The organism is Neiella holothuriorum (assembly GCF_019457915.1).
GTDB classification, from domain to species: Bacteria; Pseudomonadota; Gammaproteobacteria; order Enterobacterales; family Neiellaceae; genus Neiella; species Neiella holothuriorum.
The window spans coordinates 57,672-108,876 of the sequence record NZ_JAHZSS010000014.1 but is presented as its reverse complement, the minus strand read 5'-3'; the positions used below and the strand labels follow the sequence as shown (position 1 = coordinate 108,876).

The 51,205-nt window shown below is 48.4% G+C and carries 54 protein-coding genes and 1 pseudogene (1 of these 55 running past the window's edge); 37 read left to right on the top strand and 18 right to left on the bottom strand.

Features of this window, described 5'->3' with window-relative positions; genetic code table 11:
• From ribH to K0504_RS12245, 4 genes and pseudogenes are all read left to right on the top strand, one after another.
• A pseudogene (ribH, locus tag K0504_RS12260) lies at window positions 1-82 on the top strand (6,7-dimethyl-8-ribityllumazine synthase); the annotation flags it as partial.
• 13 nt (window positions 83-95) lie between these two features.
• Window positions 96-497, top strand: a complete 402-nt coding sequence (nusB, locus tag K0504_RS12255) for a transcription antitermination factor NusB (RefSeq protein ID WP_220104485.1) — start codon at window positions 96-98, stop codon at window positions 495-497.
• A gap of 30 nt (window positions 498-527) precedes the next feature.
• Window positions 528-1,529 carry a thiamine-phosphate kinase gene (thiL, locus tag K0504_RS12250; protein WP_220104484.1) on the top strand — a complete coding sequence of 334 codons (1,002 nt, stop codon included), beginning with the start codon at window positions 528-530 and terminating at the stop codon, window positions 1,527-1,529.
• 15 nt (window positions 1,530-1,544) lie between these two features.
• Entirely contained in the window at window positions 1,545-2,045 is a 501-nt protein-coding gene (locus K0504_RS12245; protein ID WP_220104483.1) for a phosphatidylglycerophosphatase A family protein, read from the top strand.
• A 109-nt stretch (window positions 2,046-2,154) separates the two neighbouring features.
• Here the strand turns inward: K0504_RS12245 and dxs are convergent, their stop codons facing one another.
• The 3 genes from dxs to xseB form a co-directional block, all read right to left on the bottom strand.
• Window positions 2,155-4,026: a 1-deoxy-D-xylulose-5-phosphate synthase gene (gene dxs / locus K0504_RS12240; protein ID WP_220104482.1), complete on the bottom strand. Its 1,872-nt coding sequence runs from the start codon at window positions 4,024-4,026 to the stop codon at window positions 2,155-2,157.
• Window positions 4,027-4,090: 64 nt separating this feature from the next.
• Window positions 4,091-4,978 (bottom strand): (2E,6E)-farnesyl diphosphate synthase, encoded by an 888-nt coding sequence (ispA, locus tag K0504_RS12235; RefSeq protein WP_220104481.1) that lies wholly within the window; start codon window positions 4,976-4,978, stop codon window positions 4,091-4,093.
• Window positions 4,979-4,986: 8 nt separating this feature from the next.
• Window positions 4,987-5,229, bottom strand: coding sequence for an exodeoxyribonuclease VII small subunit (gene xseB / locus K0504_RS12230; RefSeq protein ID WP_220104480.1), 243 nt, complete (start codon window positions 5,227-5,229; stop codon window positions 4,987-4,989).
• A 195-nt stretch (window positions 5,230-5,424) separates the two neighbouring features.
• On the opposite strand from xseB, the gene pomA reads away from it, so the two are divergent.
• The 3 genes from pomA to thiI all read left to right on the top strand — a co-directional run bounded on the left by pomA (window position 5,425) and on the right by thiI (window position 8,748).
• On the top strand, window positions 5,425-6,189 hold the full coding sequence (pomA, locus tag K0504_RS12225) for a flagellar motor protein PomA (RefSeq protein ID WP_220104479.1): 765 nt from the start codon (window positions 5,425-5,427) through the stop codon (window positions 6,187-6,189).
• An 18-nt stretch (window positions 6,190-6,207) separates the two neighbouring features.
• On the top strand, window positions 6,208-7,134 hold the full coding sequence (locus K0504_RS12220) for a flagellar motor protein MotB (RefSeq protein WP_220104478.1): 927 nt from the start codon (window positions 6,208-6,210) through the stop codon (window positions 7,132-7,134).
• A gap of 159 nt (window positions 7,135-7,293) precedes the next feature.
• The gene (gene thiI / locus K0504_RS12215) at window positions 7,294-8,748 is read left to right on the top strand and encodes a tRNA uracil 4-sulfurtransferase ThiI (protein ID WP_220104477.1); all 1,455 of its coding nucleotides are present in this window, start codon (window positions 7,294-7,296) and stop codon (window positions 8,746-8,748) included.
• 16 nt (window positions 8,749-8,764) lie between these two features.
• On the opposite strand, the gene K0504_RS12210 is transcribed toward thiI, so the two are convergent.
• The 5 genes from K0504_RS12210 to K0504_RS12190 form a co-directional block, all read right to left on the bottom strand.
• Window positions 8,765-10,174 (bottom strand): PQQ-dependent sugar dehydrogenase, encoded by a 1,410-nt coding sequence (locus K0504_RS12210; protein ID WP_220104476.1) that lies wholly within the window; start codon window positions 10,172-10,174, stop codon window positions 8,765-8,767.
• A 46-nt stretch (window positions 10,175-10,220) separates the two neighbouring features.
• A complete protein-coding gene (locus K0504_RS12205) occupies window positions 10,221-10,895 on the bottom strand; it encodes a DJ-1 family glyoxalase III (protein WP_220104475.1) in 675 nt (224 codons plus the stop codon).
• A gap of 19 nt (window positions 10,896-10,914) precedes the next feature.
• The gene (locus K0504_RS12200) at window positions 10,915-11,811 is read right to left on the bottom strand and encodes a ketopantoate reductase family protein (RefSeq protein ID WP_220104474.1); all 897 of its coding nucleotides are present in this window, start codon (window positions 11,809-11,811) and stop codon (window positions 10,915-10,917) included.
• Window positions 11,808-12,179: a VanZ family protein gene (locus K0504_RS12195; RefSeq protein ID WP_220104473.1), complete on the bottom strand. Its 372-nt coding sequence runs from the start codon at window positions 12,177-12,179 to the stop codon at window positions 11,808-11,810. The genes K0504_RS12200 and K0504_RS12195 overlap by 4 nt, the downstream gene beginning before the upstream one ends.
• A gap of 74 nt (window positions 12,180-12,253) precedes the next feature.
• Window positions 12,254-12,790: a 3'-5' exonuclease family protein gene (locus K0504_RS12190; protein ID WP_220104472.1), complete on the bottom strand. Its 537-nt coding sequence runs from the start codon at window positions 12,788-12,790 to the stop codon at window positions 12,254-12,256.
• Window positions 12,791-13,142: 352 nt separating this feature from the next.
• On the opposite strand from K0504_RS12190, the gene K0504_RS12185 reads away from it, so the two are divergent.
• Entirely contained in the window at window positions 13,143-14,423 is a 1,281-nt protein-coding gene (locus K0504_RS12185; RefSeq protein WP_220104471.1) for an AmpG family muropeptide MFS transporter, read from the top strand.
• On the opposite strand, the gene K0504_RS12180 is transcribed toward K0504_RS12185, so the two are convergent.
• The 5 genes from K0504_RS12180 to K0504_RS12160 all read right to left on the bottom strand — a co-directional run bounded on the left by K0504_RS12180 (window position 14,420) and on the right by K0504_RS12160 (window position 18,807).
• Entirely contained in the window at window positions 14,420-14,767 is a 348-nt protein-coding gene (locus tag K0504_RS12180; RefSeq protein ID WP_220104470.1) for a hypothetical protein, read from the bottom strand. The genes K0504_RS12185 and K0504_RS12180 overlap by 4 nt on opposite strands.
• Before the next feature lie 27 nt (window positions 14,768-14,794).
• Window positions 14,795-15,412 carry a peptidylprolyl isomerase gene (locus K0504_RS12175; RefSeq protein WP_220104469.1) on the bottom strand — a complete coding sequence of 206 codons (618 nt, stop codon included), beginning with the start codon at window positions 15,410-15,412 and terminating at the stop codon, window positions 14,795-14,797.
• A gap of 4 nt (window positions 15,413-15,416) precedes the next feature.
• Window positions 15,417-16,553, bottom strand: coding sequence for a methyltransferase (locus K0504_RS12170; RefSeq protein ID WP_220104468.1), 1,137 nt, complete (start codon window positions 16,551-16,553; stop codon window positions 15,417-15,419).
• A 66-nt stretch (window positions 16,554-16,619) separates the two neighbouring features.
• Complete coding sequence (locus tag K0504_RS18585; protein WP_220104467.1) at window positions 16,620-18,107, bottom strand: ATP-binding protein; 1,488 nt, start codon at window positions 18,105-18,107, stop codon at window positions 16,620-16,622.
• The gene (locus tag K0504_RS12160) at window positions 18,082-18,807 is read right to left on the bottom strand and encodes a response regulator (protein WP_220104466.1); all 726 of its coding nucleotides are present in this window, start codon (window positions 18,805-18,807) and stop codon (window positions 18,082-18,084) included. Before K0504_RS12160 ends, K0504_RS18585 begins: the two co-directional genes overlap by 26 nt.
• A gap of 152 nt (window positions 18,808-18,959) precedes the next feature.
• Here K0504_RS12160 and K0504_RS12155 point away from each other — a divergent pair, with 152 nt between their 5' ends.
• The 21 genes from K0504_RS12155 (at window position 18,960) to K0504_RS12055 (ending at window position 36,929) form a co-directional block, all read left to right on the top strand.
• The gene (locus K0504_RS12155) at window positions 18,960-19,550 is read left to right on the top strand and encodes an alpha-ketoglutarate-dependent dioxygenase AlkB family protein (protein ID WP_220104465.1); all 591 of its coding nucleotides are present in this window, start codon (window positions 18,960-18,962) and stop codon (window positions 19,548-19,550) included.
• A gap of 8 nt (window positions 19,551-19,558) precedes the next feature.
• Complete coding sequence (locus K0504_RS12150) at window positions 19,559-19,873, top strand: BolA family protein (RefSeq protein WP_220104464.1); 315 nt, start codon at window positions 19,559-19,561, stop codon at window positions 19,871-19,873.
• Between the two features lie 77 nt (window positions 19,874-19,950).
• Window positions 19,951-21,480: a DUF3369 domain-containing protein gene (locus K0504_RS12145; protein WP_220104463.1), complete on the top strand. Its 1,530-nt coding sequence runs from the start codon at window positions 19,951-19,953 to the stop codon at window positions 21,478-21,480.
• On the top strand, window positions 21,477-22,850 hold the full coding sequence (locus tag K0504_RS12140; protein ID WP_220104462.1) for a sensor histidine kinase: 1,374 nt from the start codon (window positions 21,477-21,479) through the stop codon (window positions 22,848-22,850). Before K0504_RS12145 ends, K0504_RS12140 begins: the two co-directional genes overlap by 4 nt.
• 230 nt (window positions 22,851-23,080) lie before the next feature.
• Window positions 23,081-23,602, top strand: a complete 522-nt coding sequence (locus K0504_RS12135; RefSeq protein ID WP_220104461.1) for a TRAP transporter small permease subunit — start codon at window positions 23,081-23,083, stop codon at window positions 23,600-23,602.
• Complete coding sequence (locus tag K0504_RS12130; RefSeq protein ID WP_220104460.1) at window positions 23,595-24,968, top strand: TRAP transporter large permease; 1,374 nt, start codon at window positions 23,595-23,597, stop codon at window positions 24,966-24,968. Before K0504_RS12135 ends, K0504_RS12130 begins: the two co-directional genes overlap by 8 nt.
• A gap of 9 nt (window positions 24,969-24,977) precedes the next feature.
• Window positions 24,978-26,066 (top strand): TRAP transporter substrate-binding protein, encoded by a 1,089-nt coding sequence (locus tag K0504_RS12125; protein ID WP_220104459.1) that lies wholly within the window; start codon window positions 24,978-24,980, stop codon window positions 26,064-26,066.
• A gap of 419 nt (window positions 26,067-26,485) precedes the next feature.
• Window positions 26,486-27,823 carry a Na(+)-translocating NADH-quinone reductase subunit A gene (locus K0504_RS12120; protein WP_220104458.1) on the top strand — a complete coding sequence of 446 codons (1,338 nt, stop codon included), beginning with the start codon at window positions 26,486-26,488 and terminating at the stop codon, window positions 27,821-27,823.
• A complete protein-coding gene (locus tag K0504_RS12115; protein WP_220104457.1) occupies window positions 27,823-29,031 on the top strand; it encodes an NADH:ubiquinone reductase (Na(+)-transporting) subunit B in 1,209 nt (402 codons plus the stop codon). Before K0504_RS12120 ends, K0504_RS12115 begins: the two co-directional genes overlap by 1 nt.
• A complete protein-coding gene (locus K0504_RS12110; protein WP_220104456.1) occupies window positions 29,024-29,815 on the top strand; it encodes a Na(+)-translocating NADH-quinone reductase subunit C in 792 nt (263 codons plus the stop codon). Before K0504_RS12115 ends, K0504_RS12110 begins: the two co-directional genes overlap by 8 nt.
• Window positions 29,808-30,440, top strand: a complete 633-nt coding sequence (locus K0504_RS12105; RefSeq protein ID WP_220104455.1) for an NADH:ubiquinone reductase (Na(+)-transporting) subunit D — start codon at window positions 29,808-29,810, stop codon at window positions 30,438-30,440. Before K0504_RS12110 ends, K0504_RS12105 begins: the two co-directional genes overlap by 8 nt.
• Window positions 30,440-31,051 (top strand): NADH:ubiquinone reductase (Na(+)-transporting) subunit E, encoded by a 612-nt coding sequence (nqrE, locus tag K0504_RS12100; protein WP_220104454.1) that lies wholly within the window; start codon window positions 30,440-30,442, stop codon window positions 31,049-31,051. Before K0504_RS12105 ends, nqrE begins: the two co-directional genes overlap by 1 nt.
• Before the next feature lie 14 nt (window positions 31,052-31,065).
• A complete protein-coding gene (nqrF, locus tag K0504_RS12095) occupies window positions 31,066-32,298 on the top strand; it encodes an NADH:ubiquinone reductase (Na(+)-transporting) subunit F (RefSeq protein WP_220104453.1) in 1,233 nt (410 codons plus the stop codon).
• 22 nt (window positions 32,299-32,320) lie between these two features.
• Entirely contained in the window at window positions 32,321-33,349 is a 1,029-nt protein-coding gene (locus K0504_RS12090) for an FAD:protein FMN transferase (protein ID WP_220104452.1), read from the top strand.
• Window positions 33,350-33,432: 83 nt separating this feature from the next.
• On the top strand, window positions 33,433-33,657 hold the full coding sequence (nqrM, locus tag K0504_RS12085; RefSeq protein ID WP_220104451.1) for a (Na+)-NQR maturation NqrM: 225 nt from the start codon (window positions 33,433-33,435) through the stop codon (window positions 33,655-33,657).
• A gap of 95 nt (window positions 33,658-33,752) precedes the next feature.
• The gene (locus K0504_RS12080; protein ID WP_220104450.1) at window positions 33,753-34,790 is read left to right on the top strand and encodes an acyltransferase family protein; all 1,038 of its coding nucleotides are present in this window, start codon (window positions 33,753-33,755) and stop codon (window positions 34,788-34,790) included.
• A 56-nt stretch (window positions 34,791-34,846) separates the two neighbouring features.
• Entirely contained in the window at window positions 34,847-35,329 is a 483-nt protein-coding gene (locus K0504_RS12075) for a DUF3429 domain-containing protein (RefSeq protein ID WP_220104449.1), read from the top strand.
• Window positions 35,329-36,042 carry an SDR family NAD(P)-dependent oxidoreductase gene (locus tag K0504_RS12070; protein WP_220104448.1) on the top strand — a complete coding sequence of 238 codons (714 nt, stop codon included), beginning with the start codon at window positions 35,329-35,331 and terminating at the stop codon, window positions 36,040-36,042. The genes K0504_RS12075 and K0504_RS12070 overlap by 1 nt, the downstream gene beginning before the upstream one ends.
• A gap of 104 nt (window positions 36,043-36,146) precedes the next feature.
• Window positions 36,147-36,374 (top strand): hypothetical protein, encoded by a 228-nt coding sequence (locus tag K0504_RS12065; RefSeq protein WP_220104447.1) that lies wholly within the window; start codon window positions 36,147-36,149, stop codon window positions 36,372-36,374.
• A gap of 5 nt (window positions 36,375-36,379) precedes the next feature.
• Window positions 36,380-36,601 carry a hypothetical protein gene (locus K0504_RS12060; protein ID WP_220104446.1) on the top strand — a complete coding sequence of 74 codons (222 nt, stop codon included), beginning with the start codon at window positions 36,380-36,382 and terminating at the stop codon, window positions 36,599-36,601.
• Between the two features lie 40 nt (window positions 36,602-36,641).
• On the top strand, window positions 36,642-36,929 hold the full coding sequence (locus tag K0504_RS12055) for a peptidylprolyl isomerase (protein ID WP_220104445.1): 288 nt from the start codon (window positions 36,642-36,644) through the stop codon (window positions 36,927-36,929).
• Here the strand turns inward: K0504_RS12055 and K0504_RS12050 are convergent.
• Window positions 36,904-37,404: an LEA type 2 family protein gene (locus K0504_RS12050; protein ID WP_220104444.1), complete on the bottom strand. Its 501-nt coding sequence runs from the start codon at window positions 37,402-37,404 to the stop codon at window positions 36,904-36,906. The two genes, K0504_RS12055 and K0504_RS12050, sit on opposite strands and share 26 nt — an antisense overlap.
• 180 nt (window positions 37,405-37,584) lie before the next feature.
• On the opposite strand from K0504_RS12050, the gene yfbR reads away from it, so the two are divergent.
• Window positions 37,585-38,220 carry a 5'-deoxynucleotidase gene (yfbR, locus tag K0504_RS12045; RefSeq protein WP_220104443.1) on the top strand — a complete coding sequence of 212 codons (636 nt, stop codon included), beginning with the start codon at window positions 37,585-37,587 and terminating at the stop codon, window positions 38,218-38,220.
• A 28-nt stretch (window positions 38,221-38,248) separates the two neighbouring features.
• Here yfbR and K0504_RS12040 read toward each other — a convergent pair whose 3' ends face one another.
• The 3 genes from K0504_RS12040 to mutH form a co-directional block, all read right to left on the bottom strand.
• A complete protein-coding gene (locus K0504_RS12040; protein WP_220104442.1) occupies window positions 38,249-39,124 on the bottom strand; it encodes an ElyC/SanA/YdcF family protein in 876 nt (291 codons plus the stop codon).
• A gap of 157 nt (window positions 39,125-39,281) precedes the next feature.
• Window positions 39,282-39,608, bottom strand: coding sequence for an isoamylase early set domain-containing protein (locus tag K0504_RS12035; protein WP_220104441.1), 327 nt, complete (start codon window positions 39,606-39,608; stop codon window positions 39,282-39,284).
• A 144-nt stretch (window positions 39,609-39,752) separates the two neighbouring features.
• A complete protein-coding gene (gene mutH, locus K0504_RS12030; protein WP_220104440.1) occupies window positions 39,753-40,421 on the bottom strand; it encodes a DNA mismatch repair endonuclease MutH in 669 nt (222 codons plus the stop codon).
• Window positions 40,422-41,128: 707 nt separating this feature from the next.
• On the opposite strand from mutH, the gene rppH reads away from it, so the two are divergent.
• The 7 genes from rppH to K0504_RS11995 all read left to right on the top strand — a co-directional run bounded on the left by rppH (window position 41,129) and on the right by K0504_RS11995 (window position 49,496).
• Complete coding sequence (gene rppH, locus K0504_RS12025) at window positions 41,129-41,671, top strand: RNA pyrophosphohydrolase (protein WP_220104439.1); 543 nt, start codon at window positions 41,129-41,131, stop codon at window positions 41,669-41,671.
• Window positions 41,661-43,934 carry a phosphoenolpyruvate--protein phosphotransferase gene (gene ptsP, locus K0504_RS12020; protein ID WP_225918105.1) on the top strand — a complete coding sequence of 758 codons (2,274 nt, stop codon included), beginning with the start codon at window positions 41,661-41,663 and terminating at the stop codon, window positions 43,932-43,934. Before rppH ends, ptsP begins: the two co-directional genes overlap by 11 nt.
• A gap of 92 nt (window positions 43,935-44,026) precedes the next feature.
• Window positions 44,027-44,848 (top strand): prolipoprotein diacylglyceryl transferase, encoded by an 822-nt coding sequence (lgt, locus tag K0504_RS12015; RefSeq protein WP_220104438.1) that lies wholly within the window; start codon window positions 44,027-44,029, stop codon window positions 44,846-44,848.
• On the top strand, window positions 44,845-45,696 hold the full coding sequence (locus tag K0504_RS12010; RefSeq protein WP_220104437.1) for a thymidylate synthase: 852 nt from the start codon (window positions 44,845-44,847) through the stop codon (window positions 45,694-45,696). Before lgt ends, K0504_RS12010 begins: the two co-directional genes overlap by 4 nt.
• Window positions 45,697-45,952: 256 nt before the next feature.
• A complete protein-coding gene (locus K0504_RS12005; RefSeq protein ID WP_220104436.1) occupies window positions 45,953-46,645 on the top strand; it encodes a hypothetical protein in 693 nt (230 codons plus the stop codon).
• A gap of 374 nt (window positions 46,646-47,019) precedes the next feature.
• Complete coding sequence (locus tag K0504_RS12000) at window positions 47,020-48,042, top strand: helix-turn-helix domain-containing protein (RefSeq protein ID WP_220104435.1); 1,023 nt, start codon at window positions 47,020-47,022, stop codon at window positions 48,040-48,042.
• A gap of 92 nt (window positions 48,043-48,134) precedes the next feature.
• Window positions 48,135-49,496 (top strand): amidohydrolase family protein, encoded by a 1,362-nt coding sequence (locus K0504_RS11995; RefSeq protein WP_220104434.1) that lies wholly within the window; start codon window positions 48,135-48,137, stop codon window positions 49,494-49,496.
• A 230-nt stretch (window positions 49,497-49,726) separates the two neighbouring features.
• Here the strand turns inward: K0504_RS11995 and K0504_RS11990 are convergent, their stop codons facing one another.
• Window positions 49,727-51,205: the 3' portion of a hypothetical protein gene (locus tag K0504_RS11990; protein WP_220104433.1), read on the bottom strand. The gene runs 276 nt beyond the window's last position; only the last 1,479 of its 1,755 coding nucleotides appear in the window; its start codon lies off the right edge, out of view — the gene reads right to left on this strand; its stop codon occupies window positions 49,727-49,729.

The following is a 51,205-nucleotide window of genomic DNA, read 5'->3' as shown; positions in this document are numbered from 1 at the left end:
TGGTACGAAAGCCGGCAACAAAGGCGGCGAAGCTGCTATGGGCGCATTAGAAATGGTCAATGTTTTGGCCGAAATTGGTTAATTAGGAGCACGACTTGAATCCGAAAGCTCGCCGTAAGGCCCGAGAACTTGCCGTTCAAGCCATCTACAGTTGGCAGCTGAGTGGTGATCCAATGGCAGAAGTGGAAGTTCACTTCATGACAGATCAGGACATGGACGGCGCTGATATTGACTATTTTCGTGAGGTGCTCAGTGGCGTCGCTAGCCAAATTAAAAGCTTGGATGCGCGCCTGTCAGCTTTGACCTCACGTCCTTTGGATGACGTTGACCAAATTGACAAAGCCATTTTGCGCTTGGCCGCCTATGAATTCTCTGCGCGCCAAACGCCATACAAAGTTGTGATTAACGAAGCGATTGAGTTGGCCAAAGTATTTGCCAGCGATGATAGCCATAAATTCGTTAATGGTGTGCTTGACCAAATGGCGCCTCGCGCCTAATCCAGCCTACCTCTCAATGAGCATATCGCCGTGAACGAGTTCGATCTCATCCGGCAATACTTTCAGCAAACTGATACCGAGCGTGCCGACGTGGCGCTCGGTATTGGTGATGACTGCGCCTTATTGCAACCACTCGCCCATCATCACTTGGCGGTCACGACCGATACCATGGTCGACGGTGTTCACTTTGATGAACGGTTAACGCCGGCCGATCTGGCCTATAAGTTAGTGGCGGTTAATCTGTCCGATCTTGCGGCTATGGGCGCCGTGCCTTGTTGGGTGAGTTTGGCATTAACGCTTCCTAGCTCCGATCAAACTTGGCTTAGTGAGTTTGGGCAAGCATTGGCACATCAGTTACGTCACTATCAAGTTGCACTTGTTGGTGGTGATACCACCCGCGGCCCACTAACCCTGAGTTTAACGGCGCAAGGACAAGTTCCGGCGGGGCAAGGCCTAACGCGAAGCGGGGCTGCTGTTGGTGATGTTATTTTAGTATCTGGCCATTTAGGCGATGCGGCATTAGCGCTAAATCAACACAAGTTAACGCCGCTGACAGCATCTCAATGTGCGCGAGTCGAAGCGCGTTTGTTTCGGCCAACACCACGGGTAGAGCTGGGCTTAACGTTGCGCCAGCTTGCTTCTGCCTGTATTGACATCTCTGATGGTTTGAGCGCCGATCTTAATCATATTCTCGAACGTTCGAGCAAAGCGCTTGGCGGCGCTAACGCCAGCATGTCGACTGTTAGCCTTGGCGCCTGCATTGATGCAGACAAATTGCCCGTATCTGCAGAGGCGGTGAGCGTACTTGGCGAGCAGGGCGCTGCTGCAAATGCGCTGAATGGTGGTGATGACTATGAGCTTTGCTTTACGGTTCCTGCTACTCGCCTAAATGAGGTCATTGCGGCGGGTAAAAAGGCGAATACGCCTGTTACTGTCATTGGTGAAATAGTTGCTGATGGCGGGCTTCAAACATATTACTTGGGTCAAGCTGTTGATTGGCAGGCGCAAGGCTATTTACATTTCTCTGACTAGAATGACTACGCCATCATGACAAAAGCTGCTGAATCAAAACCTAAGCTTGTACCCCGTAATTTCACCCATTGGGCCGCCGTAGGCTTTGGCAGTGGCTTAGCGCCAAAAGCACCAGGCACCTTTGGTTCATTAGCTGCGATTCCATTGATTATGATAATGGCGCAATTGCCTCTATGGGGCTATTTAGTGGTGACTGTGCTGGCGTGCTTGGTTGGCAACTATTTGTGTGGTCGCACCGCAGATGACTTTGGTTCCCATGATCATCCGGCAATTGTTTGGGATGAATTCGCAGGCATGATGATCACTTTTATTGCCGTGCCGCTGAGTTGGCAGACCATCATTGCCGGTTTTGTTTTGTTCCGAATCTTCGACATCCTCAAACCATGGCCGATTCGCTGGCTCGATCAACATGTCCACGGCGGCTTTGGCATTATGGTGGATGACTTGCTCGCCGGCGCCATGGCTTGGTTGGTGTTAGTCTTTGTTCTGCCAGCTCTTGGCCTTGGATTGTTGTAGCGCACTTTCTAATTATCAGAATGAGACGTTTCTTGGTCTTTTCTGAGCTGCAACCACAAAAAAAGAGGCGTTGAAGCCTCTTTTTTTGCCAGTACATTAGAACCAGAAGTTATTGTTCAAGGTACTTTTTAATACTCGTTTCAATGCCCTCGGCATCAAGGCCAAGCTCAGCCAAGATCTCTTCTTGCGTACCGTGTTTGATGAACTGATCAGGCAAGCCTAACTGAAGTACCGGTTTGGCGAGTTTGTTCGCCATCAGCACTTCGATAACTGCTGAGCCCGCGCCACCCATAATGGCTTGATCTTCAACTGTGACCAGTACGTCGTGATTGCCAGCTAATTCAACGATGCGAGCTTGATCCAGCGGCTTGGCAAAGCGCATATCTATCAGCGTGGCATCAAGGGATTCGGCAACCGCTTTACACTGATGAAGCAGTGGGCCGAAGGCCAAAATAGCCACGTTTGCTTGCTCACTATCACGAATCGTTTTGGACTCACCGATGGTGAGCATTTCCATTGGGCCGTCAAGCGATGAGCCCGTTCCTTTACCTCGCGGATAACGCACGGCTGCTGGTTTATCGAGTTGGTGGCCGGTATAGAGCATGTTGCGACATTCCGCTTCGTCTGACGGTACCATCACCACAATGTTTGGAATACAGCGCAGGTAGCTGATATCAAAAGACCCTTGGTGAGTCGGACCATCTGAGCCAACCACGCCGGCACGATCAATCGCAAATAATACCGGCAGATCTTGAATTGCTACATCGTGAATGACTTGGTCATAGCCACGCTGAAGGAACGTTGAGTAAATCGCGACTACAGGTTTGTAGCCCTCGCAGGCAAGGCCTGCGGCAAGCGTGACCGCATGTTGCTCGGCAATCGCAACGTCCAGATATTGTGCTGGGTATTCTTTAGAAAACCGCACCATGCCTGAGCCTTCACGCATCGCAGGGGTAATTGCCATGAGCTTAGTGTCGGTTGCGGCCACATCACATAGCCAATCGCCAAATACCTTGGAGTAGGTCGGCACGCCAGGCTTGCTGCTTGGTAAAGAGGTATGGGCCGGATCAAACTTAGGGACCGCATGGTAACCAATTGGATCTTTTTCGGCAGGCTCATAGCCTTTGCCTTTGACGGTTTTAATATGCAGCAACTGCGGGCCTTTTAAGTGGCGCATGTTGTGCAATGTTTCAACGAGTGTGTCGATGTCATGGCCGTCAATAGGGCCAATGTAGTTAAAGCCCAGCTCTTCAAAAAAGGTGCCGGGAACCACCATGCCTTTCAAATGCTCTTCGGTACGGCGGGCCAGCTCTTTAATGGGCGGCAGGCCTGACAATACTTTTTTGCCACTTTCGCGAATGCTTGAATAAAAGCTGCCCGACAATAGACGCGCGAAGTGGTTGTTCAATGCACCAACATTTTCACTGATCGACATTTCATTGTCGTTCAAGATCACCAGCATGTTGGGGTTTACATCGCCAGCATGGTTCAACGCTTCGAATGCCATGCCCGCGGTCATTGCGCCGTCACCAATGATAGACACTACTTGCTGATTGCTACCTTGCCGTTGCATGGCAATGGCCATACCAAGTGCGGCACTGATGGTGGTGCTGGAGTGACCTACATTGAAGTGGTCATAACAACTCTCATCGCGCCATGGGAACGGGTGTAAACCATCTTTTTGTTTGATGGTGTGCATGCGTTCACGTCGGCCAGTCAGAATTTTGTGCGGGTAGGCTTGATGACCCACATCCCAAAGTAGGCGGTCATCGGGGGTGTTGTAGACATAATGCAGCGCAACGGTAAGTTCAACCGTGCCGAGGCCTGAGGCTAAATGGCCGCTGCTACGGCTGACTGACGCAAGCAGGTATTGACGCAACTCCCGACAAACTTGTTGCAGTTGATCCTGCGATAGCAATCGCAAATCATCAGGGCTGTTGATCTTCATCAACAGTGGGTAGTCAGCAGGTTCAATACTCATGGGCAGTTATATCAGGCTATGATGTCTTGTTGTAATAATTATGCGTTACGCTTTGCGTCAGCCGTTAATATTTACGGTCGACGATGTAGTGAGCGAATACTTCAAGTTGTTGGCTATTGTATGGCAAAGTTTGTAACGCTTGTAGCGCTGATTTTAACAAGCTGTCAGCTTTTTGGCGTGCGCCCGATAATCCTAATAGCGCTGGGTAGGTCGATTTGTTGGCTGCTTCGTCTGAACCCTGCGGTTTACCAAGGGTTTCTGTATCAGAAGTCACATCCAAAATGTCATCTTGAACTTGAAATGCAAGGCCAATCGCGGTGGCAAATTGCTGCAATGTTTGTCGCTGCTGCGCATCAACGTTGGCAATAATCGCTGACATATCGACCGCGCAACGCAACAGTGCGCCAGTTTTCGCCAAGTGAATCTGCTCTAATTGAACTAAATCTACCACTTTGTCGGTGGCTGCTAAATCCAACGCTTGACCACCACACATGCCGCGATAGCCGCTTGCTTGAGCCAGACTTTGCACCAATTGCAATTGAATCGCGGGGGCAAGATCAGAATTTGTTTCACTGAGCAACTCAAACGCTAAAGTTTGCAGCGCGTCACCCGCTAAAATAGCTGTAGCCTCATCAAATGCGATATGGCAAGTGGGTTGGCCGCGGCGCAATTCGTCATCATCCATGGCGGGTAAATCATCATGGATCAACGAATAGGCGTGAATGCATTCGATGGCAGCCGCTGGGTTATCGACTTGCTCAAGTGGAACGCCCAGCATGTCGGCCGTGGCATAAACTAAAAAAGGTCGCGCACGTTTGCCACCCAGTAGTAAGCCATGAGCCATGGCAGCTTTCAGAGTGTTCGACTGAGTTGGTAACTGATCAATTACGTCGCGCAGGAAGTGATTGATGCGTTGCTGATAGGCGGCTTGAGATTGACTTAAATTGGTCATTCGCGCCATCACGACGTTGATTCGTCAAAATCAGACAAAGCCGCTTGATCGTCTTGGCTGAGCAGAATTTTGACTTGCTGCTCGGCTTGATCGAGCTTGTCGCGCGTGGTTCGAGCAAGCGCAATGCCGCGCTCGAAACGTTTTAGAGCTTGCTCCAGCGGGATCTCGCCTGACTCGAGCTCAACCACAACGTGTTCGAGTTCGGACATGGCGTCATCAAAGCTAAGGTTTTCAGGTTTTTTGGCAGCCATTGCATGCTCCTTCACAATATCGCGCAAAGGTATCGCAGCAGTGGCACTGAATCAATCTGAAAGCACAATATTGTGCCAAAATGATGAGCATGACTTGCGTGCGTTCGGCGAAGCCTTTATAAACGTACTCAGCCGGAAAAACGCGAAAAGCATCTGAATGCAAACAGAAATCGCGATCAGCAAAGGAGTAGTTAGGTGGATTTAGCAACACTCATTGGACTTATTGGGGCGTTTGCATTTGTCATCATGGCGATGGTTTCCGGCGGTAGCATCAGCATGTTTGTCGATGTGCCCTCGGTTCTTATCGTACTTTGTGGCTCCATGTTCGTGGTGCTGATGAAGTTCAATCTTGGGCAGTTTCTTGGTGCCGCTAAAATTGCCGGCAAAGCATTCATGTTTAAAATCGACAAGCCTGACGATTTAATCGAAAAGGCTGTTGAAATGGCTGATGCTGCCCGTAAAGGTGGCTTTCTGGCCTTGGAAGAAGCTGAAATTGGCAACAGCTTTATGCAAAAAGGCGTCGACTTACTGGTAGATGGCCATGATGCTGAAGTGGTACGTGGCGCACTTTCTAAAGATATTCGGTTGACCGCAGAACGTCATGACATGGGCGTGAGCATCTTCATGAAGCTGGGCGATGTTGCGCCAGCGATGGGGATGATTGGTACCTTGATTGGCTTGGTTGCGATGTTGTCCAACATGGATGACCCCAAAGCGATTGGTCCGGCGATGGCGGTTGCTTTGTTAACGACCTTATACGGCGCCATGTTAGCCAACATGGTGGCTATTCCGATTGCAGACAAATTAGCGTTGCGTAAAGAAGAAGAAATGTTGAATCGTCGTCTGATTATGGACGCCATTCTCGGTATTCAGGATGGGCAAAACCCTCGCGTTCTCGATGGCATGTTGAAAAATTACCTCGCCGAAGGCAAACGTAAAATCGATACCACCGAAGAGTAGGCGTAGGAGGATACGGCGATGGAAGAAGAAGAATGCAAATGCGAGCCCGGGATCCCGGCTTGGATGGCGACGTTTGCCGACTTAATGTCGCTGCTGATGTGCTTCTTCGTATTGCTGTTAGCATTCTCCGAAATGGATGTGCTTAAGTTTAAGCAAATTGCCGGTTCGATGAAGTATGCTTTTGGTGTGCAAAACCAAATTGAAGTCAAAGATATCCCCAAAGGAACGAGCGTGATTGCCCAAGAGTTCCGTCCGGGCCGCCCTGATCCAACGCCCATCGACCAAATTACCCAGCACACCATGGATATCACCAAGCCTTCGCTCGAATTCCAAGAGGGCCGTGACACCACTGCCGGTGGTCAAAGCCAGGCCGATGCCATGCAGAAATCCAATCCGTCATTTGAAGTAACGGATGCGGAAAGTGAAACCGTGGCGCAAGACACCACGCAACAGGCTCAGCAAGAAACCGCAGAAACGGCAAAACGAATGGCGGCTCAGCTCGAAGATGAGATTGTTGATGGCGCCATTGAGATTGAAGCGCTTGGCCAACAAATCATCATTCGAATTCGAGAGCGCGGCGCGTTCCCGTCGGGCTCTGCGTTCTTGCAGCCCAAATTCAAACCCATCATTCGTGAAGTGGCGGGCTTGCTCAAAGATATTCCCGGTGAAGTCACAATTTCTGGCCACACTGATAACGCCAAAATTAGCTCTGAGCTGTATCGGTCGAACTGGGATCTATCAAGCCAGCGAGCGGTGGCTGTTGCGCATGAGATGTCATCGGTTGACGGCTTTGATGATGACCGCATGGTTGTGATGGGGCGTGCCTCTTCCATGCCGCTGGTTCCCAATGATAGCGCAGACAATCGTCGCAAAAACCGTCGTGTTGAGATTTCTATCATGCAAGGTAAAGCTAAAAACTCACGTGAAATACAAGTGACTCAATAGCAGCCACTTGTTATTGAAAGGCTGAAATGCTGCCTCTGGGCCGGAAAGTTTTCAAAACTCTCCGGCCTTTTGTTTTGCTGCGCCGTTGGTTTTTCTGGTCGATACATCTGTGTATAATTCGCGATCCTCAAATCCAGTGGCAACAAAAGGTGTGGCCCCATGAAGTTTGTTATCAAACTCTTTCCTGAAATCATCGTCAAAAGCCGGCCAGTGCGTAAGCGCTTCAGCAAAATGCTTGAAGGCAATTTACGCAACGTGCTGAAGCGAATCGATGACGGAGTTCGGGTGCGCTCTTTGTGGGATAAAGTCGAAGTAGAAAGCCCAGATGATGCATCTGCTGAGCTAAATGAACAGCTATTCCAAGCCATGTGTAAGGTGCCTGGCGTCGACATAGTGCAAGAAGTACGTCGCTTCGAGTTCACCAACCTTGATGACATCTACCAACCGGCACAAACCATTTATGGGCCGCAGCTGAAAGGCAAAACCTTTAGCGTGCGAGTGCGCCGCACTGGAACACATGAGTTTTCATCGTTGGACATTGAACGCTATGTTGGCGGTGGCTTGAATCAAAATTCAGACAGTGAAGGGGTTCGCCTCAAGAACCCGGACATGGAAATCCGTCTGAGTATTGAACAAAACCAAGTTTCAATGATCACCCGTCAAGCGAAAGGCTTGGGTGGGTTTCCTATCGCCACTCAGGAAAGTGTCTTGAGCCTGATCTCCGGTGGTTTTGACTCGGCAGTATCGTCCTTCCGCTTTATCAAACGTGGTAGTCGCGTGCATTTTTGCTTCTTTAACCTTGGCGGCGATGCGCATGAAACTGGCGTGCGGGAAATGGCACACTACTTATGGCAAACCTTTGGTTCGTCGCATCGAGTGAAGTTTGTTGCGATAGCGTTTGAAGAAGTCGTGGCAGACATCCTAGAAAATGTTGATAACAGCCACATGGGCGTCATTCTCAAACGGGTGATGATGCGCGCGGCCGACAAAGTTGCAGAGAAACTCAATATTGAAGCCTTGGTCACCGGTGAGGCGATGGGCCAAGTTTCAAGCCAAACGGCAACGAATTTGAATGTTATTGATAAAGCCGTTGAACGAGTGATTCTACGGCCACTCATTGTTTCTGATAAGCAAGAAATCATTGACCAAGCACACCAAATTGGCACCTATGATTTGGCTGCCAGCATGCCTGAATTCTGTGGCGTTATTTCCAATAGCCCAACGGTCAAGGCGAAGCTATCAAAAGTGATCGCCGAAGAAGCGAAGATGAATCTTAATCTTATCGATGAGGTGGTTTACCGCGCGAAAGTGGAAGACATTCGTGATGTGCTGAAAGAAAAGCCGGCGCAGCAAGAGGTCGATATTCTAGCGAGCTTACCGCCGCAGGCCCATGTCATTGATGTGCGTAATGATGTTGAAGTTGAAGCGCAACCGCTGGAATTAGAAGACGCGTTTGTTACCCATATTCCATTCTTTAAGCTCGGCACTAAATTTGCCGAGCTGGATACCAGTGTTGATTACTACTTGTATTGTGACCGTGGCGTGATGAGCCGCCTACAAGCGATACACTTGCAAGAGGCGGGTCATCAAAACGTCAAGGTTTATCGCCCGTAAACATACCTAACACTCATTATTGCGCTGGAGTCTCCACGGGCTCTAAGCGCACGATGCGACTGCTATTGGTTCCTCGGTCTTCCAACGCTAAGTAGATAGAACCATCGCGGCCTTCAATGACATCTCGAATCCGGTCTTGGTTTCTTAATAACACTTCTTGCGATTGCACCTTGCTGTCTTTGAGCTCCAACAGCACTAATTGTTCTGCTCTCAAACTGGCAACCAACAAGTGGCCGCGCCATTGTGGGAATTGATTGCCTTGGTAGAAATGCACGGCCGAAACGGCTAACGATGGCACCCAAAATACTTCTGGTTGCTCCATACCTGCTTTAGCTGTATTCGCCGTCATCGGGGTGCCGCTGTAATTCATACCGTGAGTGATTTCTGGCCAACCGTAGTTCAATCCTTTTTTAATCAAATTGAGTTCATCGCCGCCGCGCGGACCATGTTCAACCGACCAAATGTCACCTGTTGCTGGATTTAACGTGATGCCTTGTGGATTGCGATGGCCATAACTCCAGATACTTGGGTATTTGGCATCCGGATATGGGTTGTCGGCTGGCGTTGCGCCATCGAGAGTCAGGCGATGCACTTTGCCATTAGGATGGTCGAGGCTTTGCGCCTGTTCTTTGCGGCCACGATCACCAATGGTGAAATACAGGTGATTGTCTTTAAATATGATACGCGAACCGAAATGCACGCCAGCGCTGGATGAATCGTCTGAATCACCACTAAATAAGATTTGCTGTTGTTGCCACTTACCTTGCTCGATTTTACCGCGCACCAAGGTTGTCATACCGGAAAACAAATCCTGACTTTCGCTGTAGGTTAGATATACCCAGCCCGTTTTTTCAAACTCTGGATGCAACGCAACATCCAACAATCCGCCTTGACCGCGTTGCCAAATGTCCGGCAAGCCTTTTATCTCTGTAGCGCTGCCATCGGGCTGAAGGTGCCACAGTTGTTTATCGCGAATCGTGACCAAAAAGCTACCGTCAGGCAATTGCGCCATCGCCCAAGTGATGCCGCTGAATTTCGCAAGCTCAACGAGCTCAAAAGCATGGTGCTTGGTTTGCACCAGTCCTTGCTCAACCGCACCTACCGATTCGTCATTGTTGGCTTGACTGGCTTTCTCGCGAATGTGGATCACCAAGCTGCGGATGGCCTTGTCATCTAAGGTGGCAGCAAACGGCGGCATACCATTTTCAATGCTGCCGTCGCGGATGATTTTTTCAATGCCTTGGTCTGTGTTGTCATAAAGCCAGACGCTATCTGTCAGCGATGGGCCAAGGCCGCCTTCCAAATTTCTGCCATGGCAATCGGCACAATAATCACGATAAACGCCAGCTGCGGTACGGGCATTGGCTTGTGTGCTGATAAGTGTTGATAACACAATCAACAGGGTGCTAATGAAAAGTGCGTTCATACCTATTCCTTTATCGTTCGGCAAAGCGGCTGGTTATCATGTCAGGTTAGTGGCTGCAGCAACTGTCGCCCGATTTGCAGCTATGGTTGTCACTGCTGCAACAATCATCGGTGTGAGCGTGGTCATCGTGCTCAAGCTCTTCATCTTCTAACTCTTCAAGCAGCATGCACAGCGGAGTCTCCACATCAATTGACGCTTGCTCGCCTAACAAAACGTCAATCAGGGTGAGAGCAAAGCGCATTGCGGTGCCAGGCGCTTGACTTGTGATCACTTTATGCGGCTCGTCCACCACCACGGCTTCGTCGGGTAAACAATACTCTGGGTAAAGCTGATCCTGAAAAGTAGGGTAGCAGGTCGCATAGGCTTCGCCGAGTAGATCATGGTGTTGTAAAACAACCGCTGGAGCTGCGCAGATCGCCGCTATCCAACCATCCTGATCGCGCTGTTGTTGCAGTCGTTCGATCAGTGGTTGGCAATCTCGTAATGCTTCTGAACCTGGCATGCCACCAGGCAGGACAATCATGTCATAGTCGCTACTTGCAACGTCAGATAACAATGCATCGGCGCTGATTTGAATATGACGCGCCAAGGTTAACTGGCGGCTATCGCTAATGCTGGCCAAGGTTACGGTAATGCCGGCGCGGCGCAATACGTCGGCGATGATCACCACCTCCATATCTTCACTGCCTGAGGCAACGGGAAGTAATACATGTGCTGTCATGGGGAAGTCCTCTGTTGGATTAACCGTTACTCGGCGCTAGTTGGTGGATCTGCGTTAACAAGGCTTGATGCCCTGCGCTTGGTAACTTAAATGTTTGCGCTTGCTGCACCAGATAGCCACTAATGTAGTCGATTTCTGTCGGCCGCTGATGCAATACATCTTGCAGCATTGATGAACGATTGGCCGCGGTTGCTTGGGCAACTTGCCGTACCTGCTCAACCAGCTGGTCATCTTGCATGGTGATGCCGGCTGCTCTAGCCACGGCAGCGCCTTCGCTGCAGAGTTGACTTATTTCGGCAGCATAATGTGGTGCCAGCAAGTTGCCATTGGCGACTTGGTCGCGAGCCGTCAGTGGGTTGATGACGGCGTTAATCAGCAATTTTTGCCATAAGGGTTGCCAGATGTTTTGATGCCAAAAAGTATCGCCGGGCATGCTGCTAAACAACTGAGTTAACGCTTTTAAATGGTCGTCATTAGTTGCCGCGGCCCCCATATCAGTCTGACCAATACCAGTATGTTTGACGTTATTAGCGGCCGTTCTTAATGCGCCATGGCGCGAACTTGCAAGGATCAGCTGACAATGCGCTGGTAGCAGCGGCAATATCTGTTCTGCAGGCCCCATACCGTTATGAAGCAACACCAGAATGCATGGCGAATTAAGCCTACGTTGCTGCAATAGTTGTTTGACCGCAGGAATCACTTGATAGGCTTTCGTGGTGACTAGTATGACATCGGCGGGCGTAGTTAGTTGCGTACACTGCCAGCGCTGCTGACTGCCATCGAGCTGTTCCAGTTGGAATGCTTGAGAACGCATGAGTCCAGTGCTGTTGAGCAAGCCCACTTGATGGCCGGCAAGCGCCAAATAACCACCATATAGCTGACCAATGGCGCCGGCGCCACAAACCAGAATATTCATGCTGTTCGTGTATTCAACGACAATCGAATCACCAATGGCCGCAATAGCAGACTTGCCACTACACCACTGCTATTTGCCAGCATATCGCCCCAACTGCCGGTGCGATAACCCGTTTGCTCTTGCGCCAGCTCTATGACGCCGCTGTAGGCGATGAGGGCGAATACGCCGACAGGCCAGAACCAGCGGGGAGCGGCGCGCTCTAGTAGCAGGCCTAAGGTCAAATAAGACAAGAAGTGAAGCAGTTTGTCACCGTGATCAATATCCAACGGCGGTTGATCAAGCGGCATCAAACATGTCCAAGTGACGATGCTAAGCGCACTGATAAATAACACTTGAAACCAGCGTTGTTGCATTAATAAGTAAGACATGTCTGCTGCGGCATATGGATTTGCCGCTAGTTTAGCGGTAAAGACCTAGTTGAATCTAGCCGTGCGTTGGTTGTCTACCAAGCTTGGCTCTTGACGATAGCCAACGCTCGTTGGATCACTTTGGCGTCGGTACTGGCACGGTGGCGTTTGAGGTTCAATTCAGCCGCGGCTTGTTGATAGCTTGCGTGATAATGACTACTTTCTTGCTCGGTCATTAAGCTGCGAATCGTTTCAAGCTTAAAGCTAGGCCAACAGTCCGCAGCGTCATATAACCGCATCAACCACGATTGGTCTTGCCCCCATGCGTCGCTGTATAAGGTTCGACCTTGCAAAAAATCATTTAGCTCACGGGTCACGTCAGCTACGGGGCGACCTTTTTCGGCGAGCAATTGGCGGCTGATCCCATGGGTTTGTTCTGCGTCTTCAGTCCAGTGAGTCCAGTCGGGCATTGGCTTGATGAGAAAACAGCGGCATTGACCGTCATTGCGGCAAACGCCGATCTCAATTGGATAAGAGCCCCGGCCAAAGCCAGAGGCCTCAATATCAATCACATCAACCAAATCGATCAACTTGGCGATTGGCGGTTGTTGTTGGGCTTGTGCGAGCTCCATTGAAACCTATTCCTCATGGGCGCAGTTGTTTCTACAAAATGAGATTTGTGGGCGTCTGGCTGTGGACTTTAGCAATGGGCTAAATTGGCGCAACCAAGCGGCGACTAACGGCAGAAACACTGCGAAAAATAACCTGTTGGCAGACAAATAGGTGATTCACGTAAACTTTGCAATGTTTTACCCTCGATAATGCGGGAGAAGCCTGTCAATCCGTAAAAATTGCATAGCTTTTCATCAGCTTGAATTAAATTGGTGCAAGTGTGCGCTTGTCATGCCGTCTTGGTGCTTGCAAATTGCGGGTAAACCAAACAAGCTTGCAAACATCCTATGAGAATGACACAACCAACCTTTTATGGCCTCAAACCGGATTGCCAGTTTACGTAACAACAAAGTGCTGAGTGCGTTACTCAACCGCCGCACAATTATTTGCCTGTTTACCGGCTTTGCCTCTGGTTTACCTTTATTCATATTGGTGAATCTGGTGCCTGCTTGGCTTCGGGATTTGCACGTCAGTTTGGAAGAAATTGGTTTACTGTCATTGGTAATGATGCCATTTGCCTGGAAGTTTTTATGGGCGCCACTTGTCGACCGATTTGAGCTGCCATTTCTAGGCCTGCGCCGCGGCTGGATGTTGGTGACCCAAATTCTGTTATTGATTGGCGTTGCTTGTTTGCCGGTGTTCGATGTCCATCAACAGATTTGGGGGGTTGCTGCTCTGGCAACTGCGGTGGCCCTGTTCAGTGCCACTCAAGATATTGTACTGGATGCTTATCGCCGCGAAATTTTGCCAGATGAAGAGCTAGGCTGGGGTAACTCTGTGCACGTCAATGCCTATCGAATAGCTGCATTGGTGCCCGGTTCGTTGGCATTGATACTGGCCGATCACATGGATTGGCAACAGGTGTTTGTCATCACAGCAGCATTTATGGCGGTGGGTATTGTGCTGACGCTATCGGTAAAGGAGCCACAAAAAAGTTATCACCCGCATAGTTTTGCTGCCGCCGTTACCGAGCCGTTTCAGGAATTCATTCAACGCAAAGGCGTAAAACAAGCACTGGCAGTGCTTGCGTTTATTTTTCTCTACAAGCTCGGAGATAACCTTGCGACCGCTCTTTCTACACCGTTTTACCTCGACATGGGATTTAGCAAAACCGAGATTGGTTTGATTTCAAAGTCGGCAGCAATTCCAGCCATGATTGTGGGCAGCCTACTTGGTGGTATCTTCATGATTCGCTTAGGGATAAATCGCTCATTATGGGTTTTTGGTGTGGTGCAAATGGTGTCGATTTTAGGGTTTGCTTGGCTGGCCCAAGCGGGTAACGATCCAACTATTTTGGCTGCAGTGATTGCGTTTGAGTATTTTGGCGTTGGCTTAGGGACTGCCGCGCTGGTGGCCTATATGGCCAAGTTGACCGATATTCGTTATACCGCCACTCAGCTCGCCTTGTTTACCGCGATTGCTGCGTTGCCAAGAAGTGCTGCCAATGCGTCCACCGGCTTTATTGTTGAAGCCATTGGCTGGGAATACTTCTTCTACGTATGTACCTTGTGTGCGATACCGGGAATGCTGATGCTGATTTGGGCCGCGCCTTGGCGCGATGATGATGTCGTGAAGGCTGAGTCGGAAGGTTAAGGGCGAACACCCAAGCATTGGCTCAGCATTGGTCCTTCTTGTTTGAGAAAGCTGCAGCCGTCTTGCAGCTGTTTGCGCAAAAACACGTTGCCTCGCAACGCGCTTTCGGGCCAGCGCTCCAGAAGATGAAACAAATGCCACATCACCTTCTCACGCTCGCACACATAGTGGCTATCAATATGTAACTGATGCCACTCTTCGAGCGTATCCCAGATAAAGATCTGCAATTCGTCAAAGGGTAAATGACCAGCCAGCATGCCTTCAATATAGAAGCTAGTTGCGGCGGCTTTGTCGGTCACGAACTGGCGTACGCGACTGTTACTGGCTGATGATTTTGTTTGCATAGTGTCGAGTATAGATGACTTCCCGGTTTATGCTTCCGGCAATAAGGTGGCTTTTTCTAATATGACGGGTTTAACCGGCACGTCAGCGAAGCCTAAGTCTGAGTTAAATTCCGTTGGCACTTCTGACATTTTTTCAACGATATCGTCGCCTTCGATAATTCGACCAAACACAGCATAACCCCAGCTACGTGGGCCTGGATCGAGGCTTTTGTTGTCTTTCACATTGAAGTAAAACTGACGATCAGCGCTGTGTGGGTGGCTCTGACGCGCCATTGCGATGGTGTATTCTTCGTTTTCTAAGCCATTGCCAGCTTCATTATTGATCGTGCCATAGAGCCCATCGAGCGAGTTATATTTCTCGTCCATGCCACCGCCCTGAACCACGAATTGCTTAATAATACGATGAAAAGCGGTGTTGTCATAAGCACCGGTAACTACATATTTCAGGAAGTTCTCGACCGTATCAGGTGCTTTAGGGCGATCCAACTCGACCAAAATGGTGCCCATGTTGGTTTCCAGTTTAACGACCGGAAATATATTGTCCGGCTGCAATAACTTAGGATCAACGTCTTCTTGATTAGCTTGAGTGAAGCCGCTTAGCATCAACAGGCTGCTGGCGATTACGATTTTTATTAATTTGGTCATGCTGCTATACACGTTTTTCAGACTCCAGAATTACGAATTTGGCATTGGATGCAACGCGATTCACGCTACCAAAAATACGCTTCAATTTAATGTGGTAACCCAAATGGCGATTGCCAACTATGCGTAATTTACCGCCTGACCGCAATGCTTTGAAAGCCTGAGTAAACATCTGCCAAGCGATTTCATCGGTGATAGCCTGCTGTTGATGAAACGGTGGGTTACAGATCACATAATCTAAGCTGTTATCGGCAAAACCTGTCAGGCTGTGTTGACACAAAAAAGTAAAGTCGATGTCACTATCAACGAAGTTTTCTGCCGCATTTAGTTTTGCTGATGCAATGGCCATGTGAGACTCATCCACCAAAATATAGCCATGCTGAGGCTGCTGTTTGGCCATGGCTAACGCCAAAATGCCGTTGCCACAACCTAGGTCGGCAATTCTGCTTGACGATTCAGGCTCGGGTAAATGTTGCAGCATAAATTGGGCGCCGATATCGAGGCTTGCTCGAGAAAACACATTGGCGTGATTGGTCAGCGTTAGTTGGTGGTTGGCAACATCCCACGCTGTAGGCGTGGGCTCAGCAATTGTTTGCTCAGCAACTTGGGCATGCATAATGCGCGCTTTGCGCTTTGCTAATTCAGGAACTACATTGCCAAACGTTTGTTTGAGTAGTTTCACTGCTTTGGCTGGCAAGTCTTTGAGACGAGCACCAATGGTGACGGGGGTGCCAACCGGCAGCCGGCTTACTCGAGCTAACTGATGCTTAAGCAATGTCAGACTTTTGGGCACCTTGATGATCACGTGCTCTGGTGAGTCCGTCCAAGGCTGCAGGCAATCGCATTGTTGTACTCGGTCAGCATCAAGCTCGTTATGGGATAGGTTATTGATAAGCGCTTGCTGCGCTAAAAACGAATCCGACACATGACAAATGGTGGCCTGACTATGCTGGACAAAGAAGCAGCTCAGTGCGCCAAAGCTATCGTTTAGTAGCCATAAGTTTTGCCAAGTCTGCGGGTTACGATGCCACCATTCCATCAGCAACTCGTCAGCCGCATCAAATGGCAATAAGGTTTCTCGTTTATCAAGGGGGAAGCGAGCAAGTTCTATGGTTGGAGTTGCGAGATTTAAAGGGCTGTACATCGGTACGACAATCACAATTTGAATTGGCCTCTATTCTAGGATGGCCAGTCCTTTTCGCAAGGCAGATCAGCGGTTTTCTTGAAAAGCTTGTTGATGAGGTAGCAGTACCCGCACAACTAAGCCGCCGTGGGGGTGATTATTGAGTGCTATTTCCCCGCCGTGGCCATGGACAATATTCCGCACAATGGCCAATCCTAGGCCGCTACCGCCTTCGCGGTTTTTTGAATTATCTAATCGCACATAAGGCTCAAACACTCGCTCACGATCGAGGGTCGGTACGCCGGGCCCTTGATCATGGAAGTAGAGATACAAGTTATCTTGGCGCTCTCTGACGATGACATGTACGCGCTCGCCGTAGTTGATGGCGTTATCAATGAGGTTGGTTAGGACTCGTTTTAACGCGAGCGGTTTGCCAATAAACGGCTGCTGAGCATGGCCTGAAATTCGCACTCGCCAGCTGTCACTCGCTAGATCTAATTTGATGGTCGCCAGCAGTTGGTCAATATCGACCGGTTCTGGGTTTTCATGAATATCACTGTCTTTAACCGACTGCAGAGCCCCTTTGACCATGAGATCCAACTCATCGAGATTGGCGATAAACCGTTCTCGGTGCTCATCGTCCTCGAGCAATTCTGCCCGCAGGCGCATTCGCGTAATGGGCGTTTTTAAATCGTGGGAAATAGCGGAGAACAGTGCTTCACGATCTTTAATAAATCGCTGCAAGCGATCTTGCATGGCATTGAATGCGCGCGCCGCCATGGTGACCTCTGAGCTACCAGACTCGGCAATGGGTGGGCTATCAATATCACGACCGAGTAAATCGGCAGCTTGCGCCAATTGCCGTAGGGGGCGGATTAAACGGCGCGTGGTGATAATCACGATAACGGCCAGAATCAACGTTGATATGGCCATGAACCCCCATTGGGGCAGGGCAAAGCTTAACGGCTCAAGCAAGGTGTAGGGTTCGGGCATTAATGTTGCGAGCAGTAGCCATTGCTCATCGGGCATTGGGACTTGCACGGTCACGATAGGAGCGCTTTCACTCGGGACAAGTAAACTTCGTTTGGCCCATTCAAATGCTCGTTGAGATAGATGTAAATTGTTATCTGGATGGCGCAGGGGCTGATTGCTGTGAATGTTTATCTGGGCTGGCCGCCCTGGGTGGTCGGCGTCGGCAAAGTGTGCCGTTAATACTTGTGCCACGATTGTTCGCTGAGGTGTTTGCTCGGCGTCGGGTAAGTCATGATGTTGCGGGCTCAACATCACGAAAAAGCGGCTATTGCCGGTGTGGGTTAGCGCTTGAATGACATCCTCACGCGCGGGCGCTTGCATGTTGGCAAAGTTATTAATGGTATGGGCTATTTGTTCGGCCATCCATTGACTAGCGGCTTTTAGCCCTTCATTTTCTTGCCGCTGCTGTTGTGCATGCCACAACACACTGAGTAGTAATTGGGATGCCAAAACAGCCATTAAAACAAGTAGCAAAACCCTGCTAGGTAGGGTTTTAGGCGTCCAGCGAACCAGCCATTTATTCATGGCTGAAATGAACTTCACTGGTAAGCACATACCCTTGGCCACGCACCGTTTTGATTAACTTGGGGTGTTTGCCATTGTCTTGTAGGCGTTGGCGTAGGCGGCTGACTTGTACGTCAATGCTCCGATCCAGCGGGGATGCTTCGCGGCCGCGAATGGCATCGGAAATAGCATCGCGATCAAGCACCTGATTAACGTTATCTAGCAGCAATTTAAGCAGGCTGTAGTCAGCACCTGATAATTCTAGGGTGCCGTGCTTTGGGTGTTCAACAACGCGCGTTAATGTATCGAAACGCCAGTCCGAAAATTCGATAAAACGGTTGCTCTTGTTATCGGACAAGCTGCGTTGCGTTCGCCGCAATAGCGCTTTGATTCGGGCCTGTAACTGACGAGGATTAAACGGCTTGGCAATGTAGTCATCGGCTCCAATTTCTAAGCCGATGACCTGATCCATATCATCGGCGCTGGCGGTTAGCATGATTACCGGTACATCGGAGCGCTGCCGCAACTTCTGGCATAAGGTGAAGCCATCGTCACCCGGCAAGTTGATATCAAGAATGATTAAATCAATGATGTCCTGCTCGAATAATTTGAACATGGCAACGCCATCTTCCGCACCACTGATTTGATAGCCGGCGCGACACAGCAAGGTCGACAGTAAATCGCGAATTTCAGCATCGTCGTCAACCACTAAAATGTGGCCTTTGTTGGGCTCAGTCACTAGGGTTAGTCCATTACCAAGGTTTATTCGTAAACAGGGCTTATGTTACCTCAATCAAAACAGCCACTAGTAGTGAATTGGTCAAGGTGGGGTTAACTTCACAGGGTTAAGCCATTATTCTGGCGTGTGACGGGCATATCGAACTGATGACAATGGCAGATTTAACAATAGGTTGGCAGGCTATTGAGGATGCTCAACTCGGCTGGTGGCCTAACTTTTTACCGGTGCATCAAGCCGATCGCTTGATGGCTGATATTCAAAAGACCGTGGCATTGCAATCGGGCCAAGTTAAGGTTTTTGGCAAACACCATACGATCCCTCGGCTACAAGCTTGGTTTGGGCCTTATGCTTATCGATACAGTGGCGAAACACTCCCGCCCAACCCGATACCGGACTTGCTGCTGCCCATCATGCACCAATGCCAAGTGCTTAGCGGCAGCCAATTTAATTCGGTTTTGCTGAATTACTACCGCGATGGACGCGATCACATGGGCTGGCATAGTGATAATGAACCCGAACTGGGAGAACAGCCCATCATCGCCTCTGTATCTTTGGGGGCTGAGCGCGACTTTGATTTACGCCACCGCGCCACCAATCAACGTTTACGTGTACCGCTGACGCATGGCAGTTTGTTGGTGATGGCCGGAGATTGCCAGCACAAATGGCAACACGCATTGCCAAAACGGTTGCGTGAGCGTCAACCAAGACTTAATCTCACGTTTCGTTTTGTTACCAGTCATTAGAGTTGTCTATGTCGATGCAAGAGCGAATTATCGCGGCCTTACACCAGCATTTCTCGCCAGAACACTTAGATGTGTTCAATGAAAGTCACCAGCATAATGTGCCGGTGAATAGCGAAACCCACTTTAAAGTCGTGGTGGTTTCTGAAGGGTTTGGTGGTCAACGATTATTGCAACGTCATCGAGCCATCAATACGTTGCTCGCTAGCGAGTTTGAGGCTGGTCTTCATGCACTTGCAATGCACACCTACACACCGGAGGAGTGGCAGCGTAAACAGCAAGCACCGCTTAGCCCCAAGTGTATGGGGGGCAGTAAAAGCGACTGAACTGTGACGGCGGTTCTGGCAGAACGGCCATTTCTATCTATCTTTTTACAAGGTTAGGAATTTTATTGTGAATCTTTATGGCCTTGTTCAAAGAACCCGCTCCCGAGGCAGCAAAATCTAAGCTGCCTCCTTGGAAAATCGCCATCATTGATGACGATCCTGCAGTCCATGATGTCACCAAGCTGGCATTAAGAAATTTCGAATTCGAAGACCGTTCCCTGGATTTCCTGTCTGCCTTTTCCGGTGAAGAAGGTATGGATTTGATGTCCAACACCGACGATATTGCGTTGGCGTTTGTTGATGTCGTAATGGAAACCGATGACGCCGGACTGAAGCTCATTGAACACATCCGGCAGCAACACAAAAATAATACCACTCGCATCGTGCTGCGCACGGGCCAACCCGGACAAGCACCAGAAGAAGAAGTCATTCGTAGTTACGACATTAACGATTACAAAGCCAAGACCGAGCTTTCCGCCGGCAAATTGAAGTCTTGCGTTTACACCGCTATTCGCTCTTACCGTGATATTCGTACCATTGAGTTGAGTAAACGCGGAATGGAAGGAGTTATCCAATCATCCTCGTCAGTGCTAAAAAGCCAGACCTTAGTCAATTTTGGCACCGCCGTTTTAAAGCAAACCCTAACGCTGCTTAATTTAGATCACTCCATTTTGTACTTCACCAGCCAGCATACCGATCTATATGGCGACTCGAACATGACCGTGCTGGCCGCTAGTGGCGACCTAATTGAACTGACGCAACCGGGCAAGAACGCCAAGCTACCAGCAAAAATTGAAGCCCAAATTGCTCAGGTTTTAACGAGCAAAACACACTATCAATCAGATGATGTGTTCATCGGGTATTACCCGTCGGGTAAAGATTCCTGCAACGTGCTGTATGTGAAACTCACTAACGCGCTGACCGATTTACAAAAGAACGTGTTGGAAATGTTTGCTTCAAATGTCGCGCTGGTGTTTGAAAATCTGACTCAGAAGGAAGACATTCAACAGACTCAGAAAGAGCTGATCATGGTGTTAAGTGATGCCATTGAATTACGCAGCAAAGAAACCGGAGGCCACGTGCGACGAGTGGCGTTAATGACCGAGTTTCTTGCTAAAAAATTAGCCTTGAGTGACGAATTTATCGATACCGTTCGCTTTGCCTCTGCGCTTCATGATGTTGGAAAAATATCCATTCCTGAACATATTCTGCATAAACCCGGCAAGCTCGATGCTGAGGAATGGCAGATCATGAAAACCCATGCTCAAAAAGGTCACGACTTGCTGGCCAACTCAAATCGAATTATTGCCAAGATGGGCGCGGTGATCGCTAAAACTCACCACGAATGTTGGGACGGTAGCGGCTATCCAAATGGACTTGCTGGCGAAGAAATCCCCATTGAGGGACGCCTGATGGCAGTGGCTGATGTGATCGATGCATTAATGTCGCGGCGCAGTTATAAGCCCCCGTGGAGCATTGACGATGTAAAACAATACATTGCGGAAAAGTCGGGAACTCAGTTTGATCCTCAGTTGGTGTCACTGGCGTTGAAGCATTTCGACCGATTTGTAGATATTCGTGACCAAATACCGGATGACGACGAATGAGAGACGAACTGGAAACCATTTTGCTGCAGGTGAGTAAGAGTCCTGATATCGATGAAGGAAGTCTTGATAATGCCTCTCGATTGATTGTCGATTCGGTGTGTGAAGGTTTGCAAATCACCCGTGCAGGGATCTGGCTGCTACAGGACGAATCTGCGCATATTAGCTGCGCATTGTTGATAGACAAGGGCAACAACCTCGATCATGAAAGTCTCAAATTAAGCCGAGTTGATTTTCCTGAGTACTTTGCCGCTCTCGATACCGAGCGCAGCATTGCCGCACATGATGCTAAAACAGATCCCGCCACTTTTGAGTTTGCCGATGTATACCTAGGGCCATTAGGAATTAGCTCCATGCTCGATGTTCCGATTCGTCATCGCGGCCGGATGATTGGCATTATCTGTTGTGAACATCAAGGCGAACAACGAACATGGCAGCCCGATGAGCTGGTGTTTGCCTCGTCACTGGCTGACTTATATGGCCGGGCGGTGAGTGCTAAAGAGCGCGCGGATTATCAGCAACTGCTGCTTGATGCCAATCAGAATCTTGAACAAAAAGTAAAAGAACGCACTCACGAGTTGCAAAGTACGTTAGAAACATTGCGCGGTGCGCAAGACAAATTAGTCGAAGCCGAGAAAATGGCCGCGTTGGGTAATTTGGTTGCCGGCGTAGCGCATGAAGTGAATACCCCCTTGGGAATTGCGTTGACCTCAGTGAGCCATTGTTGGGAAGAATTACTCATTATTAAAAAGGCATACGATCAACAAGAACTGACAGAGCAAGCCCTCATTGATTTTTTAAGCGTGTCGAAAGACGGCTTACGGATGGCAGAAGACAACTTGGTAAGAGCTGCGCAATTAATCCAAGACTTTAAGCGGACGGCGGCAGATCAAACCTCCAATGAACGAGAAGAAATTGATTTGGGCTCATATGTTGGCCAGGTCATCAACCCATTGAAGCCAATGCTGCGGAAGCAGCAAATCCATTTAGATGTCGAATTACCGATAGGCACGATCATTGAAACCTATCCTGGCATTATTGCGCAGCTGGTCACTAACCTTATCTCCAATGTGCAACGTCACGCCTTTCCAAAAACATACACCACTGCGCGTAATGAGCTTGTTGTTAGTTGTGGTCAGCACGAGCAGGAGTGTTTTGTTGCGGTGGCCGACAATGGCATTGGCATTGCGCCCGATTTGCATAAAAAGGTATTTGAACCTTTTTATACCACTGCCCGAGATGCAGGAGGCACCGGCCTTGGTTTGCCGATTTTCTACAATTTGGTGACCCAAAAACTGCAAGGGCGCATTGAACTCTCTTCCGAACCTGATCATGGCACGACATTCACGATTTGGTTTCCTGCTCAGAACTAATGCACGGCTTGCGAGCGGAAATGAATACATATTTGGTTGTCGTCAGTACGGTTATTGAATCTGTTCGACGAAGTCGCCGCCGTCCGTCAATGAGTTGCTAAGGCTTAATGACGCGTTGGGCTGATCCTACCTTTGAATGATTATGCAGATTTCGTAATGATTTACGGTATGATTGCGAATCATTAACAAGTTGTTAACCTGAGTTCAACTTCCTAAATGGCCGGAATTAAATGACCACTGTCATGGTTTTGCAGTCTCTTATTTGCCGCTGGATTGAACGCATTGCGATTGCAATTGCTTGGGCGAGCGTTGCGCTCATGCTCGTTACTGTGCTGATCGTGGTGTTGCGATATGGCTTTAATATCGGCTCTATTGCGCTGCAAGACAGTAGTTTGTTTTTACACGGTTTAGTGTTCATGGCCGGTGCCGCTTATACCTTGCAAAAAGACAAGCATGTTCGGGTTGATGTGTTTTATCGCCGTTGGTCGGCAAAAACACAAGCTTGGGTCAATCTCCTCGGTGGCGTATTTTTGCTGTTTCCGGTGTTAATTTTTATTTCGTTAAGCAGTAGCTCGTTTGTCGCCAACTCATGGCGAATGCTGGAAACCTCCCCAGAAGCAGGTGGCTTGCCTGGCTTCTTTATTCTCAAAACTTACCTTTGGCTGCTGTGTAGTTTGTTGTTACTGCAAGGTATCGCCGAATTGCTGAAATGCATTGCTGTTATTGCTGGCAAGGAAAGCGCTCATGGCTGATTGGTGGCCAATTGCTTTATTTGTTTGTGTCATCGTAGTCCTGATGAGTGGCTACCCTGTGGCGTTTGTGCTCGCGGGGACTGCATTGATTTTTGCCGGGTTGGGGCTGTTATTTGGAGTAATGGACAGCAGCTTCATTATGCTGTTACCAAACCGCCTCTACGGCATTATGATCAACCCAACACTGATGGCGGTTCCGCTATTTGTGCTCATGGGGATCTTGCTTGAAAAGTCGAAATTGGCGGAATCCTTATTAACAGCACTAGCGACTGTTTTTGGCAGATTCCGCGGCGGCATGGCGATTGCGGTTGTAATGGTGGGCATGTTGCTGGCGGCAAGTACCGGTATTGTTGGCGCTACTGTGGTCACTCTCGGAGTCTTGGCTTTGCCGAGCATGCGCAAGCAAGCGTATGACATGAAACTGGCCACCGGCTGCATTGCGGCCACCGGTACTTTAGGGCAAATCATTCCGCCATCGATTGCCTTGGTGTTACTTGGCGACATCTTGTCGTCAACCTACCAACAAGTGCAACTCGAACTGGGCAACTTTTCCCCAAAAACTGTATCGGTTGGCGACTTATTTGCTGGCGCCATTATTCCTGGCTTGTTACTAGTGGCCGCTTACGTAGTTTACATACTGGTGCGTGGGCGCGGTCATCAAAACGTTGAGGCGCCCAGCCGAGATCAAACTCAACCAGCCATTTCGACTCGCGAGATTGTCTTGGCTTTGCTGCCCCCGCTAGCGTTAATGATGTTGGTGTTGGGATCTATTTTATCTGGTTTGGCAACGCCAACCGAAGCGGCGGCGGTTGGCGCTTTTGGCGCGGCCTTGCTTGCACTGTGGCGCGGCAATATGAGTTGGTATAGCTGGCGCGCTTGTGCGGTTGAAACGCTTCATATTACCAGCATGGTGTTTTTGATCTTATTCGGCGCATCCTTATTTTCGGCGGTGTTTTACGGCCTCGGTGGCGAAGATGTGGTGAAGCAATCGCTGACACAATTGCCTGGCGGTCTGATGGGCGCCACCTTGTTTGTTATGTTGCTGATTTTTTTACTGGGTTTCATCCTCGATTTTATTGAGATTACCTTTGTGGTGGTGCCGATTGTTGCACCGGTGCTGTTTTTTATGGGGTTAGATCCGGTGTGGCTTGGCATTATGATTGCGGTCAATTTGCAAACATCGTTTCTCACGCCACCATTTGGTTTTGCCTTGTTCTATTTACGCGGGGTCGTCCCCTCCGACGTTGCAACAACTGACATATACTGGGGTGTTGTCCCTTTCATTTGTATCCAATTATTGATTCTGGTCGCACTTGCCGTGTGGCCACAATTGGCAACGTGGTTGCCGTCACAACTCTATGGTTAAGGAACACTGATGAAGACTTGCCTGCTTGCTCTCATGCTGTCAATGCTGGTTGTTGCCTGTGGTAACGATAATGCCGCGCAGCAAGCAACGAATGCACACAATCAACAAACCTATAAATGGAAGCTAGTGACATCCTGGCCAAAGAACTTCCCGGGACTTGGCACTGCGCCGGAACGATTTGCCGAGCAGGTCAATGTCATGAGTGGCGGCCGTTTGCAGATAAAAGTGTATGGCGCCAATCAACTGGTGCCGGCGATGCAAGTGTTTGACTCGGTGTCTGCTGGCACGGTCGAAATGGGCCACAGTGGCTCTTATTATTGGAAAGGGAAGGTGCCTGCGGCGCAGTTTTTCTGTGCCGTACCCTTTGGTATGACGGCTCAAGAAATGAGTAGCTGGCTGCATTACGGTGGCGGCATGGCATTATGGCAGGAGCTTTACGCGCCGTTTAATTTAGTGCCGTTAGCTGGCGGCAGCGCCGGTGTCCAAATGGGGGGTTGGTTTAATAAAGAAATCAATTCTGTGGACGATCTCAATGGGTTGAAAATGCGCTTGCCGGGTCTTGGTGGCGAAGTGTTGAGCCGATTGGGCGGGGTGCCCGTGTCATTGCCCGGCGGCGAAATCTTTACCTCGCTGCAAACTGGCGCCATTGACGCGACCGAATGGGTGGGCCCCTACAATGATCTGGCCTTTGGCTTACATGAAGCGGCCAAATATTATTACTACCCAGGCTGGCATGAACCAGGCTCGACAATGGAGTTTATTGTTAATCAAGAGGCCCTAAGTGCATTGCCTGATGATTTGCAAGCTATCGTTCGTAATGCAGCTCGTGCTGCCAGCCAAGACATGATTGACGAATATACCTTCCGAAATATTGCGGCGTTGGAGAAAATTCAGGCGCTCGAGGGAGTCACCATTAAGCGGTTCCCTGATTCTGTGCTGGCTGCGTTACAGCAAACCAGCGAAGCATTACTGGCGGAGCAAGCTGCTGCCGATCCGGAAATGGATAAGGTGTACCAATCATTTTTGCAATTTAGAGCCGGCGTTACCCGTTATCACAATTTGACTGAACGAGCTTATCTAAATTTAAGAGCTGATTAATAATAAAATTGGACGGTTTTTAAGCAAAAAAGGCGCATTATGCGCCTTTTTTGGTAGCTAGCCCTCAAAAATAAGAGTTGCTGAGCATTCACGAGTATTTGCCATTACTATTGAAAAAGCTTGCTGGCGAGGCGTCGTCGTTGGCACAGGGCATAACTCAGTGCTCAATATTCCTTCACGTTACTTCCTGTTTTATAGTTTGTAATCATGGTAACGCTAGCGATAATAATGCTAGAATGCCGCGCCGGAAAATGCGCGGCTGAAATAGAGATAAGTTACTATTTGAAAGATAGATTCTTACTGAATGCTAGGCACAGCGTTGGTTTAAGCTAAGCTTTTAGCATTCAGATCGCGTTCAATGAGTCAGATGAACGAATTCGGTTTAAAACAAATTTATAACTAACCAAGTACTTACGATTATGATCACAATTAAAAAAGGACTGGATATCCCTCTGTCGGGGGCGCCCGCTCAGGCGATCCAAGATGGTCCAGCGATCACACGAGTAGCGATACTCGGCGAAGAGTACCATGGTATGCGTCCAACCATGCGCGTGCGCGTGGGGGACCGTGTCAAGAAAGCTCAAGTCCTGTTCGAGGACAAAAAATCGCCAGGTATTGTTTATACTGCGCCCGCCGCCGGGACCGTGGTAGCAATCAATCGTGGAGCCAAACGTGTACTGCAATCTGTTGTTATCGAAATTGATGGCACTGATGCTGAAACCTTCACTGCACATGATGCAGCTTCTCTCGAGCAGCTACCGTCCGAACAAGTTCGTGAGCAGTTGATTGCCAGCGGATTATGGACAGCGTTTAGAACGCGACCATTTAGCCGTGTGCCTGCTGTCGATGCGATTGCATCTGGTATTTTCGTGAATGCAATGGATACCAACCCGTTAGCGGTTGATCCGGCCATTGTTATTAGTGAGCGTGCTGACGATTTTAAAAATGGTCTAAAAGTATTGACCGCACTGGCTCAAGGCCCTGTGTATGTCTGTAAAGCTGCCGGTGCGGATATTCCCGTTGCTGGCGCTGCTGAAGCACACGAATTTGCTGGCCCGCACCCCTCGGGCTTAACGGGCACTCATATTCACCACTTGCGTCCTGCCAGTGCCAATATCCAAGTGTGGTCACTGAATTACCAAGACGTCATCGCGTTTGGTAGCAGCTTTACCAGTGGCGAACTTGATGTTTCGCGCGTTATTTCTGTGGCTGGCCCTGAAGTCAAAGAGCCTAAAATTGTTCGTACTCAAGTTGGTGCGTCAACCGAAGAATTGATTGCCGGCAACATTCACGACAAAGACATCCGAGTTATTTCGGGATCTGTGTTGGCTGGTACTAAAGCCTCTGGCGGCCATGCTTATCTGGGCCGTTATCATCTTCAGGTTTCAGTACTGCTCGAAGGTACAGAGAAAGAATTTATGGGCTGGGTTGCTCCTGGCGCAGATAAATTCTCGGTGACTCGAAGTTTCTTATCTCACATCTTGCCCGCTAAGTTGTTTGATCTCACCACCAGCACTGGCGGTAGTGATCGAGCCATGGTGCCAATTGGCAATTATGAGCGAGTGATGCCGTTGGATATCTTACCAACGTTGCTGTTGCGCGATTTGATTGCTGGTGACTTAGATAGTGCTCAGCAATTAGGGTGCTTGGAGTTAGATGAAGAGGATTTGGCGTTGTGTTCGTTCGTTTGCCCCGGCAAATATGAGTACGGCACTATTTTACGCGAATGCCTCACCACCATCGAGAGGGAAGGCTAATGAGTCTGAAGAGTTTATTTGAAAATTCAGAACACCTTTTCGAAAAAGGTGGTAAGTATGAAAAGTGGTATGCCTTATATGAAGCGGCTTACACCTTATTTTATACCCCAGGGCTGGTAACCAAGAAAAATACTCATGTACGAGACAACATCGATTTAAAACGTATCATGATCTTGGTTTGGCTTGGCGTGTTTCCCGCAATGTTCTTCGGCATGTTTAATGTCGGTGATCAAGCTGCGACGGCATTAGCTGCAGGTTACGCCCTTCCCGACACTTGGCAGGTTGGTTTATTCCAATTGTTTGGTGCTGAACTAGGCGCTGATGCAGGTGTGATCACCAAAATGTGGTACGGCGCCTGCTTCTTCTTGCCAATCTACGCCACTGTCTTTGCGGTGGGCGGTTTTTGGGAAGTGTTGTTCGCCATGGTCCGTGGCCATGAGGTGAATGAAGGCTTCTTTGTAACCTCCATCCTCTTTGCCTTGATTGTGCCAGCAAGCTTACCTTTATGGCAGGCGGCATTGGGCATTACCTTTGGTGTTGTGGTAGCGAAAGAATTTTTCGGTGGTACAGGCCGTAACTTCTTAAACCCCGCGCTGGCTGGACGAGCATTTTTGTTCTTTGCTTACCCTGCTCAAATCTCTGGTGATTCCGTTTGGACTGCTGTTGATGGTTTTTCTGGCGCCACGGCATTGAGCCAGTGGGCGGCAGGTGGCGCTGAGCAGGTGGCCGCATCAGGTTTGACCTGGACTCATGCGTTTTTGGGTCACATGCAAGGCTCTATTGGTGAAGTATCAACCTTAGCTATTTTGCTCGGCGGCTTACTCATCATGTACACCGGCGTTGCCTCATGGCGCATTGTTGCGGGTGTGATGGTCGGTATGGTGGCCACTGCGCTGTTGTTTAACGGCATCAGCAGTGACACCAACCCAATGTTCAGCATGCCTTGGCACTGGCATTTGGTTTTGGGTGGCTTTGCGTTTGGTATGATTTTCATGGCGACCGATCCGGTATCGGCTTCCTTTACCCACTCGGGACGCTGGGCTTACGGCATCTTGATTGGCGTGATGGTGGTATTGATTCGAGTGGTCAACCCAGCCTTCCCAGAAGGCATGATGTTAGCCATCCTATTCGCTAACCTGTTTGCACCATTGTTCGACCACTTTGTGGTTCAGTCCAACATCAAGCGGAGGCTGGCGCGCAATGTCTAGTAATAACGATTCCATTTCAAAAACACTGACCGTTGTTATTGGCCTGTGTTTAGTGTGTTCGCTGATTGTGTCTGTCGCTGCCGTTGGTTTAAAGCCAACGCAGCAATATAACAAGGCATTGGACAAGCAGCGCAATATCCTTGAAGCAGCGGGCTTGCTTGATCAAGCGGGCGGCGACATCGCGGGTACCTTTGAAAAGTACATTGAAGCGAAAGTGGTCGACTTGGCAACGGGTACTTACGTTGACATCAGCTCGAAAGAAGCTGCCGTTTATGATCAACGTAAAGCATCTAAAACCCCAGGCAAAAATATTGTACTGACGTCGGATCAAGACGTTGCCAGTATTAAGCGAATTGCTCAGCAAGCCAATGTCTTCCTCGCGAAAAACGATGCTGGCGAAGTTACCAGCATTATCTTGCCGGTTCACGGCTATGGTTTGTGGTCAACCATGTACGCTTTTTTAGCGGTTAAGCCAGACGCCAATACGGTTCAGGCATTGGTTTATTACGACCAACTGGAAACGCCAGGCTTGGGTGGTGAAATTGAGAACCCAGCTTGGAAGAGCCTATGGGTTGACAAAAAACTGTTTGATGACGAATGGGAACTGGCGATTAAAGTCGTTAAAGGCGGCGCAACGCCCGGTGATATTCACGGCGTTGACGGTTTGGCTGGTGCAACATTGACAGCCAATGGTGTTCAGAACACATTCGACTTCTGGCTCAGCGATAATGCGTTTGGACCTTACTTGGCGAAGGTTCGCAGCGAGGGCGTAAACAATGGCTAATGCAAAAGAAATGAAGCAAGTCCTGTTCAGCCCTGTGCTGGACAACAACCCGATTGCATTGCAGATGTTGGGTATTTGTTCGGCGTTGGCGGTGACTTCTAAAATGGAAACCGCGTTTGTGATGTCGCTGGCATTAACTGCCGTATGTGCTTTCTCAAACCTGTTTGTGTCTCTGATTCGTAATCACATTCCCAACAGTGTGCGAATTATTGTTCAAATGGCGATTATCGCATCCTTGGTAATCGTGGTTGATCAAATATTAAAAGCTTACGCGTATGACATTGCCAAGCAGCTTTCGGTGTTCGTGGGGCTAATTATTACTAACTGTATTGTAATGGGCCGTGCTGAAGCTTATGCGATGAAGTCGCCTCCAATGATGAGCTTCTTAGATGGTTTGGGCAATGGCCTTGGCTATTCTGCGTTGCTGCTAACGGTTGGTTTCTTCCGAGAGTTGCTGGGTTCAGGCTCGTTGTTCGGTATTGAAATTTTACCGCTGATCAACAATGGCGGTTGGTATCAGGCCAACGGTTTATTACTGCTGCCGCCAAGCGCATTCTTCATTATCGGTGGCATCATCTGGGCCATTCGCGTGTACAAGCCTGAGCAAGTGGAGGCTAAAGACTAATGGAACATTACATTAGCTTATTCGTTCGCTCTATTTTCGTAGAAAATATGGCGTTGGCGTTCTTCCTCGGAATGTGTACGTTCCTCGCTGTGTCTAAAAAGGTAAAAACATCCTTTGGACTCGGTGTGGCCGTTATTGTCGTACTGACCATTTCGGTGCCGGTCAATAACCTGATTTACAACAATGTACTTAAAGAAGGTGCGTTGGTGTGGTTGGGTCTGCCAGATACTGTAGATTTAAGCTTTTTGGGCTTTATTACCTACATTGGTGTGATTGCCGCGTTGGTACAAATTCTTGAAATGACTTTAGATAAGTACTTTCCGCCGCTGTACAACGCACTTGGTATTTTCCTACCGCTGATTACCGTGAACTGTGCCATCTTTGGTGGCGTAAGCTTTATGGTAGAGCGTGACTACAACTTCACTGAAAGTGTGGTTTACGGTTTTGGTAGCGGTGTTGGCTGGATGCTCGCAATTGTAGCGCTAGCTGGAATTCGTGAAAAGATGAAGTACGCCGATGTACCTGATGGCCTGCGTGGCTTAGGTATTACCTTCATTACGGTGGGCCTGATGGCCTTGGGCTTCATGTCGTTCTCCGGCGTTCAGCTGTAGGGTAGGGTGAAATTATGCAATTAGAAGTTATTGCGCTAGGTGTTACGTTCTTCACCTTGATTGTACTTGCGCTGGTGCTGATCATCCTGTTTGCGAAGTCCAAACTCGTAAGCAGTGGTGAAATCACCATTGATATTAATGACGACCCAGAAAAAGCGATTCACACTCAAGCTGGCGATAAGCTGCTTGGAGCGCTAGCAGGATCTGGTATCTTCGTTTCGTCAGCTTGTGGTGGCGGTGGCTCATGTGGTCAGTGTCGCGTTCATATCAAAGAAGGTGGCGGAGATATTCTGCCAACTGAACTTGACCACATTACCAAGCGTGAAGCGCGCGAAGGTTGCCGTTTAGCGTGTCAGGTTGCTGTTAAAAGCGACATGAAGATTGAACTCGAAGAAGACATCTTTGGCGTTAAACAGTGGGAATGTGAAGTTATTTCCAACGATAACAAGGCAACCTTCATCAAAGAGCTGAAGCTTAAAATTCCGGATGGCGAATCCGTTCCATTCCGTGCTGGTGGTTACATTCAAATTGAAGCACCAGAGCATCACGTGAAGTACTCGGACTACGACATTGAAGAGCAGTATCGCGGTGACTGGGAACACTTTGGGTTCTTTAAACTTGAATCAAAAGTGAATGAGCCAATCATCCGAGCTTATTCGATGGCCAACTACCCAGAAGAAGAAGGCATTATCATGTTGAACGTGCGGATCGCTACGCCGCCGCCAAGTGACATGAGTTTGCCGCCAGGACAAATGTCGTCTTACATCTTCAGCCTCAAAGCGGGTGATAAAGTCACAATCTCCGGTCCATTTGGTGAGTTTTTTGCGAAAGAAACTGACAATGAAATGGTATTCATCGGTGGTGGTGCTGGCATGGCGCCAATGCGCTCGCATATCTTCGATCAGCTGCGTCGTCTGAACTCTAAACGTAAGATGAGTTTCTGGTACGGTGCCCGTTCTGAGCGTGAAATGTTCTATGTTGAAGATTTCGATATGCTGCAAGACGAAAACGACAATTTCAAATGGCATGTGGCACTGTCTGATCCACAGCCAGAAGATAACTGGGAAGGTTACACCGGCTTTATTCACAACGTACTTTATGAAAACTACTTGAAAGATCATGAAGCTCCAGAAGATTGTGAATACTACATGTGTGGTCCACCGGTGATGAATGCCGCGGTTATCAATATGCTCAAGGAATTGGGTGTAGAAGATGAAAATATCTTGTTGGATGACTTTGGCGGATAAAAGTGGCGGATAAATAATCCCTATGACCAAACCACAAAAACTACTATGGCTGGCCCTTGTCGGGCTGGCCATTTTTCTTTTCTGGTGGCAGCTACCACCGAAACTTGAACAGATCGAGATTCAAGGCAGCACCATGGGCACCTATTATGTGGTGAAACTGGTGGTTCCTGATGCCGATGCGGTTGATGGCGAAGCCATTAAGCAACAAATTGATGCTCGCTTAATCGACTTGAATCGAAGCATGTCCACCTATGATCCTGAATCTGAGCTATCGGCATTTAATCAAAGCGATAGTACTGAAGCTGTTGTTGTGTCGAATCAACTCGGCTTTGTGTTAGATGAAGCGATTCGTCTCGGTGAGCTGTCCAAAGGCGCACTGGATGTCACTGTTGGTCCCTTGGTCAACTTATGGGGTTTTGGCCCTGAAGGTCGACCTGAGAAGGTTCCTACCGATGAAGACATCAAACAGGCGCGAGTTCGTGTCGGTTTAGAAAAAATTGAGTTGTCCGGCACTGGTCTGCGCAAGTTTAATGATGGTGTTTATGTTGATTTGTCGGCGATCGCCAAAGGTTATGGTGTCGATGAAGTCGCCGATCTGGTGTTGCACTTAGGTTTTGCCAACGCCATGATTGATATTGGCGGTGAGCTTCGTGTTGCTGGTTACAATCAACAGTGTCAGCCTTGGCGAGTCGCCATTGAAAAGCCGGTAAGCACCGAACGTGCGGTACAGCAAGTTGTCGACGTGTCGGATATTGGCATGGCTACTTCAGGTGATTATCGCAATTATTTCGAGCAGGATGGCCAACGTTTTTCGCACACCATCGATCCTGCTACAGCGAAGCCTATTTCTCATAAATTGGTGTCTGTCACTGTGCTTCATCCATCGAGTATGACGGCTGATGGCTTAGCCACTGCGCTGATGGTCATGGGTGACGAAAAAGGCTTGGCGTGGGCTGAAGCCATTGAGTTGCCGGTCTATATGATTGTTAAGACAGCAACAGGTTTTGAGGCTAAATATAGTGCCGCTATGGCAGCCTATTTAGTCGACTAAACTTTCCAAATACGGCGAGCACGGCACAAGAACGCGTGTCTTGCCGTTTATTCAGTTTAAGCGGTTAAATCTTAGGAGTAACTATGCTGACTTTTATGATTGCGTTCGTAATCTTGTTGTTGATTGTCGCTGCTATGTCGGTTGGTTATTGGGTTCAGCGTAAAACAATTAGCGGCAGTTGTGGCGGCATTGCATCGCTCGGTATTGATAAGGTCTGCGACTGTCCTGAACCATGCGAAAAACGCAAAGCGCGAGAAGAAAAAGCGGCCCAACGTCAAAAAATCATCGAAGAAAACCGAATCATTTAATCTAAGGGGGACGTGGTTAATGACGCCCCTGATAGACTAGCCTCCATTCCTTGCCATGACGTAAATTGGCCCGCCGACAGTTTCAAGGATCCAACGTGTTTCTCCATTCATTCAATTATTTCCGCGGTATTGCCATTATTTTTGTGGTGTTAGCACACAGTTATATTCCCGCTGGGTGGCAAGCTGGAGAATCACTGGTCGATCGTTTTCAATTCAGCCTGATGATGAATGGCACTGTGTTTTTCGTGTTTATCTCCGGCTTCTTGTTTCATCACGTGTTTGTACCGCGTTATGAGTTTCGCAAGTTCATGGTCAAAAAAGCCAAGTTTGTGCTACTGCCATACCTGTGCCTATCTGTACTTCCTATCTTATTTTGGTTGTTCTGGGCGCCGATGCCGGCACCACATGAAACGCTCTACGCAGACCAACCAGATTGGCAAACCGCTATTTGGTATGTGCTAACAGGGCGCCAGCTCACCGCATATTGGTACATTCCAATGGTGATGGTGCTATTTGTCATTTCGCCGTTGGTGGTATGGCTTGCACGTCGGAATTTATTGATGTGGTTCGGCCTTCCATTGTTGGTGCTGGCAAGCTTTATTCATCGCCCTGTTAGTAATCTAGATGCAATTCAGTCTCTGATTTATTTCTTTCCGGTGTTTCTCATCGGCGGTTGGGCATCGGCACACAAAGAGCTGCTCTATCAAAAACTGGCCAACAAGGAAATTTGGTTGTTACTCGCAGCGTTAGGACTTGCTCTGGCGCAAACCTTATTGACCGATCAGGTGGGTAACTCGCATAAGGCAATGTTTACATGGGGTGGCATTGACTACAGCTTGTATCAAAAACTATTGCTTTGTGTGGCTCTCATGGTGTTTTTACATCGGTTTGAAGACAAAGAGTGGCATTGGCTGAATACATTGGCCAATGTTAGTTTTGCTATTTACTTTATTCATCCATGGTTCACTACTTGGTGGCGTTTATATCATCCAACGCCTGATACGTGGCCAACGGGCGGCAACTTGCTTTATACCCTTGGCGTGTGCGCCTTGTTAATTGTTCTCAGCTTGGCGGTGGCTAAACTGATCAAGGCCGTGCTTAAAACTAAAAGTCGTTATGTCATTGGCTGGTAGTTACTGAACCATCGTTCAAAGTTTGTCGTACCTCCTTAAACAACAGGAGGACGACCATGGCCAACCAACAATCTGTTAACGCGCGCTCTGCGCGGCATCTAAATGAACACCGACAAATTAGTGAACAGCTAGCTTATGCTGGGGCTATTCCGTTTGTCATGTTAACCGCAGCACTCTTTATCCCTAACCAATTCGTGCCTGCTAGCGAATCGCAATTGCAACAAGCATTGATGCTTTATGGCTTGATTGTCGTGAACTTTGTGGCGGGCTCGGTGTGGGGGAGAGCCATTGATAACCCCGAGCGGCATCATCGTGGCAACGGTCAGATCTTTGCCATTGTCGTATCGTTGATTAGCTGGTTTGCTTTTGCGCTGCCAGCACATGCAGCATTGCTGGTGTTGGCTTGTTTGTTCGTAAATCTGCGCTTGCACGAAGCGTTCGGGATGAGCGGTGAAGATGGCGCTGAATGGTACGGCAAGGCAAGAAGTCGACTCACCGTGCTTGCGTCTGCCGTGCAGTGCCTTGCGGCTGTTAATTGATGCTTGTGCTCATTACTGGGGCTTCGGGCGCCATTGGCAGGTCGTTGGTGGATTACTATCAAGCTAGAAGTCACCAAGTGATAGCGGTTGTACGTGGCGAAGACTCAAGCCAGAACGATGATAACAGCATGTCAGTTACTTGGGTCGAGAACTGCCCGCCAGCTCGATATCGAGAGTTACTAAGCCCCATGTTTCAGCACCAATTACCTGATGCCGTGTTTCATTGTTGTGGTGTTTTGCATAATGAACGCCACATGCCGGAAAAAGCGTTGAAGCAATTCTCTGCCGAACAGTTTGTCGATAATTTTCAAGCCAACTGCCTGTCATCCATGCTGCTACTGCAAGCGTTAGAACCGTTTCTAAATCGCCAAAGCAAGCTTTCAATCATGTTACTGTCGGCCAAAGTTGGCTCTATTACCGACAATTACCTTGGTGGTTGGTACAGCTACCGCATGAGCAAGGCCGCGTTGAATATGGCGATTAAAACCGTCGCGATAGAATGGCAACGTCGCTTTCCGAAGGTGGTCGTCAACTCGGTGCATCCAGGGACGACAGACTCAGCATTGTCGAAGCCCTTTCAGCTTAATATTCCTCAACAAAAACTTGCCTCTTCTGATACAACCGCGACTCGCCTTGCTCAGTTGTCGCAGTCCCTTACGCCACAGCAAAGCGGTCATTTATTGTACTGGGATGGCAGCACAATCCCCTTTTGACCGGTAGCGATCACAAGAACCACAATAAATTTACGGAAATTATTCCCGATGGGAACTATATTTGATGTAATAGTTCCCATCGGGAATTCGTGGTCTATCCGAAAATGGATGATAAGTTAAAGCAAGAAGTACTGGCCAGGTGGATGAAAGACTGGCAGTTACGTAGTAAAGATGCGGCAGCAATACTCGCCGTGTCACAAAGCAAGTTAAGTGAATATTTAAGTGGCAAACGCAAGGTTCCGCGCTATGTCGTTAGCCATATTGATACGCTGTCAGTGCTGTCAAAGAAACAAGCGCAAGCTTTGATCAAACGCCGTACTGACAATAGGTAAATCTTATGGATTACGGTCTCTTGTTACATGTTGTTGTAGTAACAGGGCTGATAGTGTTTATCGCTATCGGTGCGATCGCTATGGGGCTAATCCTGTGGAGTACGGTGAACGGTATTCGAGAGATGGGCAGGTGTCGTAATAGCAACCAACTAGGGATGGATGTAAGCTTTTCTGATCTCCATGGGGATGCGGCAGAAAAGCCCAAGGTTGGTGGTCACCGAGCTTAATGAGGTATACTGTCGGCCTCGAACATAGGGGAATCGACACATGGCCAGAGCAAGAGCGCACGCCCTTCACATCCTTGTCTCATCTGAAAGTAAAGCAACTGAAATTCTTGAGAAGCTAAACCGCGGAGCCGATTTTGCCGGTATGGCTCGCCGCTTTTCAACATGTCCGTCGAAAAAGCACGGTGGTGATTTAGGCGAATTCCATAAAGGCGACATGGTTAAGCCTTTTGAACAAGCGGTATTCTCGGGTGAACTCTTTAAAATTTTAGGGCCCGTTAAAACTCAGTTTGGTTACCACTTAATCAAAGTGGTCGACCGTTCCCGCTAGCCTTCAGTAAATCTTCAGGGTTAAGCTGGCCAGCTTCGGTAAAACGGATCGCTGGCCATAACCCACCGGTGTCTAATTTAATTTTGACTTCATAGTCAATCGCTTTGAGCGGATCCCCTGACTTACTGATAAAAGACGTTGCCAGGCGCACGCTATCAAATAAGCTAAGTTGCGCAGGGAGTTCAAATTCTGCTTCGCCATATGCCGGCACGATCGGCAGATCAGAAGTGGCACCGGATACCACATCAAAATCATTCAGCGCTAAACTGTAGGCCGCGCCCGCCAGTTCAATGGCCCTATCATTTGGGTTGACCACTCGCAATGACAAGATAAACCTTGGCGCACTTTTTGACAGTTCAGGCTTAATGCCGGTCAATGTCACCGTTGGTGGATCGCTAGGCGGCATACTGGCACAACCTTGCATCAGTATTGCCAGTGCGAGTACTACCGGTAGGTGCAAAATTTTTCCGATCATAACAAGGTTTCCTATTGGCCAATATTGGCTCGCTTGTATCACATGGTTATGAAATGGCGGGCAAAGGTCAACTTTAGTTGGTCATAGAGAACGTAGGACTGATGTGCTAGTTTCAAGTCAATCGTTAGATGCCGAGTATTGGTTTCGGCTAGTTACTCCGCTTATTCAAGGAAGTGTTTCATGCATCACAAGAATGTGTTTTACGCGCTACTGTCTCGAATGCAGAACATTCAACGTTGGAGCAAATCCAACGCGACTCGTTCTGAAAATGTTGCCGAGCATAGTTTGCAAGTTGCTATGTTTGCTCACTGCTTGGGCCTGCTGCGCAATCACGTGTTTATTGATAAGCCTAAAATTGATGAAAACAAGTTAGCGACCATGGCCTTGTACCACGATGCGCCAGAAGTGCTCACTGAAGATGTAAACAGCTTGATTAAATATAGCGATCCTCGACTGCTGGATTTATGTCGCAAGATGGAAGGGATCGCATGCGATATGTTGATGAACTCGTTGCCCGAAGAATTAAAGCCTCACTTCGACGAACTACTCCATCAGCATGACGGTGAATTACATAAGTTTGTTAAAGCCGCTGACTTATTATCCGCTTATGCCAAGTCATTGTCGGAGCTGCGTGCGAACAACACCGAGTTTGCTGGTGCCAAGCAAAAACTCGACAAAGCGTTGCAGCCTTATCGAGATGAATTACCAGAAGTGAATTACTTTATGGAGCGGATGATGCCCGCATTTCAGTTGACTATCGATGAGCTCATGGACGGCGCCTACCTTGAGCCGGCTCAGCAAGAGAGTTTATTTTAAATCTGCCTAAGCCATTAACGGCAGCAATTTAGTCACTCGGTTGCTTGTCGGCTGCGGGCGGATCGTCTGTCGTGGTATCGCTTTGCTCGTTTAAAGCGGCTGGCGGTGGCTCGGCAGTGTTTCTTTCAAATAAGCTTTGCAGGGTTAACCAAGCATTACCAAGCGTGGCGTACCAAACTCGCTCAATTTGGTATAGATAATAGGGTTTCGGCACGAGATCTTGCCAAATCATTTCTCCTTGATCTGATGGTGACATCATCAGATGCTCACTTGGCGCAGGGATCACGCGAATACCCTGTTGAGTAAATAGCCGGACCGCTCGTTTCATATGCGTTGCAGATGTCACTAATACCGGCATGTCGGAAGATATGAGCTGGCGATAGGCAGCGGCTTCAGACTGGGTATCATGGCCTTGATTGACAACTCGAACAGCGTGTTTGGGAAGGCCAAGCGCAATTAAGAACTGTGCGCCAATCTCTGCTTGTGTTACTTGCCCCTGTTGGATTGCGCCGCCGGATAACAGGATCTGGGCGTTAGGGTGGAGTTGCCAAATCCTTAACGCTTCAACGAGTCGTCCGCGCGAGCAGGTATGTACTTGTGACGTAATAGGTAATAGCGGATCGTCATTGGCGTAGCAGCCAAGTACCAGAATCTCTTCTACAGGCCGCTTATCCGTTGCTGAATAGGCCGGATACAACCCCTCATGCTCAATTAGCCAGCTAGAAATGAACGGTAAAATCGTCACGCCCACCAGCAATAGCCAGCTTATGGTTAACGGCCAGCGTAGCCAGTTTGTTGATCGCTGCAACCAACACACGACTAAAGCCCACGTCAGCAAAAATGCACCAATCGGCATGGGCGCGAATATCAAGCCGACTAATTTCTTGAATGTAAAAAAGTCCATCGATCTCAGCTTAGCCTATTTGAATCGGCAGAAAGGTGTCGATTAAAACACATGAATTGAAGCAGTCAGCGGGAAATAACTCGGTCAAAACTATGGTGTGAGCAAAAAAGCGGAGTGCTACCGTAGTTGGTAGCACTACTATTATCGGAGTTACTGGTTAACTTGCGGTGACGCTAACCACCGAGTTTTCTTCGCCAGAGCCATTCGGACGATAGCTATCGGCTTCCCAGTCATTGTCATATTTCTCCGTGCCATCTTCTAGTACTAAGCAGTAACGGTATTCGTAATCTGCTTTGTCATCGGTTGGCAAATTAAGTGTGGTTTTGAAGTGTCCCGCTTTGAATTTTTTCATTGGCTCTTTGGCCCAATCAGTGGCTTCACACAGAAGGAACGCTTCGCTAGCGCCTTGTGCTGCTTCCGCTGATATCTCAAAGGTGACCTTAACGACGGGTTTTGATTTTAAAAATTGTTTTTTCGTGGACATGCTATGCCCTCCATGAACAGTAAATAGCAAGCAAAGTGGTTAGTAATTGGCCATGCAAGGCTCGCGCCGAATTCTAAACGGCCTTTATGACCTCATAATGAATGTGGTAACGCACTAAAAATAGACAATAAAATTCGTCTTTGCCTATTTTGGTGCAAATTGTTGTCGCAAAATCCAACTGGTAAAACTGGTTCTCAGATAAAAGCCCTTGGGCTGAGTCTGAATTAATTCGCCATGTTCACCAAATGCTTGAGTACGAACTGAGCCATTGGCTGCCTTGGGGCGAAGTTGCAAGTACTCACCAAAGTGAGCATTGATCTGAGATATTTGCCCCAAAGCCAATAGATCGGTGAGCTCTTGCCAATCTCTCTTGAGTACCTGCTCTTGCTCACCAGATAATTGCCATAAAAAAGGGCTGCCAATTTGCCGTTGCGCTGGCGACATCCCTTTATCGGCCAGTACGGGAACCCACAATACGTGGGCAACTTTTTTACGAAAACTACTGGTGTGCCATTGCTGTCGACTCGCATCAAGCATTGGCGCAACGCATACAAAGGTGGTTTCGAGTGGTTGGCCCGTGGACGAAATAGGTAACGTTTTTAATTCGACACCGAGTTCAGGAAAGTCCGGCTCAGGCTTCGAGCCTGCCGTTGCACCGAGTGCTAACTCAATCAACATGCCGCCCCAGCCTTTATGTCGAGAAAAGTCTGCCGGCACAGGCTGATCAAACTGATCGGCAAGCTCCGCCAGGCTTAAACCCGCGATCGCTTGGGCGCGAGCAGATAGTTGGTCAATAGATTCAGGTGCTTGCATGAATTCGATATCGCTAATGGTGGCTGGTGCTATGGTACGAACTTGAACTCAACTTGTCATCCTGAACAGAATCTGTGCAGCGTTCGCGAATGATTATAAACTTAATGCAACTTATTGATTAATAATATTTAAAGCAATTAAATAATGTTATCACATATGCTTGTTAGCTAGTTATTCACAGAACAAGTCACAGTAACCTTGGATAAATACTAAAACCCGATCAATTCCCCCTAAAAAACAGCTTGAATCAGCATGTAAATCGTGATCTCAAGGAACATTTGTTCGCATTTTAGCCGCTTTCTGTGTGTAACTTTGACGTTGGATAGATCTTGTTCGCCTTAAGTTATGAACAATGATCATTTGATCGTTTGGATAAGTGGGCAGGCAAAAATATTTAATAAAAACAATTGAGTGAGGGTTGAGTTGTCTATCTTTAGCTAATTTTTATGGCGATCATTAAACGTTGTATGACTGCTTATTCTGATTTATGCACACTGTTATGCACAGGTCGTGTGGCTAACTTGATCGCTAAAAGTGATCTGTGAATTATTTTTGTGTGCATAACTTTTAAACTTTCGGCATTTTATTCACAGGTGGCGCGTGAAACCTTTGTGAGAGCTGGCTCAAAGCACAGCATAATAGGATTGCCGAGGGATGACGTTTTGTGGAACAATCGGGCCATTCGATATTCACTCAGGATACTGAGAGTGATTGATTCCGACGGCTATCGTTCAAACGTCGGGATTATCATCTCCAATCAAGCAGGGCAAGTGCTATGGGCTCGTCGTATCGGCCAGCATTCATGGCAATTTCCTCAAGGTGGGGTCAATGAAGGTGAAACCCCTGAGCAAGCTATGTACCGAGAGCTCTACGAAGAAGTAGGGCTTAGCCGTGAGCATGTAACGATTATTTCGGTTAGTCGCTCATGGTTACGTTACCGCTTGCCGAAACGCTTGATTCGTGAAGGTTCTAATCCCGTCTGTATAGGACAAAAACAGCGCTGGTTCTTGTTGCAATTAACCAGTAATGATGACGCAGTAAATTTGGAGGCTAGTGGCCATCCCGAGTTTGATGAATGGCGTTGGGTTTCCTATTGGTACCCAGTGCGACAGGTCGTATCATTCAAGCGCGAAGTATATCGTCGCGCGATGAAAGAATTTATTGCGCCGCTTCAACAAATGATTAGGGATGGGCGACCGTCTAAGGATAAGCGCCGGCGGCGCAGGCGACCTCAAGCAAATGCCAATTAACATGCTGCAAACCCTGCGCAAAATCGTGCAGGGCGTCAATCAAACTGAAGCGCTCGATGATGCGCTTCAGTTTCTTGTTTCTCACACCAAGCAAGCATTGGAAGCGCAATGTTGCTCGGTATACCTCGCGAATGCTGATGGCGGTTATTTTACGCTAATGGCCACTGATGGCTTGGCAAAGTCATCGGTTGGTAAAGCGGTCATTGGATTTGAAGAGGGCTTGATTGGTTTGGTTGGCCAAAAAGAAGAGCCAATCAATTTAGCCAACGCGCATTTACACCCCCGATTTAAGTACATTCCTGAAGTGGAAGAAGAGCAGTTGAATGCTTTTCTTGGCACGCCGATCATTCATCAGGGCAAAGTCCTTGGTGTTCTGACTATTCAACAAGCCGACGAGCGGCAATTTTCCGAACAAGAAGAGTCGTTGCTTATTACGTTGTCGGCTCAGTTAGCCGGCGTGTTGGCAACAGCCAAAGCCCGTGGCCAATTAACGACGCCAGCAACAAAGCAACATCGCATGGTTGTGCTTCAAGGTGTTGCGGGCTCGCCAGGCATTGCTGCGTCTCCAGCCTGGGTAGAACGTGTCGTTGTCGACTTAGCTGATGTGATAGAAGATCAACATCAAGATTTAGCTGCGGAATTAGAACGCTGGCAAGCTGCCGTGTTGCAAACGCGCGAATACATTGAACGATTGAGTTTGCGCCTTGGCGAGTCGATTGAACAAGATGCGCTGGCTATCTTCGATGTTTATCAACACATGCTCGATGATGCGTCCATTAGCGGCGCCGTTGAGCAGCAGATCCGAGAGAATGCGACCGCTGAAACCGCACTGGTGCGCGTTGCGAAAGAGTACATTGCGCAGTTTGCTGCCATGCAAGATGGCTATTTGCGCGAGCGTGCCTCCGATGTTCGCGATTTAGCACAGCGTTTACTTTATTTTCTACAACAAAAACGTCACGAACAAACGGAGCTAAAACAGCCGATTATCTTGGTTGCCGAAGAGGTCACCGCATCAATGTTGGCGTCAATCCCACGTGAAAAACTACTGGGGATTGTCTCGCTCAGAGGCTCAAGTAATTCTCACGCGGCAATTTTGGCGCGTGCAATGGGGATCCCTGCGGTGCTCGGTGTTGCCGAGCTGCCACTGAAACGTTGTGCTGGCCGCGAACTGATTGTTGATGGATACAGCGGGCGCATTTACTTATCTCCGTCGCAAACCGTACGTGATGAATACTCTCGGCTGCTGCAACAGGAAACTGAGCTGCAAGTTGAGTTTGAAAAGAACCGCGAATTGCCAGCGGCAACTGCCGATGGCAGCCGACTATCGGTCATGATCAATGCGGGGCTTGCCGCCGATACCGAGCATTATGGCGGCGGCGCCGATGGTGTTGGCCTGTTTCGAACTGAAATTCCGTTTATGATCCGCGATAAGTTTCCATCGGAAGAGTTTCAGTTTCAGACGTATTGCAACATCCTCAAACGTTTTCCTGATCAGCCGGTCACCATGCGTACACTGGATGTGGGCGGTGACAAAGCCTTACCGTATTTCCCTATTCGCGAAGAAAATCCGTTTTTAGGATGGCGTGGTTTGCGGATGACGCTGGATCATCCTGAGATCTTTTTGGTTCAATTGCGCGCCATGCTCAAGGCGCATCGCAAGTGCCGAAATCTACGTATTATGTTCCCGATGGTGACGCAAATAGCCGAATTGGCGCAGGCGAAAAAGCTACTGTTCAAAGCACACTCAGAAATGCAGGATGAATTGAACGATCATTTCCCGCTGCCTCAAGTCGGGATCATGGTGGAAGTGCCGGCCATGCTTTATCAGCTGCGAGCTGTGGCGGATATGGTTGATTTCATCTCCGTTGGTAGCAACGATTTGACTCAATATTTGTTGGCCGTGGATCGTAATAATCCTCGCGTTGCCAATTTATATGATGAGCTGAATCCGGCGGTACTGAATGCGCTCAATTCGGTGGCCCAGCAGTGTCGTCAGTATAAGCTCGAATTTTCTATTTGTGGTGAGCTGGCGAGTGATCCGCTCGGTGCGATTTTGCTGGTTGCGATGGGCTATAAAGTGCTGAGTATGAACGCGGCCAATATCGGCCGAGTGAAGTGGGCGCTTGCTAAAGTGAGCATGGCGCAATGCCAACACATGCTGCAAAAAGCGCTGAATTTGTCGAGCTCCGACATTATCCGTAGGCAATTATATGTCGACATGGATTCCTATGGTTTAGGTGCTCTGATCCGGCCGGGCCAGTAAACACTCGCCGTTACAATCCGGCCGTTTTCTTATGAAGTTGCCATGCTATGATGGCGACCTTTGATGAAGTCACTCAATTGGACGAATAACAGATGCTCACGGCATTGATTACCTTCCCGCAAATCGACCCCATTTTATTTGAACTCGGCCCCCTGAAACTCCGTTGGTATGGGCTGATGTATTTAGTCGGATTTTTAGCCGCGATGTGGCTTGGTAACCGCATGGCTCGGAAGCCGAATAGTGGCTGGACCGAGCAGCAAGTAAGCGACTTATTGTTTTACGGCTTTTTAGGCGTGATTTTAGGTGGTCGCTTTGGTTACGTGCTGTTTTATCAATTCAGTAGCTTTTTAAGCGATCCGATTTACTTATTTCGTATCTGGGAAGGCGGAATGTCCTTCCACGGCGGCGTACTTGGGGTCATGACCGCAATGGCCGTGTTTGCGCGTAAGTACCACAAATCTTATTTGGCGGTGGGTGACTTTGTTTGCCCGTTACTGCCAATCGGTTTAGGGGCAGGCCGTTTGGGTAATTTTATTAATGGTGAACTGTGGGGCCGCCAGACCGACTTATCTTGGGCCATGATCTTTCCTGCTGATCCATTAGCATTGCCGCGCCACCCATCGCAACTGTATGAGTTCGCGTTAGAAGGGGTCGTGTTGTTTTTCATGCTGTGGTGGTTTGGGCGTAAACCTCGTCCTGCAGGCACCATTGCGGGCCTATTTCTACTGGGATACGGCGCATTCCGATTTATCATTGAGTTTGCTCGTGAACCGGATGCACACTTAGGCATACTTCAATTGGGCATGAGCATGGGCCAATGGCTATGCCTACCGATGATATTCGGCGGCCTTGGCCTGATGGTGCTCGGTTATCGCCGTTCTGTATCAACTGCTGAGCGAGGAGAAAAAGCATGAAGCAGTATTTAGATCTTTGCCAGCGCATTGTTGACCAAGGCCAATGGATTGAAAACGAGCGCACTGGCAAACGTTGCTTAACCTTGATTAATGCTGATTTGGAATACGATGTAGCGAATAATCAGTTTCCGCTGATCACCACACGTAAAAGTTACTGGAAATCAGCGATTGCTGAGTTTCTTGGCTACATTCGTGGTTTTGACAATGCCGCAGACTTTCGCGCCCTTGGTACCAAAACATGGGACGCCAATGCCAATGACAACCAAGCTTGGTTGAATAATCCTGTGCGTAAAGGCACCGACGATATGGGCCGAGTTTATGGTGTGCAAGGCCGAAGTTGGCAAAAGCCGGATGGCAGCAACCTTGATCAGCTTGCGAAGATCGTCAGCAACTTAAACCAGAAAAAAGACGATCGCGGCGAGATCTTAACCTTTTATAACCCAGGCGAATTTGATTTGGGATGTTTACGTCCCTGCATGCATAGCCACACGTTCTCGCTGTTGGGCGAGACCTTGTACCTAACCAGTTATCAACGCTCGTGCGATGTACCGTTAGGGCTGAATTTTAATCAAATCCAAGTCTTCACCTTCTTGGCCTTGATGGCACAAATTACCGGCAACAAACCGGGCAAGGCGTACCATAAAATCGTCAACGCCCACATCTACGAAGATCAATTGCCGATGATGCGAGATGTCCAACTTAAGCGCGAGCCATTCCCGTCTCCGCAACTGAATATCAATCCTGATATTAAGTCGCTGAAAGACTTAGAAACTTGGGTCACCATGGATGATTTTGAAGTGGTTGGCTATCAGCATCACGATCCGATTCAGTATCCGTTTGCGGTTTAACCGTGCGAATATGGAGCGCTCAATAACCCTTTCCGATACAGGTAGAGCAAAAATTAGGAAATCATCACAAGGTAATCAATTTTTTATTGAAGTAGCTAAAAACTAAGTAACCCCATATTGCCATTGACCAGCCCAGATGGTCGGGGCTATAACTTGTTCGATGGTTTAGTTTGATACTTAGTTAATACCACGGGGGAGGCTGATGGATTGTGTGGTTATGCCTCTCTCGCTTTATGCGTAAAAGGACTCATTAAATATGGAAGTTAAAACTAAGATTGTTGGTGTTATTTTAGGCGTCGCTGCTTTGTTGATTTTTGTGGGCAGTTCTATAACGAGCCCCGACTCCTCTGTCCCAACTAACGAAAAAGTCATTGAGACTAAGCTCGATGCAGCCTTGAGTAATTCCAGCCAAAAAGCACAAACACCAGTATCCACAGTGGAGCAAGCCGCTCTAACTGATAGCTCTTCAATGGATGACTCTCAGCAGATTAGCTCACAGCGTTCGATAGACGCCGACTCAAATACTCTGATGAATTCGGAGATTTTTGATTCTCCAGAGCAGCTAGACTCAGCATATATTAATGATGATGAAAGCCTTAACCACAAAACTATTGAGTCGTCGTTTTCAGTCAGTAGCTTCAATGATCTAATTGGTAAGATTCGTTCTTCTGACGATACCGTTAGCTCTAGTGAACGTGAAATTTTGTTAGCAGATGCTATTGCGAAGCGATTCGGCTCCGAAGCATATAGTGAGGATTATTCGTGTGCGGGGCGGGTGTGCGCTGTCGCTTTTTTCTTTGATCATATTGAAGAGTCTGAGCTTCATCAGCTTGGTGAGTTCGCATCAAATTATTCATTTGTTAAGGTTCAACAGAATGAAAATGGCGACAATGTATTTAAGGCTATTTTTATTGAAACCGATGACCCTTCGTCACTTGTTTTACACTAGTTGGATAATTGTTGGTTTGAACGAACAACTTATTGGCTTGGGTCAGATCACGTAAACATTAACATAGCTTGGTCAAAGTTAGCCCATTAACCTTCAGGGTTAACTTGGCCACGTCTTTTGCTTTTTGAGCTTCCCATCATTCTTACTGAGTCTTTAAGTCCTAACGTTATCGACGCTCCCCAAAACATCGCTGTTAATACGTTGATGAAAATGATTTTTCGCATGTCATTTTTTTCGATTAGAGCCGTGTTTTTTTCTTTTATTTCAACTATGCCGATAGGTTTGGTTAAACTTCGTTTGCAATAACCTCAAGATCAGCAAGAGTTAAGCTGGCAGACTCGGTGACTCATTGCTTCTCAATAAAAGGATGGAAATTGGAGCAGCTTAACTTCGTCAACTTAATTCAGGCTGGAGCCGCCGCCGTTGGTATTTTAGGTGGATTGCTGTTGTGGTCTACCAAGGGCAAGGAGTATCGAGGCGTTTCCTTACTATTGTTGCTGACGGCGATTGCTTCGGTCATCAACATTCTTGAAGAGTCGGGTATTACTCGAGATATCTATCTGATTAGCCCAGTCTTTATTATGTTGTTTGGGCCGGCTACTTATCTGGCGATTAAGTTCCTCATCGACAAACGATTAGCATCGATTCAGCTATTACATCTAGTGCCAGTTTTTCTATTTGTTGGCTTGACGCCCTATCTGCAACTGGTGATTGCCTTGGGCACGATGTGGCGCTTGGCCTATGCACTTCTAACGGTACAGTTATTATTGCAATACAGACGTTGGCTCGATGAGCAGCGCTCGGATTCAGATGAGTTGTCGCTCAACTGGCTGGTTTGGATTTTGTTGCTGACCGCTGGCTTCAATCTTGTCGATCTAGTTCGGCTTAACATCCAGCATTGGCTTCCTTATCAACTCAATGTGCTCGGCCAAGCGGTAAACAATGCCGTTTGGTTAATTGCTGCCATGGTGATCATCATTAAGTTACAGCAGCAGGCCAAAGTCCCCAGCCACCATTCACTGAATCTAGCAACCAACAGTGAACAAGGGGGAGCGGCTGAGTATGGTACGATTTTTACTGAGCTGGATCAGCTAATGCAAACGCATCGGTGGTACTTGCAACCTCGGCTGTCTTTGAGTGATGTCAGCCGCCAGACAGGATTACAGTCGAGGGATATTTCCCGAGCCATTAATCTACACGCCGAAAAATCTTTCAATGAATACATCAACAACTACCGTGTTGACTATGTCTGTAACGAGCTGACCAGCAATCAGCCAAAGTCATTGTTAGAGATTTCTGCTGATGCAGGATTTAGCTCGAAAGCGTCTTTTAACAAGGTCTTTAAGCAGTTCACCAAGCTAACGCCAAGCCAATATAAAGCTCGTCAGCACGTCTAAGATCATGATTGTAGACCCGTAAAAACAAGGGGTTGGACGATTCGGGGTCACAATGGCGGTAATTTCTAAAGCTCATTATTAAGGAGCTTGGCATGAAATTACTCTATATCATTTTGCTGTTATCGGTATCTGCATGCAGTGGTCAACCCAATGCAATTGAGCAGACACAAACCAGTTTTGTTTTAACCAACGTCAATATCATTGATGTTGGAGGGCAAACGATTCATCGATCCAAAAACATCTCGGTCAGTAACGGAATGATCGAATCCATATCGGATTCCGACACACTTAAAAATACGCCTGTTCGAATGGTGATTGATGGTGCGGGTGGTTACGTCACGCCTGGGCTAATTGACATGCATGTACACATGTATGAAAAGGCGGCTTATGTACTGACCTTGAGCCATGGAGTCACTCATGTCCGAGTAATGAATGGCGTTCCAGAGCAGCTTGTTTGGCGAGACAAAATCAATTCTGGCGATCTCATAGGCAGCACATCAACGGTGAGTAGCCCCATCATCTCGGGTTACATGAGCGCGCATTTGCATCATGGCGTGGCAACTGGGGAGCAAGCTAGAAGCGCGGTCCGACAGTACCATGCCGACGGATATGATCTGATTAAGGCTTACGGCAACTTAAGCGTGCAGTCCCTCGAGCATTTAATCGATGAGGCGCAATCACTGCAAATGCCTGTTGCTAAACACGGCCCTCATGGTTCCGGGAATATGCATGTTTCAGTGCTCAATGGATTGCAATCGTTTGAGCATGTTGAAGATATTTTTCAAGGGCCACTTCAATATCAATTCGATGAAGAACGCCTAGGGCCCGTTATTGCCGATATTAAAAAGACCGGCGTTCCCATCACGCCAACGCTCAATGTTTATGAACAGCTAACCAGATTGAGCCGGGACAAGGACAATTTCTTAAATGAAATTCCAACGGATTACACTTCCGATATCATCGCTTGGGAAGCATCGCGAAATCAGGTCAAACGCTGGCTAAATGCCTCTGAAAAAATGGCAGACCATAATGAAAAAGTCTTGGCGTTTCTTAAGTTAATCACCAAATTTCTGCAACAAGATGGCGTGCCTTTGTTGGTGGGTTCCGATTCTGGGGTATTGCTGTCGCCACACGGTTTAGCAACTCATAATGAAATGCGCTTATTACAGCGATCTGGGTTAACCACCTATGAGGTATTGGCTGCAGCCACAGTTAATCCGGCTAAGGCGCTAAAACTTGAAAAGCAGCTAGGCAAAATCGAAGCTGGCTATCGGGCAGATTTTCTCTACTCGCAGGCGAACCCAATTGACGACTTAGCGGTATTAGCTGAGCCTAAAGCGGTTGTGAAAAGTGGTCGTTGGTATTCGCGTGAACAACTGGAAACAATGCGAAATAACGCGATTGAAGGGCGGAGTTTGTGGCAAGAATTGAGCGTGCTGATAGATGCTATTTGAGCATGCCGAAGAAGCTCATGTTGAAGAAACTCATGTCGAAGAAGCTCATGCCTTCCCAAACCGCTCCGCTCAGAAACCCGCAAGCAAAAGCGAGGCCTCACTCTTGCGAGTAGGCCCATTTCTTTTTTGAAAATCCAGTTTGCGCTTTGCCCTCGCTCAACCCGCAAATCAACACCCTGTCGGCAAAGCTAATTAAGCGCATGAGGATGACTACAACATTGCGGCTGAGATCAGTTCGCTTGGGTGAAATCACTCATTGCGGTGCGGCCTTGCCACTGTTTAAGCAACGGCCAGATCTGCCCTTGGCGTTGTACAGGAATGGTCACCGCTTTGACTGCGTCATGGCCCAAGCGCTCTTCTAACTGCTGCAAATACAGGCTACGAATTGGATGAGGCTGATGGTGGCGCTGAATGATGCCGTTGGGCTCTTGTTTACTCCACTTGCCTCGGTGAATTTCACCCGTAATGCCGACAGCCCAATTCATCGCATGAGGAGGGGCCTGGACAATATACGATTCATGATCGCTATTCCAAAACAGTTGTTGGGCACCCGCCCAGCCATGGCCTGATCCTGAATTCATACGGTTTTGTACGTTTAATTGTGCGCCCTGAGTGTTGTCATACAAGGTGCCTGTTGCCCAACGGTGATGGGGGCCTGAATCATTGTTACTGTCTACCGCGGTACAATCTAAAAACACATTCGGGCCACTGACCCTAGAGCCTGTAACAAAGGTGTGGCGTGCTTTTAAGGCGAAGCAGCGTTGGAATAAATTCAGCGAGCCATCATTGATATTAAAGCCGTAATGGCGACCGCCGGTCACTCTAAAATTCGGCTCGACAAATGCGATATCTTGCAGCGTATTAAAACGGCTACCGATGTGAAGGTTATAGGCGTGGGAAAAGTACTTCACCGTCACATCGCGCACCCAACTGTGCTGGACTTCACGCAGTGTGACGCCATAAAAACCACGATGTTCATCGTTTACATTATTGCGAGTCACTGTACGCAACTGAATGTTTTCCAATCCCACTTGCGTTAGTCGGCCCGATACATCGATACGATACACATAGCCGCCGCCAAATTGCGCATCAATTGCATCGACCATAGGAATGTCGAATGCTAGGCGATCACCTTCAATGGCGGTAATCGTGCGCTCAAAAGCAATGGTGTAGCGGTCTGCCTGCCATCCAAACTGTTTGGTATTAAGCCCTGATTTACCGGTCCAAACCTCGTTAGGTGTGCGTACCACCGCAATTTCATCGCCAACTTGATAACCAAGCGTAGAGCTGACTTGCACTTGGTTAGAGCCGACAGGGACGAGCGGTTGAACGATAAGAGTGTTCCGCTCGTCTGGAGCCGCTTTGGGAAGGCGCCCAGAGCCTTTGCCTCTGAACGTTAGCAAGGTGCTTCGGTGGTCGGTGCTTGTGGCCGTAAGGATGGTGCCGTTATCGCTCTGGCCTTCTCCTCGAATAATCACGCCGCTTGCGCGCACCATGAGCGGTTGATTGACCGAGTAATGACCTTTCTCGAGCAATACCACTCCTCGATAACCTTGGCTATTGAGTGGTAAGCGAGAGACTTCATCAATCGCCTGCTGGATTTGTTGGCTATTGTCGCCCGTTTGCGGCGTTAATGTTTTGGCGATGGGCAACTCATCGTAGGCGGGTAGAGCAATGCCGCCTTTATGAAAGCCAGCATAAGAAAAGTC

Excerpts from the sequence above, each read along its gene's own strand:
- K0504_RS12245 (WP_220104483.1), top strand. The coding sequence starts at position 1,545 with ATGACAAAAGCTGCTGAATCAAAACCTAAGCTTGTACCCCGTAATTTC.
- dxs (WP_220104482.1), bottom strand. The coding sequence starts at position 4,026 with ATGAGTATTGAACCTGCTGACTACCCACTGTTGATGAAGATCAACAGC.
- ispA (WP_220104481.1), bottom strand. The coding sequence starts at position 4,978 with ATGACCAATTTAAGTCAATCTCAAGCCGCCTATCAGCAACGCATCAAT.
- xseB (WP_220104480.1), bottom strand. The coding sequence starts at position 5,229 with ATGGCTGCCAAAAAACCTGAAAACCTTAGCTTTGATGACGCCATGTCC.
- K0504_RS12220 (WP_220104478.1), top strand. The coding sequence starts at position 6,208 with ATGGAAGAAGAAGAATGCAAATGCGAGCCCGGGATCCCGGCTTGGATG.
- thiI (WP_220104477.1), top strand. The coding sequence starts at position 7,294 with ATGAAGTTTGTTATCAAACTCTTTCCTGAAATCATCGTCAAAAGCCGG.
- K0504_RS12210 (WP_220104476.1), bottom strand. The coding sequence starts at position 10,174 with ATGAACGCACTTTTCATTAGCACCCTGTTGATTGTGTTATCAACACTT.
- K0504_RS12205 (WP_220104475.1), bottom strand. The coding sequence starts at position 10,895 with ATGACAGCACATGTATTACTTCCCGTTGCCTCAGGCAGTGAAGATATG.
- K0504_RS12200 (WP_220104474.1), bottom strand. The coding sequence starts at position 11,811 with ATGAATATTCTGGTTTGTGGCGCCGGCGCCATTGGTCAGCTATATGGT.
- K0504_RS12195 (WP_220104473.1), bottom strand. The coding sequence starts at position 12,179 with ATGTCTTACTTATTAATGCAACAACGCTGGTTTCAAGTGTTATTTATC.
- K0504_RS12190 (WP_220104472.1), bottom strand. The coding sequence starts at position 12,790 with ATGGAGCTCGCACAAGCCCAACAACAACCGCCAATCGCCAAGTTGATC.
- K0504_RS12185 (WP_220104471.1), top strand. The coding sequence starts at position 13,143 with ATGGCCTCAAACCGGATTGCCAGTTTACGTAACAACAAAGTGCTGAGT.
- K0504_RS12180 (WP_220104470.1), bottom strand. The coding sequence starts at position 14,767 with ATGCAAACAAAATCATCAGCCAGTAACAGTCGCGTACGCCAGTTCGTG.
- K0504_RS12175 (WP_220104469.1), bottom strand. The coding sequence starts at position 15,412 with ATGACCAAATTAATAAAAATCGTAATCGCCAGCAGCCTGTTGATGCTA.
- K0504_RS12170 (WP_220104468.1), bottom strand. The coding sequence starts at position 16,553 with ATGTACAGCCCTTTAAATCTCGCAACTCCAACCATAGAACTTGCTCGC.
- K0504_RS12155 (WP_220104465.1), top strand. The coding sequence starts at position 18,960 with ATGGCAGATTTAACAATAGGTTGGCAGGCTATTGAGGATGCTCAACTC.
- K0504_RS12150 (WP_220104464.1), top strand. The coding sequence starts at position 19,559 with ATGTCGATGCAAGAGCGAATTATCGCGGCCTTACACCAGCATTTCTCG.
- K0504_RS12145 (WP_220104463.1), top strand. The coding sequence starts at position 19,951 with ATGGCCTTGTTCAAAGAACCCGCTCCCGAGGCAGCAAAATCTAAGCTG.
- K0504_RS12140 (WP_220104462.1), top strand. The coding sequence starts at position 21,477 with ATGAGAGACGAACTGGAAACCATTTTGCTGCAGGTGAGTAAGAGTCCT.
- K0504_RS12135 (WP_220104461.1), top strand. The coding sequence starts at position 23,081 with ATGACCACTGTCATGGTTTTGCAGTCTCTTATTTGCCGCTGGATTGAA.
- K0504_RS12130 (WP_220104460.1), top strand. The coding sequence starts at position 23,595 with ATGGCTGATTGGTGGCCAATTGCTTTATTTGTTTGTGTCATCGTAGTC.
- K0504_RS12125 (WP_220104459.1), top strand. The coding sequence starts at position 24,978 with ATGAAGACTTGCCTGCTTGCTCTCATGCTGTCAATGCTGGTTGTTGCC.
- K0504_RS12120 (WP_220104458.1), top strand. The coding sequence starts at position 26,486 with ATGATCACAATTAAAAAAGGACTGGATATCCCTCTGTCGGGGGCGCCC.
- K0504_RS12115 (WP_220104457.1), top strand. The coding sequence starts at position 27,823 with ATGAGTCTGAAGAGTTTATTTGAAAATTCAGAACACCTTTTCGAAAAA.
- K0504_RS12110 (WP_220104456.1), top strand. The coding sequence starts at position 29,024 with ATGTCTAGTAATAACGATTCCATTTCAAAAACACTGACCGTTGTTATT.
- K0504_RS12105 (WP_220104455.1), top strand. The coding sequence starts at position 29,808 with ATGGCTAATGCAAAAGAAATGAAGCAAGTCCTGTTCAGCCCTGTGCTG.
- nqrE (WP_220104454.1), top strand. The coding sequence starts at position 30,440 with ATGGAACATTACATTAGCTTATTCGTTCGCTCTATTTTCGTAGAAAAT.
- nqrF (WP_220104453.1), top strand. The coding sequence starts at position 31,066 with ATGCAATTAGAAGTTATTGCGCTAGGTGTTACGTTCTTCACCTTGATT.
- K0504_RS12090 (WP_220104452.1), top strand. The coding sequence starts at position 32,321 with ATGACCAAACCACAAAAACTACTATGGCTGGCCCTTGTCGGGCTGGCC.
- nqrM (WP_220104451.1), top strand. The coding sequence starts at position 33,433 with ATGCTGACTTTTATGATTGCGTTCGTAATCTTGTTGTTGATTGTCGCT.
- K0504_RS12075 (WP_220104449.1), top strand. The coding sequence starts at position 34,847 with ATGGCCAACCAACAATCTGTTAACGCGCGCTCTGCGCGGCATCTAAAT.
- K0504_RS12070 (WP_220104448.1), top strand. The coding sequence starts at position 35,329 with ATGCTTGTGCTCATTACTGGGGCTTCGGGCGCCATTGGCAGGTCGTTG.
- K0504_RS12065 (WP_220104447.1), top strand. The coding sequence starts at position 36,147 with ATGGATGATAAGTTAAAGCAAGAAGTACTGGCCAGGTGGATGAAAGAC.
- K0504_RS12060 (WP_220104446.1), top strand. The coding sequence starts at position 36,380 with ATGGATTACGGTCTCTTGTTACATGTTGTTGTAGTAACAGGGCTGATA.
- K0504_RS12055 (WP_220104445.1), top strand. The coding sequence starts at position 36,642 with ATGGCCAGAGCAAGAGCGCACGCCCTTCACATCCTTGTCTCATCTGAA.
- K0504_RS12050 (WP_220104444.1), bottom strand. The coding sequence starts at position 37,404 with ATGATCGGAAAAATTTTGCACCTACCGGTAGTACTCGCACTGGCAATA.
- yfbR (WP_220104443.1), top strand. The coding sequence starts at position 37,585 with ATGCATCACAAGAATGTGTTTTACGCGCTACTGTCTCGAATGCAGAAC.
- K0504_RS12040 (WP_220104442.1), bottom strand. The coding sequence starts at position 39,124 with ATGGACTTTTTTACATTCAAGAAATTAGTCGGCTTGATATTCGCGCCC.
- K0504_RS12035 (WP_220104441.1), bottom strand. The coding sequence starts at position 39,608 with ATGTCCACGAAAAAACAATTTTTAAAATCAAAACCCGTCGTTAAGGTC.
- mutH (WP_220104440.1), bottom strand. The coding sequence starts at position 40,421 with ATGCAAGCACCTGAATCTATTGACCAACTATCTGCTCGCGCCCAAGCG.
- ptsP (WP_225918105.1), top strand. The coding sequence starts at position 41,661 with ATGCCAATTAACATGCTGCAAACCCTGCGCAAAATCGTGCAGGGCGTC.
- lgt (WP_220104438.1), top strand. The coding sequence starts at position 44,027 with ATGCTCACGGCATTGATTACCTTCCCGCAAATCGACCCCATTTTATTT.
- K0504_RS12010 (WP_220104437.1), top strand. The coding sequence starts at position 44,845 with ATGAAGCAGTATTTAGATCTTTGCCAGCGCATTGTTGACCAAGGCCAA.
- K0504_RS12005 (WP_220104436.1), top strand. The coding sequence starts at position 45,953 with ATGGAAGTTAAAACTAAGATTGTTGGTGTTATTTTAGGCGTCGCTGCT.
- K0504_RS11995 (WP_220104434.1), top strand. The coding sequence starts at position 48,135 with ATGAAATTACTCTATATCATTTTGCTGTTATCGGTATCTGCATGCAGT.